The 56071-nt window shown below is 64.5% G+C and carries 57 protein-coding genes, 1 tRNA gene and 1 pseudogene (2 of these 59 cut by a window edge); 19 read left to right on the forward strand and 40 right to left on the reverse strand.

The genetic code is table 11. The annotated features are described in order from the left end of the window. A protein-coding gene (locus AC2ITM_RS09915; RefSeq protein WP_486466491.1) for an NAD(P)/FAD-dependent oxidoreductase crosses the window boundary here: on the forward strand, positions 1-749 show its 3' portion. It extends 526 nt beyond the left edge of the window; only the last 749 of its 1275 coding nucleotides appear in the window; the start codon falls outside the window, past its left edge; the stop codon is at positions 747-749. A 38-nt stretch (positions 750-787) separates the two neighbouring features. Here the strand turns inward: AC2ITM_RS09915 and AC2ITM_RS09920 are convergent, their stop codons facing one another. Next, positions 788-1213, reverse strand: coding sequence for a c-type cytochrome (locus AC2ITM_RS09920; RefSeq protein WP_486466492.1), 426 nt, complete (start codon positions 1211-1213; stop codon positions 788-790). A gap of 109 nt (positions 1214-1322) precedes the next feature. After that, positions 1323-2318, reverse strand: a complete 996-nt coding sequence (locus tag AC2ITM_RS09925; protein ID WP_486466493.1) for an aldo/keto reductase — start codon at positions 2316-2318, stop codon at positions 1323-1325. A gap of 104 nt (positions 2319-2422) precedes the next feature. On the opposite strand from AC2ITM_RS09925, the gene AC2ITM_RS09930 reads away from it, so the two are divergent. Both AC2ITM_RS09930 and AC2ITM_RS09935 read left to right on the forward strand, forming a co-directional pair. Further along, positions 2423-3313 carry a LysR family transcriptional regulator gene (locus AC2ITM_RS09930; RefSeq protein WP_486466494.1) on the forward strand — a complete coding sequence of 297 codons (891 nt, stop codon included), beginning with the start codon at positions 2423-2425 and terminating at the stop codon, positions 3311-3313. A 104-nt stretch (positions 3314-3417) separates the two neighbouring features. Then, complete coding sequence (locus AC2ITM_RS09935; RefSeq protein ID WP_486466495.1) at positions 3418-4536, forward strand: Fic family protein; 1119 nt, start codon at positions 3418-3420, stop codon at positions 4534-4536. Between the two features lie 7 nt (positions 4537-4543). On the opposite strand, the gene AC2ITM_RS09940 is transcribed toward AC2ITM_RS09935, so the two are convergent. Beyond that, the gene (locus AC2ITM_RS09940) at positions 4544-4849 is read right to left on the reverse strand and encodes a hypothetical protein (protein ID WP_486466496.1); all 306 of its coding nucleotides are present in this window, start codon (positions 4847-4849) and stop codon (positions 4544-4546) included. Between the two features lie 104 nt (positions 4850-4953). Here AC2ITM_RS09940 and AC2ITM_RS09945 point away from each other — a divergent pair, with 104 nt between their 5' ends. From AC2ITM_RS09945 to AC2ITM_RS09965, 5 genes and pseudogenes are all read left to right on the forward strand, one after another. Beyond that, positions 4954-5886, forward strand: a complete 933-nt coding sequence (locus AC2ITM_RS09945) for an IS5 family transposase (protein ID WP_486466497.1) — start codon at positions 4954-4956, stop codon at positions 5884-5886. 245 nt (positions 5887-6131) lie between these two features. Beyond that, positions 6132-6554 carry a transposase gene (locus AC2ITM_RS09950; RefSeq protein ID WP_486466498.1) on the forward strand — a complete coding sequence of 141 codons (423 nt, stop codon included), beginning with the start codon at positions 6132-6134 and terminating at the stop codon, positions 6552-6554. Next, positions 6554-6901 (forward strand): IS66 family insertion sequence element accessory protein TnpB, encoded by a 348-nt coding sequence (gene tnpB / locus AC2ITM_RS09955; RefSeq protein ID WP_486469385.1) that lies wholly within the window; start codon positions 6554-6556, stop codon positions 6899-6901. Before AC2ITM_RS09950 ends, tnpB begins: the two co-directional genes overlap by 1 nt. Positions 6902-6955: 54 nt before the next feature. Continuing rightward, a pseudogene (gene tnpC / locus AC2ITM_RS09960) lies at positions 6956-8507 on the forward strand (IS66 family transposase). A gap of 252 nt (positions 8508-8759) precedes the next feature. Then, complete coding sequence (locus AC2ITM_RS09965) at positions 8760-9146, forward strand: hypothetical protein (RefSeq protein ID WP_486466499.1); 387 nt, start codon at positions 8760-8762, stop codon at positions 9144-9146. 52 nt (positions 9147-9198) lie between these two features. Here AC2ITM_RS09965 and AC2ITM_RS09970 read toward each other — a convergent pair whose 3' ends face one another. From AC2ITM_RS09970 to AC2ITM_RS09995, 6 genes are all read right to left on the reverse strand, one after another. Beyond that, positions 9199-10323: a hypothetical protein gene (locus AC2ITM_RS09970; RefSeq protein WP_486466500.1), complete on the reverse strand. Its 1125-nt coding sequence runs from the start codon at positions 10321-10323 to the stop codon at positions 9199-9201. Between the two features lie 240 nt (positions 10324-10563). Beyond that, positions 10564-11505 carry a hypothetical protein gene (locus AC2ITM_RS09975; protein WP_486466501.1) on the reverse strand — a complete coding sequence of 314 codons (942 nt, stop codon included), beginning with the start codon at positions 11503-11505 and terminating at the stop codon, positions 10564-10566. Next, positions 11502-12188 carry a TauD/TfdA family dioxygenase gene (locus AC2ITM_RS09980; RefSeq protein WP_486466502.1) on the reverse strand — a complete coding sequence of 229 codons (687 nt, stop codon included), beginning with the start codon at positions 12186-12188 and terminating at the stop codon, positions 11502-11504. The genes AC2ITM_RS09975 and AC2ITM_RS09980 overlap by 4 nt, the downstream gene beginning before the upstream one ends. A 364-nt stretch (positions 12189-12552) precedes the next feature. Next, positions 12553-14550 carry a UvrD-helicase domain-containing protein gene (locus AC2ITM_RS09985; protein WP_486466503.1) on the reverse strand — a complete coding sequence of 666 codons (1998 nt, stop codon included), beginning with the start codon at positions 14548-14550 and terminating at the stop codon, positions 12553-12555. Continuing rightward, positions 14547-16613: an ATP-dependent nuclease gene (locus tag AC2ITM_RS09990; protein WP_486466504.1), complete on the reverse strand. Its 2067-nt coding sequence runs from the start codon at positions 16611-16613 to the stop codon at positions 14547-14549. Before AC2ITM_RS09990 ends, AC2ITM_RS09985 begins: the two co-directional genes overlap by 4 nt. A 459-nt stretch (positions 16614-17072) precedes the next feature. Next, complete coding sequence (locus tag AC2ITM_RS09995) at positions 17073-18653, reverse strand: P-loop ATPase, Sll1717 family (protein WP_486469415.1); 1581 nt, start codon at positions 18651-18653, stop codon at positions 17073-17075. Positions 18654-18706: 53 nt separating this feature from the next. Here AC2ITM_RS09995 and AC2ITM_RS10000 point away from each other — a divergent pair, with 53 nt between their 5' ends. Next, positions 18707-19639 carry an IS5 family transposase gene (locus tag AC2ITM_RS10000; RefSeq protein ID WP_486466497.1) on the forward strand — a complete coding sequence of 311 codons (933 nt, stop codon included), beginning with the start codon at positions 18707-18709 and terminating at the stop codon, positions 19637-19639. Between the two features lie 53 nt (positions 19640-19692). Here AC2ITM_RS10000 and AC2ITM_RS10005 read toward each other — a convergent pair whose 3' ends face one another. The 10 genes from AC2ITM_RS10005 to AC2ITM_RS10050 all read right to left on the reverse strand — a co-directional run bounded on the left by AC2ITM_RS10005 (position 19693) and on the right by AC2ITM_RS10050 (position 28821). Next, on the reverse strand, positions 19693-20067 hold the full coding sequence (locus tag AC2ITM_RS10005) for a hypothetical protein (RefSeq protein WP_486466505.1): 375 nt from the start codon (positions 20065-20067) through the stop codon (positions 19693-19695). Positions 20068-20520: 453 nt separating this feature from the next. Further along, positions 20521-21327 carry a DNA adenine methylase gene (locus AC2ITM_RS10010; RefSeq protein WP_486469416.1) on the reverse strand — a complete coding sequence of 269 codons (807 nt, stop codon included), beginning with the start codon at positions 21325-21327 and terminating at the stop codon, positions 20521-20523. 179 nt (positions 21328-21506) lie between these two features. Continuing rightward, entirely contained in the window at positions 21507-21701 is a 195-nt protein-coding gene (locus tag AC2ITM_RS10015) for a hypothetical protein (protein ID WP_160897290.1), read from the reverse strand. A 30-nt stretch (positions 21702-21731) separates the two neighbouring features. Beyond that, positions 21732-22433, reverse strand: coding sequence for a peptidoglycan-binding protein (locus tag AC2ITM_RS10020; protein ID WP_486466506.1), 702 nt, complete (start codon positions 22431-22433; stop codon positions 21732-21734). Between the two features lie 148 nt (positions 22434-22581). Further along, the gene (locus AC2ITM_RS10025) at positions 22582-22842 is read right to left on the reverse strand and encodes a hypothetical protein (RefSeq protein WP_486466507.1); all 261 of its coding nucleotides are present in this window, start codon (positions 22840-22842) and stop codon (positions 22582-22584) included. Between the two features lie 2 nt (positions 22843-22844). Beyond that, a complete protein-coding gene (locus tag AC2ITM_RS10030; RefSeq protein ID WP_486466508.1) occupies positions 22845-23195 on the reverse strand; it encodes a hypothetical protein in 351 nt (116 codons plus the stop codon). Between the two features lie 8 nt (positions 23196-23203). Next, a complete protein-coding gene (locus AC2ITM_RS10035) occupies positions 23204-25681 on the reverse strand; it encodes a hypothetical protein (protein ID WP_486466509.1) in 2478 nt (825 codons plus the stop codon). Positions 25682-25693: 12 nt separating this feature from the next. After that, a complete protein-coding gene (locus AC2ITM_RS10040; RefSeq protein ID WP_486466510.1) occupies positions 25694-27799 on the reverse strand; it encodes a phage tail protein in 2106 nt (701 codons plus the stop codon). After that, positions 27786-28232, reverse strand: coding sequence for a DUF6950 family protein (locus tag AC2ITM_RS10045; RefSeq protein ID WP_486466511.1), 447 nt, complete (start codon positions 28230-28232; stop codon positions 27786-27788). Before AC2ITM_RS10045 ends, AC2ITM_RS10040 begins: the two co-directional genes overlap by 14 nt. A gap of 1 nt (position 28233) precedes the next feature. Further along, positions 28234-28821, reverse strand: coding sequence for a hypothetical protein (locus tag AC2ITM_RS10050; protein ID WP_486466512.1), 588 nt, complete (start codon positions 28819-28821; stop codon positions 28234-28236). A 121-nt stretch (positions 28822-28942) separates the two neighbouring features. On the opposite strand from AC2ITM_RS10050, the gene AC2ITM_RS10055 reads away from it, so the two are divergent. After that, a complete protein-coding gene (locus tag AC2ITM_RS10055) occupies positions 28943-29128 on the forward strand; it encodes a hypothetical protein (protein ID WP_486466513.1) in 186 nt (61 codons plus the stop codon). Here the strand turns inward: AC2ITM_RS10055 and AC2ITM_RS10060 are convergent. Genes AC2ITM_RS10060 through AC2ITM_RS10100 form a run of 9 tightly spaced genes read right to left on the reverse strand, consistent with a single transcriptional unit; the run spans position 29125 to position 34738 of the window. After that, positions 29125-29382, reverse strand: a complete 258-nt coding sequence (locus AC2ITM_RS10060) for a hypothetical protein (protein WP_486466514.1) — start codon at positions 29380-29382, stop codon at positions 29125-29127. The genes AC2ITM_RS10055 and AC2ITM_RS10060 overlap by 4 nt on opposite strands. Before the next feature lie 42 nt (positions 29383-29424). Next, complete coding sequence (locus tag AC2ITM_RS10065; RefSeq protein WP_486466515.1) at positions 29425-30078, reverse strand: hypothetical protein; 654 nt, start codon at positions 30076-30078, stop codon at positions 29425-29427. Next, the gene (locus AC2ITM_RS10070; RefSeq protein WP_486466516.1) at positions 30075-32549 is read right to left on the reverse strand and encodes a phage tail tape measure protein; all 2475 of its coding nucleotides are present in this window, start codon (positions 32547-32549) and stop codon (positions 30075-30077) included. Before AC2ITM_RS10070 ends, AC2ITM_RS10065 begins: the two co-directional genes overlap by 4 nt. Further along, positions 32531-32824, reverse strand: coding sequence for a hypothetical protein (locus AC2ITM_RS10075; protein ID WP_486466517.1), 294 nt, complete (start codon positions 32822-32824; stop codon positions 32531-32533). Before AC2ITM_RS10075 ends, AC2ITM_RS10070 begins: the two co-directional genes overlap by 19 nt. Positions 32825-32844: 20 nt before the next feature. Beyond that, positions 32845-33204, reverse strand: a complete 360-nt coding sequence (locus AC2ITM_RS10080) for a hypothetical protein (protein WP_486466518.1) — start codon at positions 33202-33204, stop codon at positions 32845-32847. Continuing rightward, positions 33201-33647 carry a phage tail tube protein gene (locus tag AC2ITM_RS10085; protein ID WP_486466519.1) on the reverse strand — a complete coding sequence of 149 codons (447 nt, stop codon included), beginning with the start codon at positions 33645-33647 and terminating at the stop codon, positions 33201-33203. The genes AC2ITM_RS10080 and AC2ITM_RS10085 overlap by 4 nt, the downstream gene beginning before the upstream one ends. Before the next feature lie 22 nt (positions 33648-33669). After that, positions 33670-34083 (reverse strand): hypothetical protein, encoded by a 414-nt coding sequence (locus AC2ITM_RS10090; protein WP_486466520.1) that lies wholly within the window; start codon positions 34081-34083, stop codon positions 33670-33672. After that, on the reverse strand, positions 34080-34406 hold the full coding sequence (locus AC2ITM_RS10095; RefSeq protein ID WP_486466521.1) for a head-tail joining protein: 327 nt from the start codon (positions 34404-34406) through the stop codon (positions 34080-34082). Before AC2ITM_RS10095 ends, AC2ITM_RS10090 begins: the two co-directional genes overlap by 4 nt. Further along, positions 34403-34738 carry a DUF2190 family protein gene (locus AC2ITM_RS10100; RefSeq protein ID WP_486466522.1) on the reverse strand — a complete coding sequence of 112 codons (336 nt, stop codon included), beginning with the start codon at positions 34736-34738 and terminating at the stop codon, positions 34403-34405. The genes AC2ITM_RS10095 and AC2ITM_RS10100 overlap by 4 nt, the downstream gene beginning before the upstream one ends. A gap of 230 nt (positions 34739-34968) precedes the next feature. On the opposite strand from AC2ITM_RS10100, the gene AC2ITM_RS10105 reads away from it, so the two are divergent. From AC2ITM_RS10105 to AC2ITM_RS10120, 4 genes are all read left to right on the forward strand, one after another. Next, the gene (locus AC2ITM_RS10105; RefSeq protein ID WP_486466523.1) at positions 34969-35187 is read left to right on the forward strand and encodes a hypothetical protein; all 219 of its coding nucleotides are present in this window, start codon (positions 34969-34971) and stop codon (positions 35185-35187) included. Positions 35188-35290: 103 nt separating this feature from the next. Further along, the gene (locus tag AC2ITM_RS10110; protein WP_486466524.1) at positions 35291-35536 is read left to right on the forward strand and encodes a hypothetical protein; all 246 of its coding nucleotides are present in this window, start codon (positions 35291-35293) and stop codon (positions 35534-35536) included. Between the two features lie 150 nt (positions 35537-35686). Next, positions 35687-35842, forward strand: coding sequence for a hypothetical protein (locus AC2ITM_RS10115; RefSeq protein ID WP_486466525.1), 156 nt, complete (start codon positions 35687-35689; stop codon positions 35840-35842). Positions 35843-36040: 198 nt separating this feature from the next. Further along, positions 36041-37078 (forward strand): site-specific integrase, encoded by a 1038-nt coding sequence (locus AC2ITM_RS10120; RefSeq protein WP_486466526.1) that lies wholly within the window; start codon positions 36041-36043, stop codon positions 37076-37078. 59 nt (positions 37079-37137) lie between these two features. On the opposite strand, the gene AC2ITM_RS10125 is transcribed toward AC2ITM_RS10120, so the two are convergent. From AC2ITM_RS10125 to iscR, 10 genes are all read right to left on the reverse strand, one after another. Continuing rightward, a tRNA-Arg gene (locus AC2ITM_RS10125) sits at positions 37138-37214 on the reverse strand. A 144-nt stretch (positions 37215-37358) separates the two neighbouring features. After that, a complete protein-coding gene (locus AC2ITM_RS10130; protein ID WP_486466527.1) occupies positions 37359-38579 on the reverse strand; it encodes a cysteine desulfurase in 1221 nt (406 codons plus the stop codon). A 1-nt stretch (position 38580) separates the two neighbouring features. Next, positions 38581-39141: a YIP1 family protein gene (locus tag AC2ITM_RS10135; protein ID WP_486466528.1), complete on the reverse strand. Its 561-nt coding sequence runs from the start codon at positions 39139-39141 to the stop codon at positions 38581-38583. Positions 39142-39150: 9 nt separating this feature from the next. After that, positions 39151-39648, reverse strand: a complete 498-nt coding sequence (locus AC2ITM_RS10140) for a YIP1 family protein (protein WP_486466529.1) — start codon at positions 39646-39648, stop codon at positions 39151-39153. Continuing rightward, entirely contained in the window at positions 39648-40964 is a 1317-nt protein-coding gene (gene sufD / locus AC2ITM_RS10145) for a Fe-S cluster assembly protein SufD (protein WP_486466530.1), read from the reverse strand. Before sufD ends, AC2ITM_RS10140 begins: the two co-directional genes overlap by 1 nt. After that, positions 40964-41719 carry a Fe-S cluster assembly ATPase SufC gene (sufC, locus tag AC2ITM_RS10150; protein ID WP_486466531.1) on the reverse strand — a complete coding sequence of 252 codons (756 nt, stop codon included), beginning with the start codon at positions 41717-41719 and terminating at the stop codon, positions 40964-40966. Before sufC ends, sufD begins: the two co-directional genes overlap by 1 nt. Before the next feature lie 63 nt (positions 41720-41782). Next, positions 41783-43411 carry a glycosyltransferase family 2 protein gene (locus AC2ITM_RS10155; protein WP_486466532.1) on the reverse strand — a complete coding sequence of 543 codons (1629 nt, stop codon included), beginning with the start codon at positions 43409-43411 and terminating at the stop codon, positions 41783-41785. A 57-nt stretch (positions 43412-43468) separates the two neighbouring features. Next, positions 43469-45007, reverse strand: a complete 1539-nt coding sequence (gene sufB, locus AC2ITM_RS10160; protein WP_486466533.1) for a Fe-S cluster assembly protein SufB — start codon at positions 45005-45007, stop codon at positions 43469-43471. Positions 45008-45022: 15 nt separating this feature from the next. Then, complete coding sequence (locus tag AC2ITM_RS10165) at positions 45023-46066, reverse strand: cysteine desulfurase family protein (RefSeq protein WP_486466534.1); 1044 nt, start codon at positions 46064-46066, stop codon at positions 45023-45025. Between the two features lie 109 nt (positions 46067-46175). Beyond that, positions 46176-46676, reverse strand: a complete 501-nt coding sequence (iscR, locus tag AC2ITM_RS10170; protein ID WP_486466535.1) for a Fe-S cluster assembly transcriptional regulator IscR — start codon at positions 46674-46676, stop codon at positions 46176-46178. 191 nt (positions 46677-46867) lie between these two features. Between iscR and AC2ITM_RS10175 the strand changes: the two genes are divergently transcribed. The 3 genes from AC2ITM_RS10175 (at position 46868) to AC2ITM_RS10185 (ending at position 50561) form a co-directional block, all read left to right on the forward strand. Further along, positions 46868-47524, forward strand: coding sequence for an alpha/beta hydrolase (locus AC2ITM_RS10175; protein ID WP_486466536.1), 657 nt, complete (start codon positions 46868-46870; stop codon positions 47522-47524). A gap of 82 nt (positions 47525-47606) precedes the next feature. Further along, positions 47607-48746, forward strand: a complete 1140-nt coding sequence (locus tag AC2ITM_RS10180; protein WP_486466537.1) for an HD domain-containing protein — start codon at positions 47607-47609, stop codon at positions 48744-48746. A 135-nt stretch (positions 48747-48881) separates the two neighbouring features. Next, positions 48882-50561, forward strand: a complete 1680-nt coding sequence (locus AC2ITM_RS10185) for a hypothetical protein (protein ID WP_486466538.1) — start codon at positions 48882-48884, stop codon at positions 50559-50561. Positions 50562-50623: 62 nt separating this feature from the next. Here AC2ITM_RS10185 and mfd read toward each other — a convergent pair whose 3' ends face one another. Together mfd and AC2ITM_RS10195 are read right to left on the reverse strand one after the other, a co-directional pair. Continuing rightward, positions 50624-54094, reverse strand: a complete 3471-nt coding sequence (gene mfd, locus AC2ITM_RS10190) for a transcription-repair coupling factor (RefSeq protein ID WP_486466539.1) — start codon at positions 54092-54094, stop codon at positions 50624-50626. A gap of 7 nt (positions 54095-54101) precedes the next feature. Next, on the reverse strand, positions 54102-54626 hold the full coding sequence (locus AC2ITM_RS10195; RefSeq protein ID WP_486466540.1) for a component of SufBCD complex: 525 nt from the start codon (positions 54624-54626) through the stop codon (positions 54102-54104). 161 nt (positions 54627-54787) lie between these two features. Between AC2ITM_RS10195 and hemB the strand changes: the two genes are divergently transcribed. After that, positions 54788-55792, forward strand: a complete 1005-nt coding sequence (hemB, locus tag AC2ITM_RS10200) for a porphobilinogen synthase (protein WP_486466541.1) — start codon at positions 54788-54790, stop codon at positions 55790-55792. Positions 55793-55908: 116 nt separating this feature from the next. Further along, positions 55909-56071, forward strand: partial view of a lipid-binding SYLF domain-containing protein gene (locus AC2ITM_RS10205; RefSeq protein WP_486466542.1) — the 5' portion only. It continues 413 nt past the right edge of the window; 163 of the gene's 576 nt are visible here — the first part of the coding sequence; its start codon is at positions 55909-55911; its stop codon lies off the right edge, out of view.

Below are 56071 nucleotides of genomic sequence, written 5' to 3' on the forward strand. Positions count from 1 at the left end.
CCGAGGTCGAGGGCCCGGCGCTGCAGGCACTGGAACCCGCCCTTGGCCCCGCCTATCGGCTGGGGATTTTCGTCGAACAGGGCGCGCAATGCCTGGATCCGGGCGTCTATACCGCCACCATCGCGGACCTGGCCGAAACCCTGGGCGTCACCCGGCTGAGCGCGCGCGCCACCGCCATCGGCACCTTCAACGGCCGCGTCACCGGCGTGCGGCTGGACAGCGGCCTGCTGGAGGCCGACCGCGTGGTGATCGCCGCCGGCATCCGCTCGGCCCGGCTGGCGCGCACCGCCGGAGACCGCATCCCGCTTGAGGCCGAGCGCGGCTATCACGTCGAGGTACCCGACCCCGATATCGAGGTCAGTCGGCCGATCATGCCCAGCGATGGCAAGATGGCCAATACCGCGCTGGCGGGGCGGCTGCGGGCCTCGGGCCAGGTCGAGCTGGCCTCGGCCGATGCAGCGCCCAACTGGCAGCGCGCCGAGGTGCTGCTGGCGCATCTGCGCCGCCTCTTCCCGGGGCTGACGGTCGATCCGGCGCAGGTACGGCGCTGGCAGGGCAACCGGCCCTCGACCCCGGACGGGCTGCCGGTGATCGGGCCCTCGCCGAAGGTGAAGGGGCTGTTCCATGCCTTCGGCCATGGCCATGTGGGGGTGAATGCCGCCCCCGCCACGGCCGAGCTTCTGGCCGATCTGATCGAGGGCCGCAGCCCCACCATCGACCCCGCCCCCTACCGGGCCGACCGGTTCTGAGGGGCAAAGGGCGGCCCCGGGTGATGGGGCCGCCACGATTAACGCTGGATGCTTTCCAGATAGGCCAGCAGCCCTGCCAGTTCCCGCGGGGTGGGCGTCAGCGTGCCGTCGATATTCACCGGCACCAGGTCTTCGGCCATGGCGCCGCCGAACTGCGGCATGACCCGCGCCAGGTGGCCCTGCTTGGGATCACCGTAGATGTAGCTGAGCGCCTGCGCCGCCGGGAAGCGCCCGCCATTGCCGCGCGCCAGCAGCGTCAGATCGGCCGGCTTCTTGCGCAGATCCCCAGCCAAGGGCCCATCGCCACGCGCATCCGCCCCGTGACAGGCGGTGCAGTTGTCGGCAAAGAACAGCGCGCCGTCATGGCCGTCTGGCATCCGTGCGGCCTCGGTACAGGCGACCACCGCCGTCACCGCCAGCAGCGGGCCCCCGATCTGAATGATCCTGCCCAATGTGTTGCGCATCTTGCCCCTCTTTCAGCCGTGTCGCAGTCGGGGCCAGTGTGCCGCAGCGGGAAAAGGCGCAACCATGATTCATGTCAAGCCGGGCCGGAAAAGCCGACCCGGCCCGGGATCAATCCTCGGTCATCGCGGCCCAGACCGCCGGATAGCGCTCTCCGGCGATGTGATCCGGTGCAAAGGCCTGATCCAGAAGGGCCAGGTCCCCGGCGGTCAGGACCAGATCAGCGGCGGCGACGTTCTGGTCCAGATGCGCGATGCGCTTGGCGCCGGGGATCGGCACGATATCGGCGCCCTGCGCCAGCACCCAGGCCAGCGCCACCTGCGCGGCCGTCGCGCCGCGCGCCCCGGCGATCTGCTGAACGACCTGCAGCGGCACGGCGTTGCGTTCGGCATTCCCCGGCTGGAACCGCGGCAGGGTCCGGCGGAAATCCCCGGCCTCCAGCTGGTCGACGGGCGGCACCGTGCCGGTCAGGAAACCGCGTCCCAGCGGGCTGAAGGGCACGAAACCCACGCCCAGTTCACGGCAGGTGGCCAGCACGCCATTGGTTTCGACCTCGCGCGACCAGAGGGAATATTCGCTTTGCAGCGCCGCCACCGGATGCACCGCATGGGCCCGCCGCAGCGTCGCGGCCGAAACCTCGGACAGGCCGATGGCGCGGACCTTGCCCTCGGTCACCAGATCGGCCATGGCGCCGACCGTCTCCTCGACGGGCACGGCGGGATCGAGGCGGTGCAGGTAGTAAAGGTCGATCACATCGGTCTGCAGGCGGCGCAGCGCGGCCTCGGCCACGGCGCGGGCATTGGCGGGGCTGCCGTCGGTGCCGGTGGCCTCGCCGAAATCGTCGCGGTCGGTGCGGTAGGTAATGCCGAACTTGGTGGCAATCACTACCCCGTCGCGGCGCCCCTTCAGCGCCCGCCCCAGCAGGCGTTCGTTGCGCAGCGGGCCGTAGATCTCGGCCGTGTCGAAGAAGGTGACACCCAGATCCAGCGCCCGGTGCAGCGTGCGTTCCGAGGCGCCCTCGTCCTGCTGGCCATAGGCCTGGCTCAGCCCCATGCAGCCCAGCCCCAGGGCGGAAACCTGCAGCGGGCCGATCTGTCGATTGTTCATGATGTTCTCCGTCATTCTGGGATGGCGGCAGGATAGATCCCCGGATAGGAGGGGATAACCGGCAGAATGCCGATCAGCCTGTTCCAAATTTTGGATGAAAGACGATGATGGAGCGCACCGACCTGTCCCGCTTGGTGGTCTTCGTGGCGGTGGCCGATACCGGCAGCTTTCGCGCCGCCGCCGACCGTCTGGGGATCGCGCCCTCGGCCGTCAGCCATGCGGTCTCGGCGCTGGAAGAGGCGCTTGGGGTGCGGTTGCTGGCACGGACCACCCGCGCGACGCGGCCCACCCAGGAAGGGGCGCGGCTGCTGGCGCGCGTCGGCACCCCCCTGGGCGATATCGCCGATGCGCTGGAAGAGGCCGCCACGCGCGAGGATGCGCCCGCCGGGTCGCTGCGGCTGACGATGCCGCGGCTGGCGGCGGACGAGGTGGTGATGGACCGCCTGCCCGCCTTCTGCCACGCCTATCCCGGCATCGAGCTGGAACTGCACACCGACGACCGGTTCGAGGACCTGGTGACGGGCGGCTTTGATGCCGGCATCCGGCTGGGCGAAAGCCTGGAGGCCGACATGATCGCGCGGCGCCTGGGAGGGCCGCGCCGGGCGGTGATCGTCGCCAGCCCCGACTATCTGGAGCGCCACGGCACGCCGCAGCACCCGCGCGATCTGGCCGATCACAACTGCATCCGCCGCCGCTTCGACAGTGGCGCCCTCTACCGCTGGGAGCTGGAGAAGGACGGCCACAAGATGACCGTCGCCGTGCGCGGGTCGCTGATCCTGCCCCAGCAGGACCTGATCCTGCGGGCGGTGCGCGGCGGTGTCGGGCTGGCCTTCCTGTTCGAACAGACCGTCGCCCGTGACCTGGCCGACGGCCGCCTGGTCGCGGTGATGCCCGACTGGTGCCCGCCCTTCGACGGCTTCCACATCTACTATCCGTCGCGGCGGCAGATGCGGCCGGCGCTGCGCGCTTTCCTGGATTTCTACGGTCCCGACTAGGGTCTGCGGCGAATGCAGTCCTTAATCTCCGTAACATATGCGGTGATTAAGACTGGACCTCTGCGACGAATACCCCCACAATCACCGCATGGAGGGCGGCGATTGTGACCTATATTCACCAGATCCCGGATTGGCCGGACTTTCGATGGTCAATGCAGGCGCTGGCGGTCGAACTGGCGGCGCTGCGGCACCGGCAGGGCCGCCTGCTGGGCCGAATGGAGGGGCTCGGCTTTGATTTGCGCGCCGAGGCGCTGCTGCGGACCCTGACCGAGGATGTCGTCAAGTCGAGCGACATCGAAGGCGAGCAGCTGGACAGCCGGGCCGTGCGCTCATCCATCGCGCGGCGGCTGGGGCTCGACATCGGCGCGCTGGCGCCCACGGACCGCCATGTCGAAGGCGTGGTCGAGATGATGCTGGACGCCACCCACAGGTTCGACCAGCCGCTGACCGGGGATCGGCTGTTCGGCTGGCATGCGGCGCTGTTTCCCACCGGGCGCAGCGGCATCCGCCGGATCACTGTCGGCGACTGGCGTCCCGACAGTGCCGGGCCGATGCAGGTGGTCTCGGGGGCCTATGGTCGCGAAACGGTGCATTTCGAGGCCCCCGCAGCCACACGCCTGCCCGCCGAAATGGCGCGTTTTCTGGCCTGGCTGGAGCGCCCAGACGGCACCGACCCGGTCCTGCGCGCCGCCATCGCACATCTGTGGTTCGTCACCATCCATCCGTTCGAGGACGGCAACGGCCGCATCGCCCGAGCCATCGCCGATCTGATGCTGGCGCGCTCGGATGCCAGCCCGCAGCGCTTTTACAGCATGTCCGCGCAGATCCGACAGGAGCGCGACGCCTATTACGCCATGCTGGAGCGCACGCAGCGGGGCGATCTGGACATCACCGGCTGGCTGCATTGGTTCCTGGGGTGCCTCGACCGGGCGCTGTCGGGGGCCGATGCGATGCTGGCGGGGGTGCTGGCCAAGGCGCGGGCCTGGGAACAGCTGCGCCTGCATCCGCTGAACCCCCGCCAGCGCGCGGTTCTGAACCGGCTGCTCGATGGGTTCGAGGGCAAGCTGACCTCGGGCAAATGGGCGAAGATGACCAAGGTCTCAAGCGACACCGCGCTGCGCGACATCACCGAACTGGTCGCCCTCGGGATCTTGCAGAAGCAGGAGGCGGGCGGGCGCAGCACCAGCTATGATCTGGTGACTGGCATCCCGCCCGGACGCTAGCGCCGCGTCACAGCCCGAACGAGCCCAGCACGATCACCATGATCGTGGCCAGAACCGGGATGGCGACCGCCACGACGAAGATGTCGCCATAGCTTTTCTTGTGTGTCAGACCGGTGATCGCCAGCAGGGTGATCACCGCCCCGTTGTGCGGCAGCGCGTCGAACCCGCCCGAACTGAGCGCCGTCACCCGGTGCAGAAGCCCCATGCTGATACCCTGCGCCTGCCCCATCTGGGCAAACTGGTCCCCCAGGGCCGCCAGCGCGATCGACATCCCCCCCGAGGCCGATCCGGTGATCCCCGCCAGCACGTTCACCGCCACCGCCAGCGAGGCAACCGGGTTGTGCGGGAACAGGCGTTGTTGCAGAACTCAGCCGGTGAAGGATTCACATCGGGAATCCATGCGGTTAGACGCGCTGCATGAGCAAGCCCAAGCCCGCCCGCTACCACACGACAAACTGGTCTACCTACAACGATGCGCTCAGGAAGCGCGGGTCACTGCTGATCTGGCTGAACAAGGAGATGGCCTGGCACGCGCCGCATGAGGGACGCCCAGGGCGCCCGCCAGTTTTCTCGGATGCCGCGATCCAGTTCTGCCTGTCGATCAAGGTGCTGTTCAAACTGCCGCTCAGACAGACAGCCGGGATGGTCGCGAGCCTCCTGCGGCTCGCAGGACTGGACTGGCCCATTCCCGACTACTCGACGCTGTGCCGTAGGCAGAAGACCCTCAAGGTGCAGATCCCCTATCGTCGTGCCGACGGGCCGCTGAATCTGCTGGTGGACAGCACCGGCATCAAGTTTCTTGGCGACGGCGAATGGCAGGCCCGCAAGCATGGTGTTCAGGGTCGTCGCCAATGGCGCAAGGTGCATCTGGCAATGGACACTACCACTTCGGATATCCGGGCCGTTGAGTTCACCCCCAGCCGGGAAGGCGACAGCCCCATCCTGCCAGACCTGTTGGGCCAGATCCCCGAGGACGAGGACATCGGCACCGTGACTGCGGATGGCGCCTACGATACCCGCCGATGTCACAGCGCCATCATCGCACGCGGCGGCTCGGCAATCATACCGATCCGAAGGAACGGTCGGGCTTGGAAAGAGGACTGCCCGGCTGCCAAGGCGCGCAACGAAACCCTGCGCGCCACACGTCACTACGGCCGGGCGTTCTGGAAACGGTGGACCGGATACCACGCTCGCAGCCGCGTGGAGGCCAAGATGCGCTGCATCAAGTCCTTCGGCGAGCGCATCGCTGCAAGGGACCCCGATCGCCAAACCGCCGAAATCCACATCCGCGTCGCTCTTATCAATCGCTTCAACGCGCTCGGCACCGCCGAGGTTGTTCGCGTGGCCTGAGCCTGAACGGGAAAGGGGCACTCACGTCTCAGGCCGCCTTTCTGCAACAACGCCCTTCCGCGCACTTCTGCCGCTCGTCGTGACCGCAGCGAAAGTCGCGTCTCCCCGCCCAAAGCGCCAGGCTGGCCTTCCTCGCGCTTGGAACACATCGGCCCTGAGCGGTCACTCGCCAGTAACCGGTGTCTGTAGCCCACGTTGCCGTGTGTGGCGTCGATTGCGAAGTGATACGCATCTCATGATGGGGAGTGCGTTTCGCAATGTGCGCGATCAGATCGTTTCTCAATTCTCTGGGCGTCGAGGTCCATGCCTCGGGTCATCGGCGCTGGCCGGATGGGGCCAAGGCCCGTGCGGTTTCGGAAACGCTGAAGCCCGGCGTGACTGTGAACTCCGTGGCCGAGCGGTACGGCATCCGTCCCAATCAGCTTTCGGCATGGCGACGGCTTGCGAAGGACGGCAAGCTGGTGCTGCCCGCCGCTGCTCCCGACGAACCGGTCTTCTCGCCTCTCGTGGTCTGCGATCCTGCCGAAGATGTTGGGACGCATGAGGCAGGGCCTGTTCTGTCCCCGATCCAGATTGCCCATGGCGGCGTCGTGATCGAGTTGGCGCATGACACGCCTGCGGTCCGCATCGCGGAGATTGTTCATGCCCTCGGGATGACGCCGTGCTGATGCCGTCTCAGGGCGTGCGGATCCTGGTGGCGACGAAGCCGGTAGACTTTCGGAAAGGCCATGACGGGCTCGCAGCGCTGGTCCAGTCCACGCTGGCCGAAGATCCTTTCACGGGGACGGTATTTGTCTTCCGCTCAAAGCGGGCTGACCGGTTGAAGATCCTGTTCTGGGACGGCAGCGGTCTGGTCATGGCTTACAAGCGCCTGGAGGAAAGCACCTTCACCTGGCCTGCCATCCGCGACGGCGCCATGACGCTGAACCGGGCGCAGTTCGAGGCCCTGTTCGCAGGCCTGGACTGGCGCCGGGTGCGATCGCTGGAGGTGCGCCGTCCGGCTGTGGCAGAGTGACTCGGCCTGGGGAATATCCGCGCAGTACGGCCTGAAGCGCGGTATCATCCGGCCATGTCCAGCGCCTCGCCCATCGACCTGTCCGCGATCCCCGAGAGCCAGCGCGCCGCTGTTCTGGCGCTGCTGCAGGAGCGTGATGCGCTGAAGGACGCGAGACCTGTGGCTGGAGCATCTCGTGGCCGAGCTGAACCATGTCGTGCATGGCAAACGCTCCGAGAAGCTGAGTGAGGACGACCGGCAGCTGGCCTTCGAGGACCTGGAAACGGCCATCGCCGAGACCGAGACCCGCAAGGAGCAGGCTGCGCCGTCCACCACGACGCCGCGCCGAACGCGTCAGCGCAACCTCGGCCATCTGCCTGCGGATCTGCCGCGCATTGAGCGCGTCATCGAACCGGCGAGCCTCGATTGCCCTTGTGGCTGCGGTCGCATGCACCGGGTCGGCGAAGATCGTACAGAGCGCCTCGACATCGTCCCGGCGCAGCTCCGCGTGCTGGTCGACATCCGGCCGAAGTATGCCTGTCGGATCTGCACGGACGGGGTCACTCAGGCTGTCGCAGCGCCCTGGCTGATCGAAGGCGGGATGCCGACCGAGGGCGCCATCGCGCACGTCCTGGTGTCCAAGTTCGCGGACCACCTGCCATTTTACAGGCAAAGCCAGATCCTTGCCCGCTCCGACATCCAGATCGACCGCAGCACCTTGGCGGACTGGGCGGGCACAGCCGCGTTCCACCTCGGCCCCGTGGTCGACCGGCTGACCGAACACCTGAAAGGATCGACCAAGCTGTTCATGGACGAAACCACCGCCCCAGTGCTGGACCCCGGTCGGGGCAAGACCAAGACCGGCTACCTCTGGGCTCTGGCGCGTGATGACCGCGGTTGGGGCGGAGAGGATCCGCCCGGTGTCGTCTTCACCTACCATCCCAGCCGCGCAGGCGCGCACGCGGAACAGATCCTGCAGGGCTTCGACGGAATCCTGCAATTGGACGGCTACACCGGTTACGATCGGTTGACGCGCCCCTCCCGCAAGGGCGGCGCGCCGATCACGGTCGCGCATTGCTGGGCACACGGTCGCCGGAAGCTGAAGGAGGTCTTCGACCGGGATGGATCCGAGATCGCTGCCGAGGGACTGCGCCGGATTGCCGAGCTCTACCGCATCGAGGCCGAGATCCGCGGCATGGGCCCCGGTCAGCGCCTGTCGGCCCGCCAGACCCGCAGCGTGCCCCTCGTGGCCGAGTTCGGTGATTGGCTGCAGGCACAACGCCTGCGTATCTCGGCCAAGTCGCGGCTGGGTGAAAAGCTGACCTACATCCATCGCCACTGGGGCGGACTGCAGACCTTCCTCCACGACGGTCGCATCGAAATCGACTCAAACGCCATCGAGAACCTGATCCGGCCGATCGCCTTGACGAGAAAGAATGCCCTCTTTGCAGGACATGACGAGGGCGGTCGTACCTGGGCCCGCATCGCCTCCCTGATCGCCACCGCGAAGGTCAATGGCGTGGAACCCTTCGCTTATCTGAAGGCGACCCTCGAAGCGATCGCCGCCGGTCATCCGGCCAGACGGATCGACGAGCTCCTGCCATGGAACTTCACCCCGTCAAGCTGAACACGCGTGGGGCGGAAACACCGGTTACTCTCGCCAAGTCGACCGGCGCTGCGGTGCAGCTTCGCCAAAGCGGCCATTCATCCTTAGCGCAGCATTTTCGGCGATCGAAGGTCGGCCGTACGGGACCGAGCGGCTATTGAAAATATCTCCGCTCTCACGCTTGCAGATACGCGCAGTCTACGCGAACGTGACTTTCCAAGAACGGACGCCTATTCGGGGTCCACTGCGATCGTGAGTAATGTGGTTATGAAAATGGCTAAACTGCCAGTAAAAGGGCTTCCTCCTGGAGATGGAGGGCGTCTTCTCGTGCGTTTACACGACAGCTACAAAGACGGCATTGCGCGATACGACATCGCAAGACTTTCCAACACAGAAAACAGCAAGTCGCTTCTTGTGCTCGTCCTTGGACATGACGAAGATGGCGCGATCTACATGCCGTATGATATCCGCCGGGCGCTCGGAGTCGATAAGGGAGGCAAGCTAGATTTCTCGATTGAGAAGGTTGGGAAATTCGGCAAATTGCGGTGGTACTTCAAGACGCCCGATCCCGCCGTCCACGTGCCTGCGTGGATTGCGGCAGTTGCTCTTGGCCTCACTGTGTTGGGGGCTATCCTTGGCGCGGCCTCGTTGCTCATTTGAAACCGCGGCAGTCGCATCTGCAGTTCTCGGGCTTTCGGGTTCTAACGGGCCCTCATAGAAGGTACCGATCCAGTTTTTGTGACGTCCATGTCTTCGGTTTCGTGCTCACGCTGTGCGTGGTGAACCAGAACGGTAGAATGATGTCTTGGATTGTGCCCTGCGGAAACCTTTGGCCGCCGCGATCCATCATGATGACAAAGTCGAACCTAGTGCGGATCGAGACCACATCTTTCGTAATCATGCCCGGTGGAAGTCTGTATTTGTTCCAGTGAACCGGACAACTCAACAAAACAATTTTGGAGAAGGCGATACCGGCTAAGGTGCTGCCCATCACCACATTGCAGCCATGACTATGGGCAACGACATCTATTCCGTTGAGGCCGCGCCGGTTGATCCAGTCGCAGAGGCTACTGATCGCCACTTCGCGCGCGTAGTCTGTATATCCGCCCTCCCACCTAAAATAGTCCCGTGATCCGTAGATATCGTTCCGGAAGGCTTTGATGTGAGAGAAAAGGCTGCCGTTTGGCGGGACGGACCACTCGGGCCTGTTGGCCTGGGAGTACGGAAGGACTGTCCCGTGAACCGCCATAAGACCGGTCGATGCCGCGCCAGGCGCGGCTGACGAGGGGGCGACACTTCCCGTAGCCGCAACCGAAAAAACGCGCGCTATTAGCACAAAGAGCAGCTCGAATGTTTCTGGCTCGTGGGCGTTCTCAAAAAACCATGCAAGCTGGCGGCGGATGCCGATGGTCTCCGGCCTAAAGAAATCAACGGCGGACCCCAGGGCACAAACCCGGATCAACTCATCATCTGAGCGGCATCCCAACGCGACCAGACGTGCAGCATCGAGCGGACTGCCCATCTCATTGGCCTGCACCGCAAAGTCGGCCAGAGCACCGGCAGGGAATCCATCCGCAGCGTCTCCTGAAAACTCCCTGAAGTCCAGTTCCCTGCGAGACACATGCTCTCGCACTTCGCGGTTGATACCAAGAATTTCGAGTTCTTCATTCGATGGAAGGTCAATGCGCTCACCCAAGGGCTGCTCAGTCTCAACAAAAAGTAAACCAGCCAGCAATAGGTAGGCCGCCAGCGTGAAGCGCGACCAAGACTCATCTCCCTGATCAAAAAAGAGAGGGCTGCTAATCGGAACGGGATTAACTATGTCATCACGATACATTGGTCGTCTCCAGAATCATTGAAAAATTATCGAAAACTCTAAAACCTGAATGCCTGACCTTATGCGTTCTAGCCAGAGTTTACCGGATGCTAGGCCTGCAAGAAAGTGGCTCTCCGGCGTTCGCGGTTTCGTTGATGTCGCGGCAGACGTAATGGTAGGCACGGCCCATAGCTGCCTTTGGCTTTGGGCCCGGTATGCCGCAGTACAAATCATCAAAGCCGCTATTCGCTACAACTAGTCTCAGTCGTTGCCATACTCAGGCTCATACTCCATCTGGCGCTCGTCAGTATCACTATACTCAAGAGGTAGTTCAGTCAAAGCCAGTTCATCGTAGCCGTCCAGTTTCAGTCCGCATGTGGGGCATCGAAACGCTGAACCAGAATAGTCTCTCTGGACCGTTTCCCAGACGCCAAATTCATCGCCTTGAGTGTCAATAACATCCTCATAATCAAGTTCTCCAACGACGAATGCTTTAGCCTCGCATGAAGGGCAGTTAGCCTCCCACGAAGCATCCCAAGTGTGTGCGAAGAGGCGCGGGTAGTCGTCGAAGTCTTTGAGGCTTGCATCCCTCAAAGCCCTTTGTCTGGCGACCTTGCTCTGCTCGTTGAAAGCACTTGCTGTTCTCTCAATTCGAACCTCAACCAATTGAAGTTTTGCCTGCTTCGCATTTTCCAATACATCCTTCGGCATGGCCGCATCGTCAGCACCTAACCACGTTTCAAACGTCTGACCTTGAAAGGTGAGGATTAAATCGACGGCGTACCAATACTCTGCCTCCCATTTTTCAGCTCGAGTTGCAGCAAAGGGCGCGTCCCCTGAGTGTAGTTCTGCATTGCGACGATTTGCGACTTGGTTGCAGAACTCCTTTACTTTCCCATCGAACGGCTTGACCAGATGCTGGAGTCTCTCAAACAAAGTCTTAGCCGTAATCGTTTTTATATCGGTCGATACATTCACGCCAGATGCTGCAAAGAGGGACTGATAGTGAAGTGGATCAGCGATTAATGACGGATGGATCGACGACAGAGCAGACTTACCCAGCAACTCAAGCGCAAGTGATGCCCATAGCTGATACTCATCAGTTTCACCTGAGGCCTGCCGAACCAAAGCCCGCTGGATATATAATTGAGACTTGGAATATAGTGCGCTTGAGGCCAGCGCAGGTGGTACATCATTGTTCATTGGACTGATACCCTTAAGAGTTCTCGTCGTGAGGTCCTGTCTAAAACTGGACCGCGTGCGTGCAAAACGGACCAGTTATCAATGATAAGAAAAGCCCCTGCCTGCCAATCTATGGTTGTTTTCATCGTTACATTTTCAGGCTGCGAAAGGGCTTTGGCGGCCCTCATAGCTCTTTCATCTTTTGGAAACATACAGCCTGCATCCCACCGCATGAACGAAACAGTATCGGACAGAATATTGGCATAGAATGACCGTTTTCCATTTCGCACCAAAAATACACCAGCCCGCATCGCATCGATAACATCCGCAGTCAAATCCAAGTCTCGTCGGTGCAAGATATGCGTTGGTGCGGTTGACCCGGTTGCTTCGGAACAGAAGAGCAACAAATACCTACTTGGAAAAGTGAGATGGGACCCATCAACATGATATGGAAACGCACCATGTCCGTGAATAGCGCTTAGCGAGTGGGGCAGCGCATCAGGGCTATTCAATGGGGAAAGAACCTCAACCGGAGATCCGAACCGCCCTTTTCGAACCTGTCCTATCCTGTTTCCCATTTTGACCAATTCTTCTGCGACTTCGAAATCGCCAAAAATATTTTCACTTGAGAAAAAGTACCCATGCGAGTTGAGACTTTCAGCTATATACTTTGGGAGGTTGTTGCTGTGTTGTTCTTTGCTCATTCTTCTGATCCCGATGGAGCAACTACCTTTTGAATGTTCCCGCCAAGAGTGAAGTGGTTCCATCTTCTGGGACAGCTTGGCAGCGTCTCCAAGGTGTATCCGGTTTAAGTTTTACTTCAATGCCCTTCGGGGCCTGCTGTCAATTTCTGTTCCCGACCGCCCAACATGCCTCCCTCGGCGTTCGATGCTCTCTGGATGAATGGGGCGTACTTCAGCCCTGAGCAGACATTGACGTCAATGCCAGATGCTGCGGTGCATCGTCCTCAATGCGGACCTTGGATGATGGGAGAGAGTTCACGAATTAAAATCTCCCTCTTGGTCTCAAGGTGTTTGTGCACGGTTCGAAATCCAGGATCGCAAACGATCATCCAACCCAGTTTATGCCATCCTGAGTGATGCGAGCGACGCGCCACCCCTTTCCCCGCAGAATATCGATCTCGGCGTCGTTGAGGGAATCTGCCCGCATAGCGAGGCAAAGTAATCTGGCCGGTCTTGTCATTGCTACGTAATGGAGCCTCAAACGTTGCTTTACTCGATCAGGTCTACCGTTCCCACCTTGGGCTTGCCCTAGAAGCCATGGCTTTAACGCTTTCAAATGGTGTGCATAGTAAAATGTTTCCAAGACCAATGTAGCGGTATGCGTCTCTCCTTTGACCGAGTGAATGGAGCCAACGCGCACTTTTACAGCGGGGTCTTGTGTTGTGTCCCTAAGGACGTTGCTCCGTTTGTCTTTTGCCGCATCAACGGCCCCGATCTCGCTCCAGGCCAGGAATTCATTTGCCGCCGCAGGTGTCGCATCTGCTGCGCTCAGCACACGCCCCAATTCTTCGAAAAGCTGCTTGTACTCGGCGTCCCACCTATCCTGCACTGGAACTAGCCGTGAGACCGCGAATATTCGGACCAAGGACAAATACGCCTCCAGCGCGCCCTTATTGCCCTCCAGAAGTTCCATAACGTAGCGGTGGTTTCGTTTTCTTGTTCCGATGGCGGTCTCTGGCGACATCAGCCGCGCCAGCCTAAGAAGTCCTTGGGCGAGCTTTTCAACCAGATCGCTTGTTGCGCCAGACAACTCGGCAAGGCGGCGTCCTGCCGCCAAATACTGGATCAGAGTGTTCGGCTTTGGCTCTGCGCCCGATATCTCGGGATCGTACTCGGGCCAGTAGTGCCTTATTGAATAGGGTAGATTTTCGCCCTTGTGGGTCCGGTGAACGGCTCCCACGGCGGTGAAGTCGCCGCTACTTAGCTCAGCCGCTCCAAACTCCTGCCTGAGATAGGCGACATACTCATCGATGACGCGCTCGGCACTATCGTCATCGAGCAGAAAGATCGCGTGACGGCCCACGAGTTCTGGCTCTCCGCTGCGTCCAACGCCTCCTTGGCCAACCAAGCCATGAGGCGAGACGCCAAGGGGATTCGCGAGAGCCGCCACGCTATTTCCGAAGCGATAACTGTTCGGAAGCGTCCGCTTGATATCCTCGACGGGGAAGCTATCGGTCGCCGCTCCGTCCTGGCCTTCATAGGCATAGATCGCCTGATTCTGGTCACCAAATCTCTGGCGCGTTACGGGATGATCGCCCGCCATAAAGATGCGCTGGAGCAACCGGGATTGAGACTCGCTGTTGTCCTGCACTTCATCGATCAGAAGTAGCGGGAAACGCTGTCTTAGATGCCGCACAACCTCGGGATTCCGGTCAAGTAAATCGGAAGCCCAAACGAACATTTCGTCATGGCAGAACAGTCCAGCTTCAAAAGAGTCACGGCAGACCCTTTGCATATTTTGATAGGTTTGCGATGCTCTGCCAAGCACTCCGCCCTTTCCCCAAGGAATGTCACCAAGGTCGAAGTCGCAATCCCTGTAGCGCAGCCGATGAATACTCTCCCGCCTTTGTTCGAGAGATCGCCTCGTGACAAATGGAAGCCTCTTCCATCGCCAATTCAGGCAAATGTCATCGTCTACGGCCTCAATCGTAATGCCTTTTGATCTCAGCCAAGGCAGGGCGAGGTATTCGTTCACAAATCCATGAATCGTGCCCACATAGTGCGGATAGGAAAGCAGCCGTTGGCCTTCTGAGGTTGCTCCGAGTTTCTTTTCAATCTCGCGCCGCGCGGCATTGGTGTGGGAAAGGACGCAGATGCCACTCTCTACTGCGTTCCAATGTCGGGCGAGAATTGCCAGCTTTGCAACGAGCAACGTCGTCTTCCCGCTTCCAGGGCACGCTTCCACATCCAAGCTCGCGTTCTCGCGCAACACACCGAGGCGCGGGTCCGTTCCGTCCGCCCCAGAAAACGCCTTTTCAGGCAACCCGAGGACTTTGCAAGCCCACTGTACGTCTTGGGCGCTTACTTCCGGTAGTTCGATCACGCTGGGCCACCTGCAACTTCCCCGGCTTGCGCGGCTTGCGCGGCTTCCGCTTCATCACCGCCGTTTGGTGCTTCGCCACCACCGTATCCGGTGGCGTGGCGCACGGCCGCTGTGACGTAAGGCGGAAGAAGCCCCACGAGGGCTGCGGCATCGTGCACGCCCCTCGCAACCTTCCACTCCAGAATCTCTGAAAGATATTGGGCAGCGATTGGCTTTGATGCCTTCGGGGAATTCGTAAACAGGGAATAGACATGCGAAGCCAACTCTTCCGCGTTGCCGCACGCCGCCTGTTTTACCTTAAACTCTGCCTTGGCCGCCCGCGCGACACGGAAGATGTTCTCGTCCTTGTCGGGCTCGTTGATCTTATCATTATGCCGCGCAAGCGTTGCGGCAATCCATACATCTTCGGCCAACCCGTGACGGGCCAAGTCATACTCCAGCGTCCACTCATCGGAAACGAACGTCTCGACAAACTGGCCGCTGGCCTTCGCGCGGATCGCCTCGCGGCGCGTCTCCAACTCACCAGCCGCGAAGTCGTTTTTCATGCGCCACCTACGCTGGTTGAGGGCCGGGAATGGTTCCGTCTTCCCGACAATCACAGGGGCGCAATCCGGCATGACATCCATATCGGTGATGCAGGCGACAGGCACCTTTATTGCACCGTCGACCTCAGCATCCTTGCGCTGGAATATTCTGGCGAAGCGGCGTAGCCCGACTCCACCCACATTCACTATCGAAACGCCATGGGCCGATAAATCCATCCCAATCAACCGCGCAAGCGTTGGCAGCAGGATGTTCTCCGCATCGCCCTCCACAATCATGACGCCTCTTGCGAAGAAGAGGTTTGCCTTGGTCACGTCAAGGAACCGCTGCAAGAATCGGTAATCATCGGGACTTAGCTCCGTGTGCCCTCGTGCAAGCGTGAAAGCCTTGCCGCCATGAATGAGAACCAAGCTGTCCAAGGGGATCGCCGAGGCTAGGTTTGGGCTGTGCGTTGTCAGAATAATTTGAATTTCGTTCTCGCCATTCGCTCCCGATCCACCAGATTTTTCTGCCAAGAACTGCATCAGGCGAAGCTGCCTTTGCGGGTGAAGATGTGCCTCAGGTTCTTCAATGAGCAATAGCGGCAGTCCGACATCCTCCGAGCTAAGCAGCAAAAGCTCGCACGCCATGAAGAGCAGGTTGTTGGATCCAAGGCCCCGGTTAGCAGGAAGTTCCGGCGCAGCGCCGCTTCTAAGCTCAAGCTCGAGACGTTCGAGAAGCTGACGAAGCCTCGCGTCGGGGGCACCCTGTCTGCCCACGGATATTTGGCCTTCCAGGTCATTACCCGCAAAGGAAAGCGGCCTAAGATAGGTTTCGTTCAGGGTCTGCCGTGCTTGGCGAATTCCCTCATGCTCAACGATCAATGCACTCGAATAATCTCCGATCCCAAGCACGCTGAGGTCGGCCACATTCGGCGCGGGGTTGGCAGCAGGATCATAGTCTGCGCCTATGTCGGTGACCTGCCTCGTGCTCTTGAGAATCTCCGATAGCCTTGAACCGCGTCCCGCAGCCAGGGCGCGCTCGGCATCACGCAGGGGGCGCAAGTATGTGGAGCGCAGAAATTCCCGCGCCTCGACATCAAGTGCCGGGCCATCACCGTTTTTTCCCGTCCGAACCTCAGAAAAGACCATCCTGCGGCCACTGTGGACACCACTTTTGTCCTTGGTAGTCCAGTGGACGTATAACGCGACATCGGGCTCTCCGCCTTCATCCACATAGGTCAGGAACTCGGCGAACGCGCCTTGCTCTTTCAAGCTTAGGCCATCAAGCCGACAGCAAATCCGAATTTCCTTGCGTCTTTCGGCACCGCCGGCGGGCCAGTGAAAGTCGCTATCCTGAACGCGGTAGTATTCCTGATCGCGCGTTCCGAAGATGAATCGCAATGCATCGATCACAGCCGTCTTCCCTGCGTCGTTTTCGCCCAACAAGGCTGTCAGGCCGGGCGAGAGTGGAAGCACAAACTTATTTTCCCCTTCGCCAAAACAGCGAAAATTTTCAATCTCAATCTTGCTAATATACATAGTTGCGATGCGCTTTTCGCTTCAGGGTTAAGATCTATTAAAGGATAATGACTAGCGCTGAGTATCATGGCAACGCCATTTTCCTGACCTCCCAAGCGCGGGAAAGCAACGACCGCTTAGCCTCCTTCTTGACGGGCTTTGTACCTTGCAGCGATGGTCGGCTCTCTTGGTCGATTTTTGGGCAGCGTTCCTCCGGGATGAGTGGATGGCGGCTTTGGCTTAATGCTGCGGCCGCCATGCTGCTGCGCCGCAAGTCTGCTCTCCGCCCTTCCTGGGGAAGTCCAGTGTCACGCTGGCGCTCGCATGGAGGGCGAAGGGCCGGACGTCTTCCAAGCGCCAGACGCCCCCCTTGTGAAGGAGAAGGGCGGATAGCTGCCGTTCGCCGCAGTCAGCAGGAAAGTCTGTTAAGCGCAGGAAACTGCCGTCTGCGAATTTCACAATTCAATATCGCATGAAGGTCTAGCCAATTATACCCAAGGCTGAGTGGAGCATCGCGTGAACTCTAACCTTCGTGCTAGGATCTAGATAAGTAGTCGGAAGAGCTTTTTGTGTCTGGAAGAAGTACTGGTACGGAAGAGATGAGTCATATTTAACCCCGATCGCTCCAACCAGATGGAGGCGTTCAATTAGACAAGCTGCTAGGTCGAATGGTTCGACATTACGGCTAGTGGCATCTTCGACAAGCTTCCAAAGCTTATCCTTACTTCTTCTTTCTGAGGTTGGGAAGGAGTTGACCAATTCATCAAGGAGGGCTGATGTGCATAATTCTGCCATCGGAAAGCTCGCTCTTCTTCCTTTTAGGGTATTTATAAGTCCCTCGACTCCGAGAACAACGCTTTGCCACTCTTCTATCATGGCATTCAATCTGTTGGCTGAGTAGACTCTCTCAGCTTGGGTAAAGAGTTTCCGTGATACGGAAGTTCTTCCTTCCGAAGCTTCAAGGCAGAAATTGACGAAATTTATCACATCCCTTGGTCGCATCAAACTTCGCTCAAGTATTGCCGCGAGTGGGGTGCCGGTGTTGCTTACCTTTTCTGGAAAAATGTCCTCAAACGTGATGTTTTGGGTGCTATATTTTCTGCGGAATAGATAGTTTATTCTTTTATTTACCAAGGCTTTCAGAAGGTTGGCGTCCCATTTTAATCGAATAATGTAGTCTTCATACTTTTCGCTTTGGAAGCCAGAATCCCGCGTCTCTATAATAACTTTTTCAAGCAGATCGGATCTCAGAGAGACGATGGTCTTCAAGTCGGTGATTCTTCGGAGGCTTTTCAGGCTTTCAATCAGAGCTCTGATCATGGGGTACTTAATCGACTCGTCAATCCAGTTTTCATCAAGCTGATCAATGAGGATGTAGCTGACTTGTTGTTTGGCGTCATACTCAGCCAGTGTGTCTATTACTTTCGCCAGGTCTGTCAGGAGTTGTGGGGCAACAAATTTCCTAGCCACTCTCTGAAGCTGACTCTTCTTCTCCGCACTTAGACTCCTTGCATACCCAGCACGAGAATTAAACTTTTGTATTTCTCCGCCGAGCTCTAAGTTTATTTCGTTTTCCAGGTTTTGTGTTATCTCTCGGATATTTTCATCCATAGTGATCCAGAATTTGCTTTCCCAGTTCTTTAGATATGCGAGACCTCGCTCCTTCCTTTTGTCTGATGAAAAGTAACTCGTAATCTGAGAAAATACAAAACGAGATTTCTGCTCATCTTCAATTCGGAACTTGAGTCGAATGAACTCGATTAATATCACATGCTTCCAGAGCGCTTGGAAGAACATATCCAAGCTGACCCCAATGCTCACTAAGAACTGTATTACGTCACTATTTCCGAGATAGTCCAACGCCATCTCATCGAGTTGGATCAGGTTTGCGCTGTCTGCATCACGCTGAATCTTACGAATTAAAGCCGTTTTCCCAGCTCCTGTACTTCCTAAAAGTAGCATCTTGGGAGATGCTTTGTCCTTTAGTTCAGCAAGCGCCGCCGTGTCTACGAAGCAGTCAAATAGAAATTCTTCATCAGCCTCAGCAGGGCGTTGTTGCAGAACTCAGCCGGTGAAGGATTCACATCGGGAATCCATGCGGTTAGACGCGCTGCATGAGCAAGCCCAAGCCCGCCCGCTACCACACGACAAACTGGTCTACCTACAACGATGCGCTCAGGAAGCGCGGGTCACTGCTGATCTGGCTGAACAAGGAGATGGCCTGGCACGCGCCGCATGAGGGACGCCCAGGGCGCCCGCCAGTTTTCTCGGATGCCGCGATCCAGTTCTGCCTGTCGATCAAGGTGCTGTTCAAACTGCCGCTCAGACAGACAGCCGGGATGGTCGCGAGCCTCCTGCGGCTCGCAGGACTGGACTGGCCCATTCCCGACTACTCGACGCTGTGCCGTAGGCAGAAGACCCTCAAGGTGCAGATCCCCTATCGTCGTGCCGACGGGCCGCTGAATCTGCTGGTGGACAGCACCGGCATCAAGTTTCTTGGCGACGGCGAATGGCAGGCCCGCAAGCATGGTGTTCAGGGTCGTCGCCAATGGCGCAAGGTGCATCTGGCAATGGACACTACCACTTCGGATATCCGGGCCGTTGAGTTCACCCCCAGCCGGGAAGGCGACAGCCCCATCCTGCCAGACCTGTTGGGCCAGATCCCCGAGGACGAGGACATCGGCACCGTGACTGCGGATGGCGCCTACGATACCCGCCGATGTCACAGCGCCATCATCGCACGCGGCGGCTCGGCAATCATACCGATCCGAAGGAACGGTCGGGCTTGGAAAGAGGACTGCCCGGCTGCCAAGGCGCGCAACGAAACCCTGCGCGCCACACGTCACTACGGCCGGGCGTTCTGGAAACGGTGGACCGGATACCACGCTCGCAGCCGCGTGGAGGCCAAGATGCGCTGCATCAAGTCCTTCGGCGAGCGCATCGCTGCAAGGGACCCCGATCGCCAAACCGCCGAAATCCACATCCGCGTCGCTCTTATCAATCGCTTCAACGCGCTCGGCACCGCCGAGGTTGTTCGCGTGGCCTGAGCCTGAACGGGAAAGGGGCACTCACGTCTCAGGCCGCCTTTCTGCAACAACGCCTATTCGACCACGACATATTCTCCCGTAAATTTAGCGGCATTGGCAGCCACCAAAGCCTCGAAGCCCGGGGTTACTTTTGGATCCAGTGCCCAATCGGTTAAGGTCTGTAGCGCCCCCTTGGCTGCGATCTTTCGGCGGGTGTAGCTTGCCTGCTGTTTGCGGCCATGCTTCTCCCTAAGAGTTTCCTCATAAGCGGTTACCGCCTGCCACAACCGCCGTTCAATTGGGTCCTCATAGTCGTTGCCAGACAGCTCATAGATGCGAATGCGGCACGCATTTGCGATATCTTCTCTCTTCAAGCGAACTGCGTTCGCCAGTAACCTGCGAACGGCTTCCACATCTTTCATCTCATTGGGGTTTGGATCTTCGGCCACAGAGTGATCTCCCTTGAGTACCTGCTTGAACCTTGCCCGATAAGAAAGTTTAGCCCAAGAGAAACCTTGGATAAATGTGGATATCCACGCGCCTTCAGGGAGCCTCCAATTCCGAGGTCGTGGCTACCCAACCGTCGCTGACGAGTTGTGGCTGAAGGGTTGGTTCACACGGCAGGTATGCCCGAACCTGTCACTTTGCCGTATCAGATCACTTTTCACGAGGTTGGGAATGACTACTCCGGGGATGCTGGCTGGCGATAATCTCAAGCCGAGGAATGTCCGCCCTGAGCTGCGACCGGTCATCCGCTTTACCTGGCGCGAAGGTCCGTTCAGGGCCGGAAGTGCCTGATTAAGCGGGAAGCGTACGCCAAGCGTAAAGCCCTCTTCCTGCCAGCAGCAAACCCAGCAGCGCAGGACCTGAGCCCCATCGGGCCCAGGCCCTGCCGCCTCCAGCTACAGCAATCCCATCCGGATCTCCCGGTTGCTGAGGATCAGCTCCCGGGCCTCGGTCGCGCCGCCCTGGGCGACGGAGTAGGTCAACCCGACCTCCTCACACCGGAAGTCCGCGAACAGCGCGCGCACCTCGGGGCGGTCATTGATCGACAGGATGAAGGCACCCTTGATGCCGGCCAGGACCTCGGCCATCCGGGCGAACTGCGCGCGCGAGAACAGGTCGCGGCCATAGTCGCCCTCCCCGCCCCAATAGGGCGGATCGAGGTAGAACAGCGTCCCTGCCCCGTCATAGCGCGCGATCAGATCCGCCCAGTCGAGGTTTTCGAAGACCACCCCGTCGAGGCGCTCATGGGCCTCTTCCAGCAGCGTTTCCAGGCGCGCCAGGCTGAAGCGCGCCGGATGATCGCGCGAGACGCCGAACACCCCGCCCAGCTTGCCGCCGAAGGCCAGGCGCTGGAGGTAGAGGAAACGCGCGGCACGCTCCAGGTCGGTCAGCGTCGCGGGATCTGTGGCGCGCAGGCGCTCGAACTCCCGGCGCGAGGTGATCTGGAAGCGCATCACCTCCATCAGCTGGGGATAGTGGCGTTGCAGGATGCGGAAGAGATTGGTGATTTCTCCGTTGAGGTCATTGGCGACCTCGCATTTCGGGCGCCAGGCGCGGCGCAGGAAGACGCCGCCCATGCCGACGAAGGGCTCGGCATAGGTCTGGTGCGGGATCGCATCGATCCGCGCGATGATCCGGCGGTGCAGCGCCCGCTTTCCGCCAAGCCAGGGGGCCACGGGCGCCGCCGGCACCACCTTTTGCATTGTGTTCATGATAAGTTCCGGCCACAACGCCCGCACTCTCGCGAGAGTCGGGCGACGGGATCCGTCTGGGTCGTCGGTGCAGCCGGTCTGCAAACTGGGCTGCATGGTGGCGGTGCTGAGGCACCGCTGCCCCCGTCCGGGGGGAGAAGGGGCGCGCAGGCCCCTTCCCGGGGAGGAATCTACTTGATCCCCCATTTCGCGAAGACGCCGGCGCTGAGGCCGAGGGCTGCGACCAGGGCGCCGGCGAGGGTCGAGAGGTCGATGGTCAGCACGCCGTCGCCAAAGCCGATCCCCCAGCCGGGCAGCAGCGCCACCAGCGCGGTCAGCAGCGGCGAGAGCACGTAGAGGATCAGGCGGACATAGATATTGGTCATGGTTTGAGTCCTTTCTCGGGTTGGGATGGGTCAGGCGGCCAGCAGCGCGCCCCAGGTGGCTGGCCCGACGATACCGTCGGGCTTGAGACCATGGGCGGTCTGGAAGGCCTCCACGGCGGCCTCGGTGCGGCGCCCGAAGCGGCTGTCTGCTGCGCCCGCATCGAAGCCGGCGGCGGTGAGACGAGATTGCAGCTCGGGCACCGGGGCGCCGGTGGCCCCGCGGCGCAGGGTGCGGCGGGTGTCGGGCGCCAGGGCGGCCAGGTACTCGGAGGCCAGGGCCGCGATATCAGCAGCACGATCGGTGCCGTTGATCACGTGCCGCGCGCCCACGAAGTCGCAGCGGGTCGCCGAGACGTAATCAGTCAGCGCGTGGCCGGTGAACCAGCCTTCCATGCTGCCCTGCACCAGGATCTGCACCGCGGCTTCGGGCGCCAGCACCGTGTCGGGATCGCTGGTGAAGTCCTGGCCGAGCTTTTCCTCGGCGCCGGCGTAGTTGTAATCCCAGGTCAGCTGGACCAACCCGCGCCCATACCAGGGGTAATAGTCCTTGGACTTGCGGTAGGCCTCGGCGCGGGCCTCGCTCAGCCAGTAGGCCTCGCGCACGGGCTCGAGGCGGGCGGCGGTCTCCCAGGCGGCGGTGGCCAGGATATAAGCCGTCTGCGCGGGCGTGCATCCGTAAGCCTCGGCGGCAGCGCGGATCTCGACGGTCAGGCCGAGGGTCATCTCAGGCATGGGTTTCTCCAAAGAAAAAGGCCCCGCGAGAGCGAGGCCTGCATTAAAGGTTGGGTAAGCATGATGGGATATTCTGAATCTGAGGCCGGGTTCCCACATCCGCGTCGGAACATTGCGGCCCCTCAGCCGCAGGCCCGGCCTCACCTTCTCACAGCATCCCCCGCGACGTGCGCCGGCAAATCACCAGCAACAGCGTGCCCGCCAGGAGCGCCTTCGACAGGATGAAAAGCCATTCCGGCGGCACGCCCAGCTGGCGGACAATGGCGGTCAGCAGCACGCTGAATCCGAGCGCGGCATAGCCGGCGGCGATCCAGCGGCCCGGCGCGCGCACGCGGGCGTTCTGATGCGCCAGCCACCAGCAAGCGATGACGACCAGGGCCGAGGTCAGGTGGTTCAGGATCAGCAGCATGGTCAGCCCTCCACCCGTTTCAGCAGCGCCTTGCGCAGACCCCGCACCGCAGCGATGCCGCCCTCCCCCATAAGGAAGGCCGCCGCGCAGTAGGCCGACATCCCGGCGCTGAACATGCCGTCGATGATACTGCCCAGCAGCCAGCCCAGCGTCATCGCCGAGAACACCCCCGCCACGCCCTCCAGAACGCGGCGGCGCAGGCTGACCTCTGGCACGAACACCGCGCGCACATAGGCCCCCGCCACCCCCGACAGCAGCAGCGCGAAGAACTGTTCCGGCAGTGTCTCGCGCCAGGCGCGCAGCACCTCGGCCAGCCCGCCGATCACGGCGGGGTCTTTCGTTGGATCCGTCATCGCGCCCCTTACCAGCTGGTGGACCAGGCGCGGCGGTCCCAGGCATGGGACGTGCCGTCGCCGACATAGGTGTAGATGTAGCTGCCGTCATAAGCGCAATCGCCCGGCGCCCCGGCGACCGTCGCGCTGGCCGGGGCATCGACCCGCCGCATCACCGCATGGCCATCGACCGCCAGGCTGCCGAAGCTGTCCATCGCCAGCGGCACCTCGACCCCGGCGGGTGTCCGCATGACGAACTCCGCCCCGGATGAGAGCAAAATCATGCTGCCATCGCCCCGGTACCGGACGCCCGGGAAACGATTGCTGTCGGCATCCGACACCACGAACGTGACCCCCTTCAACCCAGATGCCTGGCACACGACCAACAGATTCCCGTCTTCCGTCGTCGCTACATAGGACCCCGCAGGCAGTGCGGTGTAATAGCCATCGGCATCCGTCGTGGCATCCACCCCGGTGCGCATCGCCATCGAGGGCGCGTTGCCATCACTGCCCCGCACGCCGATGCCATTGCTGTTCTGCACCCGCCACAGCCGTTCCAGCGCCGGAACCGAGGTGTTGCCACCAGATCCGCGCAGGTTATGGACCTCGACCATGAAGTCCGCCGTGTCGGACATATCGCAGTCCCCCCAGTAGCCGACGTTGATGATGACCTTGTGCGGATCATCCCCGCCGGACTTCACGCCGATGATGTTGTCGGGGTCGCTGTCGTCATAGTCCTGGATCAGCTTGAAGGGGAACTCGGGGTTCGGCTCCAGCTCGGGCGGCACGGCACCCTGGGCGCGCTGGATCTCGATCTCGCCCAGCATCGAACCGCCCCGCCCACCCAGCAGGTATTGCGTCGCATAGGGGCCCTCGGTGTCGATATCGGGATCGGGCCATTTCTCATTGGCAAAGATCTCGGCGCCCGAGATCCCGATGCCGGTGCTGATCACCCCCGCGTCGAGGAAGATCCCAATCGGCGTCGCGGTCGCGTCCTCGCCATTCTTCCAGGTCCCGAGCTGCCCGCCCTTCATCTCCAGGTGGTTGGTGGCGCTGCCCGCCCCGGGGTCCTTCACGATGCCGATGCCATCCATCAGGCTGCAGCCAAACGGCCGGATGCCCTGGGCACCGATATCGACCCGGGCGCCCTGGCTCTGGCAGCGGGTCAGATCGACCGGCCCGCCCGGGGCGAAACAGCGAAAGCCCGAGACCGGCCGGAACGCCGCACCCTCGGGCGTGCGCGCGATGAAGTGGCAGGACAGGAAGGTCGCCTCGTCATTGTTCTTCGCCAGCCAGGCCAGGTGGTCATAGGTGATCACCTTCAGATCTTCGAGAAGGTGTTCCGCCCCCGCGCCCGCCCTGGTGGTAAAGCTGGTGTCCAGGCAGCCGATCCCCGACATGCCGTCGGTATCGATGGTAAAATGCCGGAAGCAGCGGCGGATCAGGTCGTCGCCGTCATCGCTGAAGTCCAGCATGAAGTCGCCCAGGATGTCATTCGCAAAGGTGCCATCGACCCAGGCACCCGTGACCCAACGGGCCGAGGTCTTATCAGGCTTGATATAGGTGACCTTGGCCGCATTGCCGGTGATCGTCGTCAGGAAGCTGCGGTAGCCCTTGCCGATGGGCCCGGTGATCACCATCGTGCCGGGATCGAGATCGAGCGACACCGGATAGAGGTCCGGGCGACGGGCCGCGATCTCCAGCGCGAAATAGTCCCAGCTGTCGGTCTCCAGCAGCCAGGGGAAGGCGGCGGCAAAGGTCGCGCCCACCGGTTCGCTGACACCGCTATGCGTGGCGCCCAGCATGGCCGAGTTGTAGCATTGCGTCATCGGTCGCAGCTTCAGCCCGCCGCCGGTGACCAGCATGTAGCCGGGAAAATCCGGGTCATTGTCCGCGATGCCGATGGTGCCGAAGGCGCCCGCGTCCGTGCTCAGCACCAGATAGGCCCAGCCCCGTTCCCGGGTGCGCAGGATGGCCCCGGCCTGGGTGTTGGCATAGCTCAGCGTGGTGTCCGCGATCATCAGCTTCATGCTGTTGAACCAGGGCCCGTCATAAAGCGCCGCCTGATAGGCCGAGGCCGCAGCGCTGCTGGCGCTGTCGCCCGCCGCCGTCCGGTCCGCGGCCGCCGCCACCGCCGCCGCCAGCGCCTGCGCCAGCGCATCGGGCTGGGTCGAGGGGGCGTAGGAGGTGGCCAGCAGGTCCGCCAGGCTGAAGGGCCCGGCGCCCGCCAGCGCGATGGGCCCGACCGACAGGCCGCGCAGCTCTCCCCGCTCATCCCACCAGACGTAAGAGACGTCATAGGGCGTGCCGGCCGCGCCCGCGCCGGTGCGGAACAGCGTCACGTCGATGGCGCCCCCGGTGATCTCGGCCACGACGGGGCCATGCATCACCAGCGCCTCGCCCTCCTTGTCCCAAGCGCGCAGGGTAAAGACCACCTGCCCCGTGGTCGCCGCACGGCCATCGGGCAGCACGACGGGGCCGGTGATCCGGGTTTGCGATACAGCCATGACGGCCTCCGTTTACGAGATAAGGACCTGGACCGGCCCGGCGCGCGTCCCCGCCAGCCCCGAGCGGTTGATCGCCTCGGCCCAGTAATACTGTGCCCCGGCGCCGGGGCCGGGATCGGTATAGGCATCGGCGACGCTGGCGGTGCCGTATTCCACATGGATGGCCGAGGCATCGGCAAAGTCCGGCGTGGTGGCCGCGTCATAGCTGGCGCGCCAGATCCGGGTGGCGAAGTAATTGGCATCGTTCGGCGCCGTCCAGGACAGCGCCACGTCCGATCCATCCGCCACCGCATCGAAGCCCGACAGCGCCCCCGGCGCGGTGGTATTGGCGATGGCCGTCACCGCGACAGGTGTCTCGGGGAACCAGTCCCCGACGCGGCCCGCCCCGGTCTGGTTGCGCACCTGCGCCTGGTACTGCGCGCCATCCACCAGCCCCGTCGCCACCCAGCTCGTCTGGCCTTCGGTGAAGGTGTAGATCTGCCAGTCCACCCCGGCATCCGTGGACATGATCCGCACCTGCTGGTGCAGGCTGGCCTCGGCCGCGTCCCAGCTCCAGGTGATCGCCGCTGCGCCATTGCCCGTCAGCACCGCGCCCGCGAAGCCGGTCTGATCCGCCACGCTGTCATCGCTCTGGACCTCGGCATAGGCGGGCCGCTGCGGTTCCTCGGTGGCGGCATCGAAGGCAAAGTCAGCCTCGGTCACAGAGCGCGCCTCGATGTCGAAGGTCAGCCCGTCTTCGTTGATCTGCAGCTTGCCGATCTCGAAGACCGCATCCAGCTCCAGCTCCGGGTGCACCACGCGGAAGACCCGCTGGCCGATCAGCTCGAAGCCAATCAGCTTGATGGTGCCGCTCAGCGACCATTGCGCATGCTCGACCAGGGCGCGGCGCTTGTTGATCCGGCTGGCCTGGTTGTGCGAGGTGATCGGGTAAACCTGCAGCTCCGAGGCCACGCGCGGCACGGTCTCGTCCTGCACCCAAACGCCCGAGGGTGTCTCCTGGTAGCGGTTCAGCGGCTCGACATACTTGACCGTATATTGGCTGTTGGCGCCCAGATCCTCGCCCATATCCAGCGTCAGGCTCAGGAAATCGCCCGCCTGCAGCGTCACCTCCGGCTCCAGCCAGCGCCCGACCCTGAAGCCCACCTTGCCATCGGGCCGCTCATAGACAAAGCAATCGCCCGCCGCGATGAACTCGGCGCAGATGTCATCCCAGGCGGCATCGTCGGTATAGCTGCGGCTGAAGGTCCATTTGCGCTGCGTGGTGCCTTCGGCGTTGGTCACCAGGACGTCGCAGGCCTCGGCTTCCTCGGCCACCTCGTCCCAATCCACCCCGGCGCCCAGGTAATGGACGATCTCATGGGCAAGGCAGAGCGCGAGGTTGTCCGTCCATCCGGTGGCGTCCGTTCGCGGATCGAGGATCTGGTCGTTCATCTTCCAGACCGGCGCATAGGCCCAGATGTCGCCATCGGGATAGACCGTCGTCAGATCCGACACCTTCACCCGCCGGGCCCAGAGATGCGCGCCGGAAAGCTGCGCAAAGTCGAAGGCGTCGGTGATCTCCGGGAAAGCCCCCATCAGCACCGCATCGGCTCCCTGCCCGGCCTGGCCGGTGAAGGGGCGGATATTGCCATAGCCCGCCATGGCGTCGGTGGTGACATTGCCCTCGGCGTCGATCTCGACCTCGCGGTCCGAGAGGTACTGCGTCACCGGCCCCGCCGTGGAATGCGCCGCGACCAGGATGGTGTAATGCCGCCGGTTGTCCTTGAACCCGGTGTAACCAAAGACCCCGCCCGCCCGTACGGTACCGTAGCCCCGCTGCATGTAGCTGATCGGCTGGGCATAGTTCTGCAGGGTGCTGGCATAGGGGTTGCTGGTCTTCGAGGTCAGCTTGCCCGCCACATAGGCCAGCCCCTGGGCCAGCAGCGCCTGGCCGAGGAAGTTCGTCGTCGCCACCGCCGCCGTCGCCAGCGCCGCGCTGCCGATGTACCCGGCATAGAGCGTCGCCGCGCTGGACGCCGCATAGGCCAGGGCCACGAAGCCCGTCACCGGATCCGCGCGGACGGGCAGCGCAGTGCTGCTCAGAAGGGCGGCCAGCAGCAGCCCCTTACGGATCGACATAGTGCATCCTCCAGGCCGCAAGGACCTCGACCAGCGCCGCGTCGCGGGTGTGTACCCCGCCGCCGCGCGCCCCTTCCGTCTTCATCGCCCAGGCGGCGCCGAGGCAAATCCCGCCGACCGAGACCGCCCGCCCCGCATCGACAAAGCGCAGCACCGCGATGTCGCCCTTCTGCGGCGCATCGGTGCGCGCCAGCCCGCCGCGCCGTTCCGCGACATGCGCCACCACCGCCACGGGATCAGAGAAGAACCGCGTCGCGCGCTGGCAGGTCGGCGCGCTGTCATAGCTGAACCGCAGCTCTTCGGCGGGGTCGTATCCGTGGCGGTCCGCGAACCAGTCGGCCAGCATCAGCATGCAGTCCGATCCGCCGCCGAAGCCGCCCCAGACGAAGGGCACCGACATCTGCCGGTGCAGGAAACGGTAAAGTGGTGTCATGTCATCCCCAGATCTTCTCGTCCCGCCGGTTGTCGGTCGGGATGTAGGTCAGGCTCGGATTGGCCGCGCCCAGCAGCTGGCCGTGGTCGGTGGTGTTGTAGATCCGGCGCCGGGCGCCCTTGCGGAACTCGAACGGGCCCTCGAAGCTCAGGCTGATCGCGCGGTCCTGGGCGCCCGAGGCGGTGAGGCTGATCTTGCGCATTATCCGCGTCGCATAGAGGCAGGGGGCAAAGACCGGGGCATACATCTCCTCCAGGGTCGCGAAGGGCTGGATCCAGAAGGTGATCGCGCGGCCCGCCACGTAATCGGGGCCAAGCGCGCGGACCTGCGCCCCCAGGTCCGGCGCATCCGGGTCCTGCAGGAACGACAGCGTGACCGACCCGCTGGGCGCGGTGCCGTTCAGCGACATCTCGGTATCGCCCGCGGTGATCAGCGTGGAGCCGACCCAAGGCTTGCCTGTCACGTCGGTAAACCTCCCCTCGGTGCCGACGATAAAGCCGAAGTCGCCATCGGGCGTGCTGAGATTGGCCAGCCGCAGCACCCGGGCGGTCGGCGCGCGGGGATCGAACCCCGCCGGAAAGAAGCTCATGACGGCCTCGGATGTTGGAATGAAAGGGGCGGCCACGCATGGCCGCCCCAAGGCTCTGGACAGGCCCAGATCCGCGCCCCACCATCAGGTCACCACAACCATTTGATGAAAGGGATTCGATATGGCCAAAGGCCCCCAGGAAATGCTCCTGATTGAAGTGACAGCGGGCCTCGCTCAGCTCGCGCAGATTGTCCGCGAAGATGCTTCTGAGGAAAACAAAGAGGCAATCACCAAGATGATTGCCAGGCTTCAGTCGAAGCTCGACCCCCTAACCAGCGGCATCGCTGCTCTGGAGGAAGAAGCCTAAGCGCTCTCAGGCACTTGCACGGCAGTGAACAGCCGGGCGAACGCCTCTTCATCCAGCGTGACGCTGAGGCGCAGCGCTTCGCCGCCGCCCTGCCATTCCGCCTGAACGCGGAACAGTCCCGCCAAGCGGCCCGGCAATTCGTCCGGGCCGCAACCTGCCTTCATAAGCTGGGCGGCGCCCGCGTTGAGGAGCGGCATCAGGATCGGATCACTGGCCGAGATCTTGGGCAATTGCACCATCACAGGTTTTGTCATGAGGTCCTCCGAGAGAGTTTGAACACTGTCTTGACCGGGCGCTCACCGCCCGATCCATTCCCTGAAGTCGAGATCCACCGAGGCCACGCCACTGGTATCGTAAGCGGGGTTGCCCATCGTGTCCGAGGTCCCGAGGAACACCCCCGAGGCCGCCAGATCGATGGCCGCGCCCGCCGGGATGGCGGTGCGCAGCATCTTGACCTGCAGCGTCACCGCCGCCCCCGCGCCCGCGCGTCCCGTCACCACGAAGGGCCAGTCGTCGTAGCTCAGGAACGCCCCCACCCGCACCGGCTGGCCCGCGACCGCCTCGTTCACGATGATCGAGGTCGCCCCGGCGGCCACGGCGGTCGTGCAGGTGACCACCGGCTTGTGGGGCCGGTAGATCCCGCGCTGCCAGGCCTGCAGATCTGCCCGCCAGTCCCGCGCCTGGGGCCGGAGCGAGACCGGATCGACCATCGGCACCCGGTAGGCATTGACCCGCCCCTCGGCCTGGGCGCGGATCGCCCGCCAGACCCCGATCATCGGCCCCGGCAGGATGATCCTCGGCGCGCCCACCCAGCGGGGAAAGGCGTTGTAGACCACCTGTTCGCCCCCGGCGGTATCCCCGCCCGCCGACTGGCCGCGCCAGTCGATGTCCCAGTCGACCAGGCTTGCCCGCAGCAGGAAGCGCGGGAGGTCGATGATGGCGCGGCTCATACGGTGGTCCCCCTGGCGTCATAGCTGCGCGACGCCCGATCGAGCGATCGGGCGCTGCGCTTGGCATAGGCCCCGGAGACCTGCCCCGAGGTCTGCGCGACCCGCACGTCGAAGTAGGGCGAGGCCTCGACGTGGATCGCGGTCTGCCCCGCCCCCTGCCGCGCCGCCCCGTCCGCCATCCGCTTCGAGATGTCGTTCGGGATGATCTGCGTGCCCGAGGGCAGGTTCAGGATCTCGCCGCCGCGTTCGTTGACCGTGGTCCAGCCGCCGGCGAAGTTGGTCGTCCCGTTGGCATGGGCGCCGACCAGCGTCTTGAACAGGCTGCCGATCCCGCTGGTCAGGTTGCTGCCGCTGGCCGCGGACCAAAGGCTGTCGAAGGCCTTGTTGGCAAAGAACGTGGCCGCGCTGGCCAGCAGGTTCGACAGGACCGACGTGAAGCTCTGCGCCCCGGTGACCAGGCTGGCGAAGGCGTTGCGCCCGGCCTCCCTCACGCTGTCGGTCGCGGATTTGAGCTGCTGCATCCGGGTGATCGCCTCGGCCAGGCCCGCGATCTGCTGCCCCGTGGCCGAGGTGGCCGCGACGCCCGCCGCCTGCAGCTTCTGCCAGGCCAGGGTCTGGGCATCGGTCAGCCCGGCGGTCGCCCGCAGCTCGGCCAGCTGATCCTTCAGGCCCTTCAGCACCTTGGCGGCGCCCCCGGCGGCCTGCGCCCCCGCCGCGGCGCCTGCGGTGCCCGCGGTCTGGAAGGTCGTGTTCAACTGCCCGGCCGCATCGGTCGTGGCATCGACCTCATCGCGTCCGCCGGCCATGGCCGTCTTCAGCTTCTCCCAGGAGGCCAGCGGCGCCCTGGCCAGCGCCCCCATGGCCCCCGCCGCGATCTGCGCATGACCCGCCGCCGCGCGCGCCGCCTCTGCCGCGCCGGTGATCCCCGAGGTGTCGATCCCGGGGATCGTGTCGATGTTGAAGCCGTCGAGGAAGGCGCCCTTCGCCGCCGCCCCGGCCTGCGCCAGCGCGCCAGCATGGGGGTTGGCGATCCCGCCCAGCTCGACCTTGCCGACCAGCCCGATCGAGAAGCGCTGCTTCAGGCCCTCGGGGATCTTGTCGTTCACCGATCCGATGAAGCTGTTGATCCGCTCCACCGTGCCGTTCAGCAGCGCCTCGATACCGCCGAGGATGGCATTCGCCGCGCTGTAGGCCAGCGATCCCAGCACCGCCGGAAGCCCGCCCCAGAGCGCCTTGATGGCCGCGAAGGCGCCGCGCCACAGCCCGATGTAACGGTTTGTCACCGTGACAGCGCCGTTCATGACGCCCGTTAACGCCGCAAGGCCGGCGGCCTTGATGCCGAGCCAGACCGCCTTCAGCCCCGAGAGCAGCCCCTGCCCGGCCAGCCCGATCCGCCCCAGGGCCTCGGCACCAACATCCTTCAGCAGCGCCAGCGCGGCGCCCAGGCTGCCGCTGGCCTGCACCAGGCGGAAGAACCGCAGGGCCAGCTCTCCGGCCAGCACCAGCGCGAGGCCGAAGCCCGAGGCCAGCAGCCCGGCCTTCAGCCGGCTGAGCGACAGGCTCAGCGCCAGGGAGGCGACGCGCGCCGCCACGAAGGCGCCGACCAGGTAGGTCCCGACCCCGACCGTCACCGCCCCCGCATAGGCCACGATCCGGTCGAGGTTGCCGGCCAGCGCGGTGATCACCCGCGTCAGCACCCCGCCCTGCCCGCTGCCCCGCGCCAGCAGATCGGCGAACATCTGCAACGAGGGCAGCGCCGCCGTGGCGATGCGGTTGCGCATCCCGGTCAGCGACATCTGGATCTCGGAGAGCGCCTTGCGGGTGTTTTGCATCGCCCCGACGGTCCTGTCGTCCAGCACCGCGCCCACCGCCTCGGCCCGATCCCCCAGCCGCGCCATCTCGGCGCCGTCCTCCTGCAACAGCGGCACAAGTCTGGTGGATTCCGAGGCCATGGCCTCCATGAAGAAGGTCATCTGCTGCTGGTTGACCCCGGCCTTTTGCAGGCTGGAGACGTAGAGCTGCAGCGCCTCGGGGCCCGAGAGGCGGCGGAACTGGTCCGCCGTCACCCCGACCTTGGGGGCGATCTGCTGGAAGAAGTCCGCCATCGGCCCGCCGCCGGTGGTCAGGAAGTCGCCCACCCGGTCGTTCACATCCTTCAGGATGTCGGCCAGCTGGTCCTGCTCCATCCCGACGGTGCCGGCGGCGGCGGCCCACTTCTGGAACACCGCCGGGCTGGCATTGGCGACCTGCGCCAGCCGCGAGACCTCGCTCGCCGCCGCCACCGTCGCCGAGGTGATCCCGCCGATGGAGCCGATGGCGCCGGCCATCCCCGCCGCGATCTTCAGCGACACGCCGATCAACTCGCGCGAGAAGCCGTTGGTCTTGCCGCGCACCTCCTCGAGGGCGCGTTTGAAGCCCGAGGCATCCAGTCCGAGGACCGCCTGCATCCGGCCTACGAGGTGTCCAGCCATTGCGACCAGCTCCGTTTTTGAAGGGTTGCCGAGAGGGCGCGCAGCCGGGCGCGCTGTTCCGCCGCGACCTCTGCGGGATCCCGGGGATGGGCCTCGGCCAGAAGCTCGTGCAGCGGCACGATCTTGTCGGCGCGGCCCAGCATGGCGGTCAGCCAGGCCTGTTCGATCAGGCGCTGGCGCTCTTCGCGGCGGCGCTGCGCAAGCGCCTCTATCTGCAAGGCAAAGCTGCGCGGGGTCTGGCGCCCGAAGGTCTCGGGGGCAAAGCCCGCCAGCACCCAGGCACGCTGCAGATCGCTCAGCCCGAGGGGCGGCGCTTGCGGCGCTTGGGCTTTCCCGGCGGGACCTTCGGGCGGTCCTGCGACGGCTCCGGCATGGCGACCCCGAGGGCCTGCATCATCGCCTCGGGCGCTTCGCCCAGGATCTGGCCGGCCTCGCGCAGCGTGACCTCGGGGTGATGCTGCACCAGCCCGGCCCAGACCATCATGCGCATGTCCGCAAGGCTCAGCGCCTCCGGGTCCGTCTCGATCTCCGCCAGGAAGGCCGCGGCCTTGCGCCCCGAGTGCTGCTCGAAGTCCGCCAGGGCGTTGAAGTCGAAGCACAGGGTCCAGCTGCGGCCCAGGGCGTCGAAGCTATGGTCGCCGTTCATCTTGCTCATGCGCTGGCCGCCGGGTCGGTGGCTTCGCCCGAGACGAGGCCGTTGATGCGGAAGACCACCGTGGCGGTCGATTTGCCCTGCACCGGCGCCGAGCGCCCGTAGGATTTGACGAAGCCCGCGTAGACCTCGGGGGTCGTCGCGCCGGCGGCGGTCACCTCGACCTGGATCAGCTCGCCCACCGCGCGCAGGTAGCGCAGCAGCATGTCCTGGGGGCTTTCCGGGATGTAGTCGAGCGGCGCCGAGAGGGTGCCGTTGTCCAGCAGCCCGGGGATGTATTCCTTGCTGCGGTTCGGCGAGGAATGCGAGGTCACATCGACCTCGTCGGCCTCCCCGTCCGGCAGGTCGAAGTCGCCGATCCCCGCCAGTTCGGTCCAGCTCGGCGTGGCGCCGCGCCCGACCCGGATCCTGGCGCCGTAGCCAAGACCAACGCCCGTGGTACTCATGTCATTCTCCGTTCTCTGGGGATCAGGCCGCGTGCCAGGAGGTCACGCGGAAGCTGGCGGTGGCGGTGCCGATGCGGCGGGCGCCCTCGCCGTTGACGATGGTGGTGACCTCTTCCAGCAGGCACTGGACGCCCGCGCCGTTGAGCGCCCCGCTCACCGCGGCCTCGATGGCGGCGGTATCGGTGTCGAGCTGGTCCTCCAGGTCGCTGCCGCCCTGGCGCTTGAGCACCACCTGCAGCAGCGTGCCCTTCTCCAGCGTGCCGCCATGGCCGCTGCGGCTGCTGCGCTCCGACGGGGTCGCGACGCCCATCACCGGCAGCGTCGCGGCATCGATCTGCTCGGCCCAGGCCGACAGCAGGCTGACTCCGGCCAGAGCGCCCGAGGCCGCCAGCGCGGCCTTCGCCTCCGCGCGGAAGGTGCTGCGGTAATGGGTCATCCGTCCACCTCGAAGAGCTCGCACATGAGCCGCGCATCCGTGGCGGGTGATCCCGAGGGCCAGACATTCTGCACCTCGTAGGTCAGCCCGTCGCCGGGCCGGATCTGGTCGCCGCGCCTGAGCTCGGGCACCAGGTCCCGGGGCACCGACCAGCTGGGGCTGGTGACCAGCACCGGGTGCCCGTCAGGATCCGTCGCATCCACCGGCATCCGCCGGAACACCGACTGCACCACCCGCGCGCTCCCGCCCTGCGGAAGGTAGGTCACCGGGGCGCCATAGATGTCGTTCATCACCCCGGCCACCCCGTCAAAGACCGAGGTCATACACGCACCGCCCCATCCACCAGGACCTCGCCCGTGTCGGAGGGGTTGGCGGCAATGGCAGTGGCGGCGCCAACCAGGGTGTTGTCGGTCGCGGTGGTGGTCAGCACCTTCGCAGTGTCGTCCCAATAGACCTGGGCGCCCAGGCTCCAGGCCTCAGCCGCGGTCTTGGCATGGGTGAAGACGCCCCGGCGTTCGAGGGTCACGTCTGCGCCGGCAAGCGCATCGTGCTGGGCAAAGCCGAAGAGGCCGCCGACCAGGACGCCCCCGCCGGAGCTCACGTCATAGGGGGCGGGCAGCGTCAGGCTCTCGCCCGGCTGGATATAGGTCTTCATCTCGGATCTCCTGATAGGGGATGGCAAAACGACGACGGGCGGCCCAGGGCCGCCCGTTCGTCAGGTCAGGATCGCGGCGCCCGGATCAGGCGCCGGCGTTCTTGTAGCCGCCGCGATAGTTCACGCCGCCGACGCCGAAGTCGTGTTCCAGCGTCATGCGCATGCCCTGCGTGCCGAAGGGTTCGTCCACCCGCACCCGCGGCGCCGAGCGGCCCGCCAGGTAGCCGTGCTTGAAGTTGTGGGTGCGCTTCTGCGGATCGACCAGCAGGTACCAGGAGGCGATCAGCCCGGAATGCCTCTCACGCCTCGCGCCGGCCTACCTGCGCACCGCGCCTTCCACCCCGCCGACCGTCGCCGAACAGATCCAGCCCCACGCCCAGCGGGCCCTCCTGCGGGTGCGCGAGATCATGGCCCGCCGCGGCCTGAGCGGGGCGCCGAAATGCTGCTGACCTGCTGCAAGACAGGCCGCTGGTGGATCTGCCGGAACACCGCCGCCGCCCGCGAGGAAGCCCGCACCCGGGGCCTGGTCGACTACCAGATCGAGCCGCTGCCATGACCCGGATCCACGACTTGCTGGCGCTCTGCCTGCGCAACCTCGAAGGCCGCAGCGCCCAGGAGCGCGAAGAAACTCTCGCCAATGCCGTGATCGAAACCGGCGGCATTTTCGCCCCCACGCCCATGGGCGGCTTCCAGATCGAACTGCACGGCGTGCGCGCCTTTGGCCGCACCCAAACCACCGCCGCCGCCCGCTGGAGCGACCGCGCGCAAGGCGCCCTCGCCGCGCAGCGCCCCGCCTGACACCCCCACCCCGTGCCGCCCTTGCACAGGCCACCGCAGACGCGGCTGGCGGCGGCTTCCCCCTGCCCAACGCAAACGGGCCGCTCCGATTAGATCGGAGCAGCCCGCATCCCTTCCCGACAGTGACAGCCACCACCGGAAAGACCTGACATGTTTGATGAAATCACCCGCCTGAGACGCGCCAAGGACGAGGCGCAGCGCATCGCCGACGAGACCGACAACCCCCACCTGCGCCGCGTCTGCACCGCCCTGGCCGGCGAAATGCGGATCATGCTGCGCCGCATGCGCCGGGAGATCCCACAATGACCGACCAGCAGGAGAACTGCGCCACCGAGGAGCCTGAAGGATGAACGCGCCAGTCTTGATGCGGATCGAGGAAGCAGCCAGAGAGCTTGGCGTTCCGACCGCCAGCCTCCGCAACGCCGCAGAACAACACGGATACCTGGTCAAGATGGGGCGCGCCACGCGCGTCGAGCGTGACCGCCTTGGAGAACTGATCAACAAATGCCGAGACCAGCCAAAGGAGCACGGCTCCACAAGTTCAAGCACCGCCCGTACTGGTACATCCGAGATACCGGCCAACCAGATCGCTCAACGGGCTGCACAAGCCGCGAAGATGCTGAAAAAGCCCTCGCGGCCTACATCGCGACCCGAGGCCGGGAAGGTTCTGCCAACGACCCGGGGAACGTAACCTGCGGCGAGGTCCTGGCGATCTATGCCGAGGAATACGCCCAGACCGTCGCCGACCCGGCCCGGATCGGCTATGCCATCGAGGCCCTGCTGCCGTTCTGGTCCGAGCTGAAGCTGACCCATGTGAAGGGAGAGACCTGCCGCCGCTATGTGAAGTGGCGCGACAAGTCCGCCGGGACCACGCGGCGAGAGCTGGGCGTGCTGCAAGCGGCGATGAACTACGCGCACCGCGAGGGCTTCATCACATCGGCCCCCATCGTGACCCTGCCCGCCCCTCCTGGTCGAAAAGAGCGCTGGCTGACGCGCGACGAAGCGGCCCGGCTGATCTGGGCCGCCTACCGTGGACACAAGGCGAAGCACATCGCGCGGTTCATCCTGATTGGAATCTACACGGGCACCAGGAAGGATGCGATTCTGCGCATGGGGTTCGAGCCGAACACGGTCGGCGGATGGTTCGATCTGGAGGCCGGCATCATGTACCGCATGGGCGAGCATGAACGCATCACCAAGAAACGGCGCACGCCGGCCCCCATCCCACGCAAGCTACAGGCCCACCTGCGCCGCTGGCAGGGCCAAGGCTGCCGGTGGGCGGTCGAGTACCAGGGCGCACGCGTGGGCGACATCAAGCGGGGTTTCACGAAAGCAGTGGAAGAGGCTAATCTGGAAGGCGTCACACCGCACACGCTCAAGCACACGGCGATCACCTGGGCCATGCAGCGCGGCGTCGACAAGTGGCAGGCGGCTGGCTTTTTCGCGACCAGCGCCGAGACCATCGAGAAGGTCTACGGGCACCACTCTCCGGCCTTCATGGAATCTGCACGAGATGCCATGGATTGGGTGTCAAGACGCTGAAACTGTTACGCGTAACAGAAACCAAGCTTGAGGCAGAAACTGTAAGTAATTGATTTTTATGGTGCACCCGACAGGATTCGAACCTGTGGCCTCTGCCTTCGGAGGGCAGCGCTCTATCCAGCTGAGCTACGGGTGCCTGAGGCTGTCTATAGCCACTCGTCCGGCCGGCTGCAATGGGCCGCGTGTGCCTCGAAGCGGTTTTTTCCAGTTGCCGTGAGGTCTTCCCGACCAAAACCGGGGCCAGACAGCGGCGCCTCGGACACCGCTGTCTGCAATCACGTCAGGCGAACAGCTCGTGCGCCAGTTCCAGGGCATCGACCAGGGCGTCGACCTCCTCGGGGGTGTTGTACATGGCAAAGCTGGCGCGGCAGCTTGCCGTGATCCCCAGCGTTTCCATCAGCGGACCGGCACAGTGATGACCCGCCCGGACCGCGACCCCCTTCTTGTCAAGAATGGTCGAGATATCATGCGCATGCGCGGCACCTTGCATGGTAAAGCTGAAGATCGCCCCCTTGCCCGGAGCCTGACCCTGAACGCTCAGCCAGTTCAGCCCCTTCAGCCGCGCGCCGGCGTAATCCGCCAGCATCCGCTCATGCGCGGCGATGTTGTCCAGGCCGATGTCCATCATGTAATCCAGCGCCACCCCCAGCCCGATCGTCTGCACGATGCCCGGCGTGCCGGCCTCGAACTTCATCGGGGCGTCGGCATAGCTGATGGTGTCGCGGGTAACCTCGCGGATCATGTCGCCGCCGCCCAGGAAGGGGCGCATCTCGGCCAGGCGATCCTGGTGGATGTAGATCGCCCCCGACCCCGAGGGACCATAAAGCTTGTGGCCGGTGATCGCGTAGAAATCGCAGCCGATGTCCTGCACGTCGACCGCCATGTGAACCGAGCCCTGGCTGCCATCGACCAGCACCGGCACACCCTTTTCATGGGCGCCCGCGCAGATCGTCTTGACGTCCACCACCGTGCCCAGAACGTTCGACATCTGGGTGATGGCGACCAGCCGGGTCTTCGGCCCGATCGCCTGAAGGACCTTCTGCGGATCAAGGCTGCCGTCGGCCTCCATCTCGACCCATTTCAGCACCACACCCTGGCGCTCGCGCAGGAAATGCCAGGGCACGATATTGGCATGGTGCTCCATCACGCTCAGCACGATCTCGTCTCCGGGCTGCAGACGCGGGGCGGCCCAGGCGTAGGACACCAGGTTGATGCCCTCGGTCGTGCCCGAGGTAAAGACGATCTCTTCTTCGTGCTTTGCATTCAGAAAACGGCGTACCTTGTTGCGCACGCCTTCATATTTCTCGGTAGCAAGGTTCGACAGGTAATGCAGGCCGCGGTGCACGTTGGCATATTCTTCGGCATAGGCCCGGGTGATCGCATCGATCACCACCTGCGGCTTCTGCGCCGAGGCCCCGTTGTCGAGGTAGACCAGCGGCTTGCCGTTGACCTGCCGGGAAAGGATGGGAAAATCCTTCCGGATCGCATTGACGTCGAACATCTCAGACCTCCAGGGGCGCATAGCCCATAGCCGACAGCAGGACCGACAGGGCGATCACCGCGGCAAAGAACGTGATGCCGATCACACCGACGGATTTCAGGCGCGAATCCAGCCGGTGCGCGGCAGCGATGAAACAGATCATCATGTAAAGGCCCCAGACCCCGGCCGCCGTGCTGAGGACCGTGGCCACGAAGGGCACCAGGATGCCGACCAGGATCAGCACGAATTGCACCGCCAGTCGGATCAGTTGCAGGAAGACGGTGACCTTCAGGATGTCGCGGATCTTGCCCTGGCCGCCGAACAACTGCCCCACCACGGTCAGTGCCCCCGCGCCCGCCACGAAGATCGCGCCGAACAGCACCGCCATCGGGATCGGCTGGCCGAACATCCCCGGCAGCAGACCCGCCGGCAGGAACAGCCCGTAGAAGATGCCGTTCGCCACCGCGATCAGCGCCACCAGCAGCGCCAGCGCCCCGGGCGGCAGCTGCTGCCCCGCGACCAGGGGCGCGGCCGCGCGCGGGTTCACGATGCTCTGGCGTGCCAGATCGATCCAGTATTGCATGTCAGCCGTTCAGCCTCGTGTTGTCTGGGTTCCGCGGCCCGCTTCCCACAGGCCGGCCAGCCAGAACCAAAGGAATATCGCCAGCCAGCCCAGGCCCACCAGCGCCTTCGCCGGCCCTGGGCCGATCAGGCCCGCGACCAGGGCGTGCAGCAGCATCACCGGCATGGCCGCCGCCAGCGCCCAGAACAACGCGAGCCTTGCCCCGTAACTGCTACCCTGCCCGCCGAAAAGACGCGAAACGCCATGGCTGATCTGTGCCAGCAGGTAAAGCAGCAATGGCAGCAGGAACACCAGCCCGAACAGCGCGCCGCCCAGCAGCATCTGCAGGTTCTCGCCCGTGGTCAGCGCCTCTCGGGCCAGCCTTGGCCACTGCAGGACGAAGATCGCCACCACCGAACCCATCACCAACGCCAGCGCGCGGTCCTCGCGCACGCCCTGCGCCAGAAGACGGCGCAGGGTGCGGCGCGGACCGCGATAGGTGGCAGCGATGTTGCCGATCAGCGACATCAGTGGCGGCGACGCTCCAGCCATTCGGTGATGCGGCCCAGCATTATGTCGCGCAGGGTCGGATCCTCGATCTCTTCCATGGCCGAGGCCAGGAAGGCGATCACCAGAAGGTCCTGCGCCGCATGTTCCGGCACCCCGCGCGAGCGCAGGTAGAACATCGCATCCTCGTCGATCGCCCCCGAGGTCGAACCGTGCGAGCACGCCACGTCATCGGCATAGATCTCCAGCTCGGGCTTGGCCTGGAACTGGCTGTCACCGTCCAGCAGCAGCGACTGGCTGATCTGGTAGCCATCGGTCTTCTGGGCGTCGGGTTTCACCAGAATCTTGCCCTGGAAAACACCTTGCGCGCCGTTCTTCAGAACCTTCTTGAAGACCTGGCGGCTTTCGCAATTCACCGCGTCATGGGTGATGAAGACCGTGTCGTCGTGGTGGAAATCGCCATCGCCGACCGCGGCACCGGCCACATGAGCCTTGGCGTCGTCACCGGTGAATTCGACGATCACCTCGTTGCGGGTCAGCACGCCGTTCGCCGTCATCGTGAAGGACTTGAACGTGCTTTCCGTGCCCAGACGGGCAAAGATATGGGTCACGGCGCGACGTTCGTGATCGCGGCCCTGGGCGCGGACATGGTGGAAGCTGGCGCCATCGGCGACCTCGACCTCGAGCACCTTATTGAAACGCGCAGCCGCCGGGCCGTTTTCCAGAAGGGTCAGGTCGGCGCCCTCCTCCAACTTCACGACATGGTGGAGGATCGCGTCAGAAACCTCTGATTTATGGAAATAAACCAGAGCAACCGGCTTGGTCGCCTTGCCAGTCACACGGATCAGCACACCGTCGGTCGCCGCATAGGTATTCAGCGCCGCCAGCGGACGGGCAACGGGATCCTGGCCGGCCTTTTCCAGCTTGCCATAGACACCCGCGGCCCAGTGAATGTCACTGGTGGCCTCGGCCAGACGCTCGATGCTGACGCCTTCCAGCGCCAGATCCGAGGACAGTTCGGGCGCGAAAATGCCATCGACGAAGGTCACCTGGACCCGGTCGACATCCGAAAAGATGCCGTCCTCGCCGGACTGGAAGACCGAGGCCCTGGGGGCCTCGGGCTGGGTCAGCCCTTCGGGACGGGTGTATTTCCAGTATTCGTCGCGCGGATGCGGCAGGCCTTCGGCGCGCAGACGCGCCAGCGCATCGGCGCGCGCCTCGGCCGACCAGCCGGCCTGCGGCACATCGCCAAGGGTCGCCAGACGCGCCTCGGTCAGCGCAGCCTTCTGCTCGGCCAGGCGCTGACGCGCCCGCTGTGCATTCGTCAGGGCGGTCATCACATCACCTCCGCGAGGATGTCCGCGTAGCCGTTGTTTTCGACTTCCAGCGCCAGCTCGGGGCCACCGGTCTTGACGATGCGGCCATCGGCCATGATGTGCACGACATCGGGTTTGATGTGGTCCAGCAGGCGCTGGTAGTGGGTGATCACCAGGAAGCCGCGATCGGGGCTGCGCAGCTGGTTCACCCCTTCGGAGACCAGTTTCATCGCATCCACGTCAAGGCCCGAGTCAGTCTCGTCCAGGATGCACATCTTCGGTTCCAGCATGGCCATCTGCAGGATTTCATTGCGCTTCTTCTCGCCGCCCGAGAAGCCCACGTTGACCGAACGCTTCATCATGTCGCCGTCGATCTTCAGGAACTTGGCCTTTTCGCGCACGGCCTTCAGGAAGTCGGCAGCCGACATTTCCTCTTCGCCACGGGCCTTGCGCTGTGCGTTCACCGCGGTGCGCAGGAAGGTCATGTTGCCGACGCCGGGGATCTCGACCGGGTATTGGAAGGCCAGGAACAGGCCGGCGGCGGCGCGTTCCTCGGCTTCCATGTCCAGCAGGCTGGCGCCGCCCAGCGTCGCTTCGCCCTCGGTCACCTCGTAGCCGTCCTTGCCCGACAGAACATAGGACAGCGTCGACTTGCCCGAGCCGTTCGGGCCCATGATCGCATGCACCTTGCCCGGTTCGACCGTCAGGTTCACGCCCTTGAGGATCTGTTTGTCCTCTTCTTCAAGTTTGACGTGCAGGTTCTTGATTTCCAGCATTTTCTTGTCCTTTTCATAGGTCCCCGAAAGGGCCCGTACATATGTTGCGGCCGCGAAGGCGACCTATCTCCAGTCCGCGTAGGCCCCGACGATGCGAGAGAGATCATCGGCAGGAAACGCCATGGCAGACGCCTCGAATATGGCCATGCGCCCGACGACCCGCTTGGGCGCCAGGTAGTCCTCGATCCAATGGTACTCGGGCCGTTCGGTGTAGTCGTCGAACAGCACCGTGACCGGCGATTTGGTGCGCAGCAGCACCGTCATGAAACAGGCCGCCCGGAAGCGCCCGTCGATCAGCACGACATCGGGCTGACGGAAATCCTCCGCGTCCCAGATGCCGCTGGCATAAAGGTGGAACCGCTCGGACACCTTGCGGTTCACCGGCTTGCCCCAGGGCCCGGTGCGGCCAATGTCGGCGTGATGCACCGTCACCGCGCGGCCCGGATGGCGGGCAGTCAGGGCGGCGCGGATCCGATCCGCCCAGGCCGCGTCGCTTTCCACGGTGAAGACCGCCTCGGACGGGCCTTCAAGCGCCACGAAGGTGCTTCCCCCGGAGCCGTATTCCAGGATCACCTTCGCCTGCGCATAGGTTTCGCGCAGCACGGCGGCCTCGGCCTCGGGCAGGGTCAGTTCGAAGGTCTCGGGTTCGGTCGAGGTGGTGGCATCCTTCGCCCCCTCCAGCGCGGCGGCGGCCACGGGACGGCGCACCGGCCCGTCCGAGGCTTCCAGCTGCGCCAGCGCCCGGGCCGTGCGCGCGGCCACCAGATCCAGCGCCGCATCCACACCCGGCAGGGCGCGCAGCCGCGCCACCTCCTGCGCGGTGGCGGGTGCCATCCGCAGGATCGAGCGGTCTTCGGTGCCGTTGCGGTTGTTGCGCACGTAGAAATCGTCCTGGTGACGGGTGTTTGCGGCGCCTTCGGCATCCGCCTTATAGCCCCGCCCGCGCAGACGCTTCAGGCGGAAGAATTCCGGCGTGCGGACGCAGTAGTGGTTCACCTGCGCCAGCGCCGTGCCGTATTCAGCGGCATCGACCATCTTGCTGGCGGCAAAGTCGCGCCCGCCGACCCAGTCGAGGTTGCGGGCACTGCTGCCATCCAGCGGCTGACCCGAGCCGTTGACGAAATCGCCGACCTGCAGCGCATCGGGCACCAGTCGGGGCCGGTTGATGCCGATGCGGGCAAAGCCCTCGATCCCCGGTCCGGCCCGGAACAGCGTCTTGCTTTCGCGATTGGCGCCGAATCCGGGACGGGCGGCGGTGACGAAGGCCTCTGACAGGACCTGACCCGGGAAGGTCAGGTTGCCGCCGTCCCCGAAGATCCGCCAGGGGATCAGCATCCCGCGCGCCGGACCGATGGCCGACAGCAGATCGTCCAGATGCCCCTCGCCCGCGTGGATATTGAGGAACTCATCCGCATCCAGCCAGATCACCCAATCGCCCGGCGCCATGATGCCGGCCGCATTCGCCGCCTCGGCAGCCGTGACCTGCGCCGACTGGCCGGCCTGCAGCACCCGGGGATGATGCTCGATCACCCCCGCGGCCGAGAGCGCCTCCAGCAGCTCGTGGCTGCCGTCGGTGCAGTCGTTGGAATAGATCACCAGGCGATCAAAGCCGATGGCCCGGTGATAGGCGATCCATTCCAGAAGGAATGGGCCCTCGTTCTTGATGGCCGAGAAAAAGACCTTCTGAACCATGACCCGTACCCCTCTGGTTTCAGATTCCCCTGACAGGACAACCCTGCCGGGAAAACCTTAGCCCACAGACCCCTCAAGGGAAATCGCAACCAGCTGCTGCGCTTCCATTGCAAACTCCATCGGCAGCGCCTGAAGCACGTCCTTGCAGAACCCGTTCACCACCAGGGCGACGGCCTCTTCCTCGTCCATGCCGCGCGAGCGGCAGTAGAACAGCTGATCGTCATCCACCTTGGATGTCGTCGCCTCGTGCTCCACGCGGGAAGAATTGTTCTTCACCTCGATATAGGGAACCGTGTGGGCGCCGCATTTGTCGCCGATCAGCAGGCTGTCGCACTGGGTGTAGTTGCGGCTGTTCTTGGCCTTGGGATGGACCGAGACCAGACCGCGATAGGTGTTCTGTGCCTTGCCGGCAGAGATGCCCTTGGACACGATCCGCGATTTCGTGTTCTTGCCCAGGTGGATCATCTTGGTGCCGGTGTCAGCCTGCTGCATGTTGTTGGCGATGGCGATCGAGTAGAACTCGCCCTGGCTGTCATCGCCGCGCAGGATGCAGGACGGGTATTTCCAGGTCACGGCAGAGCCCGTTTCCACCTGCGTCCACATCACCTTCGCCCGGTCGCCCCGGCAATCGGCGCGCTTGGTGACGAAGTTGTAGATGCCGCCCTTGCCGTTCTCATCGCCGGGGAACCAGTTCTGCACGGTCGAATATTTGACCTCTGCATCTTCCTCGATGATGATTTCCACCACGGCCGCGTGCAGCTGTGCCACGTCGCGCTGCGGCGCGGTGCAGCCTTCCAGGTAGCTGACATAGCTGCCCTTGTCGGCGATGATCAGCGTGCGTTCGAACTGGCCGGTGTTCTCCGCGTTGATGCGGAAATAGGTCGACAGCTCCATCGGGCAGCGCACGCCCGGCGGCACGTAGACGAAGGACCCGTCCGAGAAGACGGCGCTGTTCAGCGTCGCATAGAAGTTGTCGCTGACCGGCACCACGGAGCCCAGGTATTTCTTCACCAGCTCGGGATGTTCGCGGATCGCCTCGGAGATCGAGCAGAAGATCACGCCTGCCTTCTTCAGCTCCGCCTGGAAGGTCGTGCCCACCGAAACCGAGTCGAAGACCGCATCCACCGCCACGCGGCGCGGCTCGGCCGAGGTCTCCTCGGGGGCCTCGACGCCCGCCAGCAGCATCTGCTCCTTCAGCGGGATGCCCAGCTTTTCATAGGTGGCCAGCAGCTTGGGGTCGACCTCGTCCAGCGACTTCGGCTTCACTTCCATGCTCTTCGGGCGGGCATAGTAGTACTGCTTCTGGAAATCGATTTCAGGATAGTCGACCATGGCCCAGCTGGGCTCTTCCTTTTCCAGCCAGCGACGATAGGCCTGCAGACGCCATTCGGTCATCCACTCGGGCTCTTCGTTCTTGCCCGAGATCAGGCGCACGATGTCCTCGTTCAGCCCCATCGGGGCATAGTCCATCTCGATCTCGGTATCCCAGCCGTACTTGTAGGTCGACACGTTGCGGACGGCATCCACCGTCTCCTGGTCGACGCCTTCCTTGACTTCGGGGCCCTGAAGGGTATCGGGCGTGTCCATCTTGGTCATCTCGCGTCCTATCTCTTACGCCGCACGCGCGCGGCGCCGTTTTCGCTGCGCCAGCCAGGCAGAGGCCAGGCGCTCAAGGTCTTCATCCGTCGTCTCAAGGCCAAGGCTGATCCGCAGCGCCCCAGAGGCCGCGTCCTCGTCATAGCCCATGGCCCGCAAAACGTTGCTGGCCCGCACCTTGCCAGAGGAACAGGCCGAACCGGCACTGACCGCGAACCCGGCAAGGTCCATCTGCATCACCTGGGTCTCGCCCTTCCAGCCGGGCGAGATCAGGCAGGTGGTGTTCGGCAGCCTCGGGGCCCCCGATCCGGCGATCACCAGCTCCGGGATCTCCTCCCGCAGCCGGGCTTCCAGCCGGTCGCGCCGTGCCGCCACCGCATCCCACAGACCCGCATCCAGGTCCCGCGCCGCAGCTTCCGCCGCAGCCCCGAACCCCGCGATGCCGATCACGTTCTCCGTACCGGCGCGGCGCCCCATCTCCTGGCCACCGCCCTTCAGCTGCGAGGCAATGTCGGTGCCGCGTTTCAGCACCAGCGCGCCGACCCCCTTGGGCCCGCCCAGCTTGTGCGCCGACACCAGCGCCATCGTCGCCCCCAGCCAGTTGAAGGCCAGCGGCAGCTTGCCGAAAGCCTGCGTCAGGTCGGTGACCGCCAGCCCCTGGGGCAGGTCCTGGACCACCCCCGTCTCGCTGTTGGCCATCTGCAGCGACGATCCCACGGGATCCGTCACCGTCACGCGCCCCGCGCCATCCACCGGCAGCACCGCCCGGCCCCAGGACCGCACGGCATCATGTTCCACATCGGCCACGGCCAGGTCCCGCCCCGCCATGGCCAGCGCCGCCGCCTCGGTCGCGCCCGAGACGAACACCACATCCGCCCCGTCCGCGCCAAGCGCCGTCGCCACCTGCGCCCGCGCCCGCTCGATCAGCGCCTTGGCGGCGCGTCCCTCGGCATGGACGGAAGACGCATTGCCCGCGACCTCCATCGCCGCGATCATCGCCGCCCGCGCCTCGGGGCGCAGGGGAGTCGTCGCGTTATGGTCCAGATAGACTCGGTTCATCACAGGCACACCCGGTGTTGCATGAAACGCAACACCTTCATCTTTCCCAAAATACGGCGGGGGAGTCGCGCAGCGACGGGGGCAGCGCCCCCTCTCTCCCGCCGGGTCCTCACAGCGCCGCGCTCACCGGCTGGGCCGCAGCATCCGCATCGTCCTCGTCGACCAGCACCAGCAGGCTCGGCACCGCAGGGCACGGCGCCAGACCGTTGCGCACCACATCCGCCAGCGTGGTCTGGTGCAGGAACACATAGACATGTGCCGACAGCCCCTCCCACAGACGGTTGGTCATCGATTGCGCCCGACTGCCCGAAAGCCCGCCCGAAACGCCCGCGCCCTTGTGCATCGCGCTGACGGTTTCGTCCACCGCAGAAAGCACATCCAGGACGCGAATCTCGGCCGCCGGACGCGACAGGCGATAGCCGCCACCGGGCCCGCGCACGCTGACCACCAGGCCCGCGCGGCGCAGCTTGACGAAAAGCTGCTCCAGATAGGGCAGCGAAATCGACTGCCGCCTGGAGATATCGCCAAGCGCCACCAGGCTTTCCGCCGGCTGCAGCGCGATATCCGAAAGGGCCACCATGGCATAACGCCCCTTGGTACTCAGTTTCACGAGGTCTGTCTCCCGATCCTGCGCCTTGCCTGGCCCGCTGCTGGGACTGGCTGATTTCATTGACCTTCGCCCGCGTCCAGACTATCTCCGCTGGAAGCCGGCGAACGGCCCCGAAGAGCCGTTTAGAACATTTCTAAGGTGCCTGACCAAATTCGTCAAGAATGAAGGCACCTTCTGCGAGGAACCTTTCCATGCCCGAGGTCATCTTTCCCGGACCCGAAGGCCGTCTTGAAGGCCGTTACCACCCCCAGCGGGACCGCGATGCGCCGATTGCCATCGTGCTGCATCCCCACCCCCAGTTCGGGGGGACGATGAACAACAAGGTCGTCTACAACCTTCACTACGCCTTCTATAACATGGGTTTCACCGTCCTGCGCTTCAATTTCCGGGGCGTCGGCCGGTCGCAGGGCGAATATGACCAGGGCGTGGGCGAGCTGTCGGATGCCGCATCGGCGCTCGACTACCTGCAGTCGATGAACTCCAACTCCAAGCATTGCTGGGTCGCGGGCTTCTCCTTCGGGGCCTGGATCGGCATGCAGCTGCTGATGCGCCGCCCCGAGATCACCGGCTTCATCTCGGTCGCGCCGCCCGCCAACATGTACGATTTCTCGTTCCTGGCGCCCTGCCCCTCCTCGGGGCTGATCATCAACGGCGCCGCCGACCGCGTCGCACCGCCTGCCGACACCCGCTCGCTGGTGTCGAAACTGCAAGAGCAGAAGGGCATCACCATCACCCACGAGGAAGTCGATGGCGCCGGCCACTTCTTCTCCGAGGAAGAGCAGATGAACCAGATGATCGGTTCGGTCTCCGACTACGTCAAGCGCCGCCTGACCGAGACCTCGCGCTGATCCCTGCCGCCTGCCCTTCGGGGCAGGCTTGCACCCCGGTGCCGATGGGCCTACCCCTGCGCCTGCAGCGACAGGAGCCCCCATGGACAGCACCCGCCTCGACGCCCAGCTTGCCTTCCTGACCGAGGCCGACAAGCTCAAGCGCGTCATCCGCGCCTCGACCCTCACCGACCAGTCCCGCCCCGAAAACGCGGCCGAGCATTCCTGGCAGGCGGCCCTTGCCGCCATGGCCTGGCTGCCCGATCTGCCCGCCGACCGGCTGACCCGCATCCTGTCGATGCTGCTGCTGCACGACCTGGTGGAAATCGACGCGGGCGACCAGCCCTTCGACGAACCCCATGACGCGCAGGCCCTGGCCCGGGCCGAAGCCGCCGCCGCCCTGCGCCTCTTCGGCCTGCTGCCCGCCGATCAGGGCGCCCACTTCCACGCCCTCTGGACCGAATTCGAGGCTATGCAAAGTGACGACTCCCTGCTTGCAAAGTCCGTCGACTACGCCGTGCCCGTCCTTCAGACCTTCGCCGCACAACCGCCCCGCGCCGATCACATCGAGGGCACGCGGACCAACCTTGCCACCGGCCGCGCCCGTCTTCTGGCCGACACCCTGCCGGATCTGCACGCCCACCTCACCTCGGGCTGCACCGACGATCACCCCGCCCATGCCCCCCGCTGCCGCTTCGTGGCCGAGGCCGACCGCCTGAAAACCATCACCCGCGCCACCACGCTGACCGATGGCTCGCGCTTCGAAAATTCGGCCGAACATTCCTGGCACCTGGCGCTCTATGCCCTAACGCTGGCCGAACACGCCCCCGAGGGCACCGACCCGGCCCGCGTCATCCGCATGCTGCTGCTGCACGACCTGGTCGAGATCGACGCCGGAGATTCCCCCCTCTACGCCCAGACCGCCGAAAGCCAGGCCCTGATGGAAGCCAGCGAACTGGCCGCGGCCGACCGCCTCTTCGGTCTGTTGCCCGCCGGCGAAGGCGCCCCGCACCACGCCCTCTGGCTGGAATTCGAGGATGCGCAAACCCCCGACGCCCGCTTTGCAAAGGCGCTGGACCGGTTCCAGCCGCCGATGCAGAACATCGCCTCGAACGGCGCCTCCTGGCGGGCCAATAACGTCACCTTCCCGATGATCGACGCCCGGGTTGGCACGGTCATCCGCCGCGCCACCCCCCATCTGTGGGACCATATCGCGCCCCGGATCATCGCCCTTCTGGACTGACCCGGTTCCTTCATCTGGCTAAAAATACTCCGGGGGGATCGGCGCGGCACGCGCCGATGGGGGCAGAGCCCCCGCCCCTCTGGCCCCCCGCGTCCCGATCCGCCACACTCGCCCTCGCAACCACCAGAGGGCCCCATGACCCCAGATCCCTATTTCGACCTCGGCCCGCACAGCTATCCGGTCACCACCCGCAGCCCCGACGCCCAGCTCTGGTTCGACCGCGGGCTGCTGTGGACCTTCGGCTACCACCATGAAGAGGCCATCGCCTGCTTCACCCGCGCCACCGAGGCCGACCCCGACTGCGCCATGGCCTGGTGGGGCATCGCCTATGCCGCGGGTCCCAATTACAACTATTCCTGGCGCCTGATGGACGGCGCCACCCAGGCCTTGGCGCTGACCCGCGCCCGCACGGCCCTGACCCACGCTCTGGCCCTGACCGACCGGCTCCCCCCGCCCGAGGCCGCCCTGATCGCCGCTCTCGCCGCGCGCTACCCCGCCCCCGATCCGATCCCCGACATGTCCGCCTGGGACACTGCCTTCGCCGCCGCCATGCGCAAGGTTCATGCCGCCCACCCGGACCACCCGGAAATCGCCACGATCTTCGCCGAAAGCCTGCTGAACCGGACCCCCTGGCAGATGTGGGACCTCGACACCGGCCAGCCCGCGCCCGGCGCCGACACGCTGGAATGCCGCCAGGTCCTCGAAACCGCCCTCGCGCGCGCCGGCGGCATGTCTCACCCCGGCCTTCTGCACCTCTACATCCACCTGATGGAGATGTCGCCCACCCCCGAAGCCGCCCTTCCGGCGGCCGATGCCCTGCGCACCCTCGTCCCCGACGCGGGCCACCTGGTGCACATGCCCACCCATATCGACATCCTCTGCGGCGCCTACCAGGACGCGACCTTCTGGAACGCCCGCGCCATCGAGGCCGACATGAAGTGGTACACCCGCGCCGGCGGCATGGATTTCTACACCGGCTACCGCCAGCACGACCTGCATTTCATGCTCTATGGCGCGCTCTTCCTGGGCCAGATGGCCCCCGCCATGCGCGCCGTCCAGCTGCTGCGCGACACCACCCCCGAGGCCATGCTGCGCATCGAAAGCCCGCCCATGGCCGATTATTTCGAGGCCTTTCTGGCCTTCGAACCCCATGTGCTGATCCGCTTCGGCCAGTGGGAGCGGCTGAAATCCCTGCCGCTGCCCGCTGACCCCGACCTCTACCGCACCGGCACCGCCTTCACCCTTTACGGCCAGGCGCTCGCCCATGCCGCAACGGGTGATGTCGAACAGGCCCTCCGCACCGAACAGGCCTTCCTGCAGGCCGCCGCCCGCATCCCCGAAACCCGCCTGCTGCACAACAACCGCGTCACTGATCTGGTGCCCATCGCCGTCGCCATGCTGCGCGGAGAAATCCTGTATCGCCAAGGCGCTTACGATGCGGCCTTCACGCAGCTCCGCAACTGCGCCGCGCTGGATGACGCGCTGCCCTACGATGAACCCTGGGGCTGGATGCAACCGCCGCGCCACGCCCTTGGGGCGCTCTTGCTGGAACAGGGCCGCATCCCCGAGGCCGAACAAACCTTCCGCGAGGACCTCGGGCTTGTGCCGGGCCTCAGCCGCGCCCGCATCCATCCCGACAATGTCTGGGCGCTCAAGGGCCTCGACGATTGCCTGGCCGCCCGCGGCGCCACCACCGAACGCGCCCATCTGCAACAGCGCCTGACGCTCGCGCTGGCCCGCGCCGACCGCGCCGTCGGCGCCGCCTGCTTCTGCGCCGGAGGCCCCCTCGCCCCACGCTGCTGCAAGGGGTCCTGAGCGTCATCTGGCCATAAATACTCCGGGGGAGTCGTCCGCAGGACGACGGGGGCAGCGCCCCCTTACCCCTTGGCCGCCTTTTCCTTCGCAATGACCTTCTCGGCCAGATCGCGGGCGATGGAAAACGCCCCCTTGATCCGGTCGGCCTCGGTCGCCCAGTCGCGGCGGATGACGATCTTGTTGTCCTTCACCTTCGCCTGACCATTCTGATCCTTCAGAAACGCCACCAGCCCCTCGGGCGAGGCGAACCGGTCGTTGTGGAACTGGATCGTCGCCCCCTTCGGGCCCCCGTCCAGCTTGGCGATCCCGGCCCGCTTGCACATCGCCTTGATCCGCACGAACAGCAGCAGGGTGTTCACCTCCTTCGGCAACTTGCCGAAGCGGTCGATCAGCTCGGCCGCAAAGCCCTCCAGCTCGACCTTCTTCGACAGGCCCGACAGGCGGCGGTACAGGCCCAGACGCAGGTCCAGATCCGGCACGTAATCCTCCGGGATCAGCACCGGCACGCCCAGGCTGATCTGCGGCGCCCAATGTTCGTCAAGCTCGCTCAGCCCGTCGATCTGCCCCGAGCGGATCTTGGCGATCGCCTCCTCCAGCATCGACTGGTACAGCTCGTAGCCCACGTCGCGCATGTTGCCCGACTGCTCTTCGCCCAGCAGGTTGCCGGCGCCGCGGATGTCCAGATCCTGGCTGGCCAGCGTAAAGCCCGCCCCCAGCGTATCCAGGCTGCCCAGCACCCGCAGACGCTTTTGCGCGGCATCGGTCAGCGGCGCGCGCGGCTTGGTCGTCAGATAGGCATAGGCGCGGGTTTTCGACCGGCCCACCCGCCCGCGGATCTGATACAGCTGCGACAGGCCGAACATGTCCGCCCGGTGCACCACCATCGTGTTGGCGCGCGGAATATCCAGCCCCGATTCCACGATGGTCGTCGCCACCAGCACATCATACTTGCCGTCGTAAAAGGCATTCATCCGGCGATCCAGTTCCCCCGCCGCCATCTGGCCATGGGCCACGACATAGCTGACCTCGGGCACCTGTTCCTTCAGGAACTCCTCGATCTCGGGCAGGTCGCTGACGCGCGGCACCACGAAAAAGCTCTGGCCGCCGCGGTAATGTTCGCGCAACAGCGCCTCGCGGATGGTCACGCCGTCGAATTCGCTGACATAGGTGCGGATCGCCAGACGGTCCACCGGCGGCGTGCCGATGATCGACAGGTCGCGCACGCCCGACAGGCTGAGTTGCAGGGTGCGCGGAATGGGCGTCGCGGTCAGCGTCAGGACGTGCACGTCGCTGCGCATCTCCTTCAGGCGCTCCTTGTGGGCCACGCCAAAGCGCTGTTCCTCGTCGATGATCAGCAGCCCGAGGTTCTTGAACCGGATGTTGCTGGCCAGCAGCGCATGGGTGCCGACCGCGATATCGACGGTGCCATCGGCAATGCCGGCGCGGGCGCGGGCCATGTCCTGCGTGCCGACAAAGCGCGACAGCGGGCTGACCTGAATCGGGAAGCCGCGGAAACGTTCGGCAAAGCCCTGATAATGCTGGCGTGCCAGCAGCGTCGTCGGCGCGATCACCGCCACCTGCACACCCGACATGGCGGCCACGAAGGCCGCGCGCAGGGCGACCTCGGTCTTGCCGAACCCCACGTCGCCGCAGATCAGCCGGTCCATCGGATGGCCCGAATCCATGTCGCTCAACACGTCCTGGATGGCCGAAAGCTGGTCGTCGGTTTCCATGTAGGGAAAGCGCGCCAGGAAGCTGTCCCATTCGTGACCGGCGGCCTCCAGCAGGGGCGCCCGGCGCAGCGCGCGTTCGGCCGCGACCCGGATCAGCCGGTCGGCCATCTCGCGGATGCGTTCCTTGAGGCGCGCCTTCTTGGCCTGCCAGGCGCCGCCGCCCAGCTTGTCCAGCAGCCCCTCTTCATGGCCGTATTTGGTCAGCAGTTCGATGTTTTCGACCGGCAGGTACAGCCGGCCGTTCTCGGCATATTCCAGCAGCAGGCATTCATGCGCGGCACCGGCGGCGGTGATGACCTCCATCCCGTGATAGCGCCCGATGCCGTGATCGACATGGACCACCAGATCGCCGGGGCTGAGGCTTTGCGCCTCGGTCAGGAAATTCTCGGCCCGGCGTTTCTTGCGGGCGCCCCGGATCAGCCGGTCGCCCAGCACGTCCTGTTCGGAAATCACCGTCAGCGGCCGGTCGTTCCAGCTGCCTTCAAAGCCATGTTCCAGAGGCCAGACCGCCAGATGCAGCCCCGTGCGGCCAAGGCGCCGGGCATCGGTGACGGGGATCGCCTCCTTCAGGCCCTCATCGGCGATGAGGCCCTCCAGCCGTTCCCGCGCGCCTTCGGAATAGGAGGCGATGATCACCGGGCCGCCTTGAAGCTTTACCTTAACATGGTCGGCAAGAGCCTTGAAAAGGCTAACGTTCTCTAGCTGCCGCTCGGGCGAGAAATTGCGCCCGATCCGGCCTCCCGCATCCAGCACCCCGGGCCCCGGAGACTGCGCCAGAGGCGACAGCGCGATGACCCGGCGACCGGCGGTGGCGGCCTCCCAGGCGGCATCGTCCAGGTACAGCAGCTTGGGCGGCACGGGCTTGTAGATTGAATCCATCCGCTTGCGATCGGCCATGGCGATGCGGCGGGTTTCGTACTGGTCGGCAATCGTGTCCCAGCGGGCCAGACGCGCCGGCGTCACCTGGTCATCCAGCGTGATCGAGGCCTGCGGCAGGTAGTCGAACAGGGTTTCCAGCCGGTCATGGAAGAAGGGCAGCCAGTGCTCCATCCCCTGCTGCTTGCGCCCGGCGCTGACGGCCTCGTAAAGCGGATCATCGGTGCCCGCGGCGCCGAATTCGATCCGGTAGTTCTGCCGGAACCGGGTGATCGAGGCCTCGTCCAGGATGACCTCGGACACCGGCGCCAGTTCGACCACCTCAAGCTTGTCGAGGGTGCGCTGCGTCACCGCGTCGAAGCGGCGCGCGCCGTCCAGCACGTCGCCGAACAGATCCAGCCGCACCGGGCCGCTGTCGCCCGGGGGATAGATGTCGATGATGCCGCCGCGGATCGCGTAATCGCCCGGCTCGGTCACCGTGTTCGCCTGAGAAAAGCCCATGCGCACCAGGAAGTTGCGCAGCGCCTTTTCATCAATGCGTGAACCGACGCGGGCGCTGAAGGCGGCCTCTCGCAGGACCGCGCGCTCGGGCAGCCGCTGGGTCGCGGCACTGAGCGTCGTCAGCAGCACGTAGCGTTCGGGCATCCCGTGCACCAGCCCCGCCAGCGCCGCCATCCGCGCCGCCGCGATGTCGGGATTGGGCGACACCCGGTCATAGGGCAGACAGTCCCAGCCCGGGAAGGTGATCACCGGCATGTCGGGGGCGAAGAAGCGCAGCGCATCGGCCATCGCCGCCAGCCGCCGGTCATCGCGGGCGACATGCAGCACCGGTCCGCCGCTCTTTTCGACCTCCCTCAGGATCAGGGCCGCGTCAAAACCTTCGGGCGCGCCGCCCAGGGTGATCCGTCCAGGGTGTCCTGCCATGCGTTCTCTACCGTCCAAATATTCCGTGCGCGGCATTGACATACATGCCCCAGGCCGAGGTGACCAGAACCGCGACCAGTGCCACCGCCTGGATCGATACCCGCAGGCGGCGCAGCGCCAACAGGATGCGCGCTGTCTCGCGGTCGCGCCCCATGCGGCGGTAGCTGCGCTGCGTCATCAGCCAGCACAGCGACAGCGGGAACAGGATCAGGAATGCCGCCTGGGCGAATTCGATCCCGTACAGGAACCCCAGCAGCGCCAGCACCGTCATCCCGAAACTGCCGAAGCCCGCAATCCAGACGCCCTGGCGCTCGATCATCGCCTCGGCGCGCAGCGACCGGATCCGCACGAGATCGTGAAGATCGCGCTCGGCCGCGCTGCCCTCGTCCCGGGCCCCGGCCGCCAGCGCATGGGGAATGCCCACCAGCGCACTGCCCGCAAAGGTCCACAAAACCGCCAGCCCCAGCCAGAACCACAGGTTCGAGAAGGACCTAAGGTCCAGCAATGACAGGATGATGGACACAGCGCTCACCGGCCGGTTTCCTTTCGCTTCAAGCCCCCCGCGTGGATCGCATATAGCCCGCCCCGGACCGCTTTCCCAGCCCGCCCGTGCCCTTGCGTCCCCTCGTCACCCTTGAGCTTGCCGCCCACCCGTGCCAAGCCTGCCCCAGCCCGAAGTGACAGAGGTCCCCCATGCAACCCGTTCACGCCCCCTTTCCCGCCACCCGCCTGCGCCGCACCCGTGTTTCCTCGGGGATCCGCGACCTGGTGCAGGAGAACAAGCTCGACACCCGCGACCTGATCTGGCCGGTCTTCGTCTGCGAGGGCGAGAACCACGAGGAACCCGTCCCCTCGATGCCGGGCGTGATGCGGCGCAGCGTCGACAAGCTGGCGGAAGCCGTCTCCGAGGCCTATGACCTGGGCATTCCCGCTGTCGACATCTTCCCCTACACGCCCGAGACCAAGCGCAGCGCCGATGCGTCCGAGGCCTGGAACCCGCAGAACCTGTCGAACCGGGCGACGCGCGCCATCAAGGCCGCCTGCCCCGACATGCTGGTGATGACCGACGTAGCGCTCGATCCCTATTCCGACACCGGCCACGACGGCTATGTGAAGGACGGCTACGTGGTGAACGACGAAACCGTCGAGGCGCTGGTGAAGCAGACGCTTTCACAGGCCGAGGCGGGCGCCGACATCATCGGCCCCTCCGACATGATGGACAACCGCATCGCCGCGATGCGCGCCGCGCTGGAAAAGAATGGCTTCCACAATGTCATGATCCTGTCCTATGCGGCGAAATATGCCTCGGGCTTCTATGGCCCGTTCCGTGATGCGGTGGGCGCGGCCGCCTCGCTCAAGGGCGGTGACAAGAAGACCTACCAGATGAACCCCGCCAATTCAGACGAGGCCCTGCGCCTGGTCGCGCGCGACCTCTCGGAAGGCGCCGACATGGTGATGATCAAGCCCGGCATGCCCTATCTCGACATCTGCCGCCGGGTGAAGGACCAGTTCGGCGTGCCGACCTTCGCCTACCAGGTCTCGGGCGAATACGCGATGCTGCAGGCGGCGGCACAAAACGGCTGGCTCGACGGCGACAAGGTGATGGTGGAAAGCCTGATGGCCTTCAAGCGCGCCGGCTGCGACGGGGTGCTGACCTATTACGCGCCCGAATTCGCCCGCAAGTTCGGATCCGCCTGAAACGGCAACGTGTTCACCCGAAGGGTGACAGCGCCGCGTCCTCACGCTATCCAAGGCGCTGACAGGGCCGGACAACGGCCCGCCCCCTTCGGGGGACACAACACAGAGGCAGTGACATGAGCGACAATACCCCCACCCGGCTCTCGCGCCGCGGCTTCACCCTGACCGCGCTGGCCGCCATCCCGGCGCTTTCGGCCTGCGCGACCGGTGTCGGCAGCAATGCCGGTGCCGAAATCGACGCCCGCGTCAACGTCACGCTGGACCAGATGTACAGCCAGT

This window comes from Pseudooceanicola sp. NS-SX9 (genome assembly GCF_057380705.1).

Coding starts and splice junctions, on each gene's coding strand:
- AC2ITM_RS10090 (WP_486466520.1), bottom strand. CDS start 34,083: ATGACCCATTACCGCAGCACCTTCCGCGCGGAGGCGAAGGCCGCGCTG.
- AC2ITM_RS10120 (WP_486466526.1), top strand. CDS start 36,041: ATGCCGAGACCAGCCAAAGGAGCACGGCTCCACAAGTTCAAGCACCGC.
- AC2ITM_RS09920 (WP_486466492.1), bottom strand. CDS start 1,213: ATGCGCAACACATTGGGCAGGATCATTCAGATCGGGGGCCCGCTGCTG.
- AC2ITM_RS10175 (WP_486466536.1), top strand. CDS start 46,868: ATGCCCGAGGTCATCTTTCCCGGACCCGAAGGCCGTCTTGAAGGCCGT.
- AC2ITM_RS10180 (WP_486466537.1), top strand. CDS start 47,607: ATGGACAGCACCCGCCTCGACGCCCAGCTTGCCTTCCTGACCGAGGCC.
- AC2ITM_RS09925 (WP_486466493.1), bottom strand. CDS start 2,318: ATGAACAATCGACAGATCGGCCCGCTGCAGGTTTCCGCCCTGGGGCTG.
- sufB (WP_486466533.1), bottom strand. CDS start 45,007: ATGACCAAGATGGACACGCCCGATACCCTTCAGGGCCCCGAAGTCAAG.
- tnpB (WP_486469385.1), top strand. CDS start 6,554: ATGCCGTCTCAGGGCGTGCGGATCCTGGTGGCGACGAAGCCGGTAGAC.
- AC2ITM_RS10140 (WP_486466529.1), bottom strand. CDS start 39,648: ATGTCGCTGATCGGCAACATCGCTGCCACCTATCGCGGTCCGCGCCGC.
- AC2ITM_RS10085 (WP_486466519.1), bottom strand. CDS start 33,647: ATGAGTACCACGGGCGTTGGTCTTGGCTACGGCGCCAGGATCCGGGTC.
- AC2ITM_RS10135 (WP_486466528.1), bottom strand. CDS start 39,141: ATGCAATACTGGATCGATCTGGCACGCCAGAGCATCGTGAACCCGCGC.
- AC2ITM_RS10035 (WP_486466509.1), bottom strand. CDS start 25,681: ATGGCTGTATCGCAAACCCGGATCACCGGCCCCGTCGTGCTGCCCGAT.
- AC2ITM_RS09945 (WP_486466497.1), top strand. CDS start 4,954: ATGAGCAAGCCCAAGCCCGCCCGCTACCACACGACAAACTGGTCTACC.
- AC2ITM_RS10110 (WP_486466524.1), top strand. CDS start 35,291: ATGACCCGGATCCACGACTTGCTGGCGCTCTGCCTGCGCAACCTCGAA.
- AC2ITM_RS10040 (WP_486466510.1), bottom strand. CDS start 27,799: ATGTCGATCCGTAAGGGGCTGCTGCTGGCCGCCCTTCTGAGCAGCACT.
- AC2ITM_RS10100 (WP_486466522.1), bottom strand. CDS start 34,738: ATGAAGACCTATATCCAGCCGGGCGAGAGCCTGACGCTGCCCGCCCCC.
- AC2ITM_RS10055 (WP_486466513.1), top strand. CDS start 28,943: ATGGCCAAAGGCCCCCAGGAAATGCTCCTGATTGAAGTGACAGCGGGC.
- AC2ITM_RS10060 (WP_486466514.1), bottom strand. CDS start 29,382: ATGACAAAACCTGTGATGGTGCAATTGCCCAAGATCTCGGCCAGTGAT.
- AC2ITM_RS09990 (WP_486466504.1), bottom strand. CDS start 16,613: ATGTATATTAGCAAGATTGAGATTGAAAATTTTCGCTGTTTTGGCGAA.
- AC2ITM_RS10025 (WP_486466507.1), bottom strand. CDS start 22,842: ATGCTGCTGATCCTGAACCACCTGACCTCGGCCCTGGTCGTCATCGCT.
- AC2ITM_RS10050 (WP_486466512.1), bottom strand. CDS start 28,821: ATGAGCTTCTTTCCGGCGGGGTTCGATCCCCGCGCGCCGACCGCCCGG.
- sufC (WP_486466531.1), bottom strand. CDS start 41,719: ATGCTGGAAATCAAGAACCTGCACGTCAAACTTGAAGAAGAGGACAAA.
- mfd (WP_486466539.1), bottom strand. CDS start 54,094: ATGGCAGGACACCCTGGACGGATCACCCTGGGCGGCGCGCCCGAAGGT.
- AC2ITM_RS10080 (WP_486466518.1), bottom strand. CDS start 33,204: ATGAGCAAGATGAACGGCGACCATAGCTTCGACGCCCTGGGCCGCAGC.
- sufD (WP_486466530.1), bottom strand. CDS start 40,964: ATGACCGCCCTGACGAATGCACAGCGGGCGCGTCAGCGCCTGGCCGAG.
- AC2ITM_RS09930 (WP_486466494.1), top strand. CDS start 2,423: ATGATGGAGCGCACCGACCTGTCCCGCTTGGTGGTCTTCGTGGCGGTG.
- AC2ITM_RS10130 (WP_486466527.1), bottom strand. CDS start 38,579: ATGTTCGACGTCAATGCGATCCGGAAGGATTTTCCCATCCTTTCCCGG.
- AC2ITM_RS09970 (WP_486466500.1), bottom strand. CDS start 10,323: ATGTATCGTGATGACATAGTTAATCCCGTTCCGATTAGCAGCCCTCTC.
- AC2ITM_RS10045 (WP_486466511.1), bottom strand. CDS start 28,232: ATGACACCACTTTACCGTTTCCTGCACCGGCAGATGTCGGTGCCCTTC.
- AC2ITM_RS10155 (WP_486466532.1), bottom strand. CDS start 43,411: ATGGTTCAGAAGGTCTTTTTCTCGGCCATCAAGAACGAGGGCCCATTC.
- AC2ITM_RS10010 (WP_486469416.1), bottom strand. CDS start 21,327: ATGCAAAAGGTGGTGCCGGCGGCGCCCGTGGCCCCCTGGCTTGGCGGA.
- AC2ITM_RS10015 (WP_160897290.1), bottom strand. CDS start 21,701: ATGACCAATATCTATGTCCGCCTGATCCTCTACGTGCTCTCGCCGCTG.
- AC2ITM_RS09975 (WP_486466501.1), bottom strand. CDS start 11,505: ATGAACAATGATGTACCACCTGCGCTGGCCTCAAGCGCACTATATTCC.
- AC2ITM_RS10000 (WP_486466497.1), top strand. CDS start 18,707: ATGAGCAAGCCCAAGCCCGCCCGCTACCACACGACAAACTGGTCTACC.
- hemB (WP_486466541.1), top strand. CDS start 54,788: ATGCAACCCGTTCACGCCCCCTTTCCCGCCACCCGCCTGCGCCGCACC.
- AC2ITM_RS09965 (WP_486466499.1), top strand. CDS start 8,760: ATGGCTAAACTGCCAGTAAAAGGGCTTCCTCCTGGAGATGGAGGGCGT.
- AC2ITM_RS10065 (WP_486466515.1), bottom strand. CDS start 30,078: ATGAGCCGCGCCATCATCGACCTCCCGCGCTTCCTGCTGCGGGCAAGC.
- AC2ITM_RS09980 (WP_486466502.1), bottom strand. CDS start 12,188: ATGAGCAAAGAACAACACAGCAACAACCTCCCAAAGTATATAGCTGAA.
- AC2ITM_RS10115 (WP_486466525.1), top strand. CDS start 35,687: ATGTTTGATGAAATCACCCGCCTGAGACGCGCCAAGGACGAGGCGCAG.
- AC2ITM_RS10070 (WP_486466516.1), bottom strand. CDS start 32,549: ATGGCTGGACACCTCGTAGGCCGGATGCAGGCGGTCCTCGGACTGGAT.
- AC2ITM_RS10185 (WP_486466538.1), top strand. CDS start 48,882: ATGACCCCAGATCCCTATTTCGACCTCGGCCCGCACAGCTATCCGGTC.
- AC2ITM_RS10095 (WP_486466521.1), bottom strand. CDS start 34,406: ATGACCTCGGTCTTTGACGGGGTGGCCGGGGTGATGAACGACATCTAT.
- AC2ITM_RS10165 (WP_486466534.1), bottom strand. CDS start 46,066: ATGAACCGAGTCTATCTGGACCATAACGCGACGACTCCCCTGCGCCCC.
- AC2ITM_RS10030 (WP_486466508.1), bottom strand. CDS start 23,195: ATGACGGATCCAACGAAAGACCCCGCCGTGATCGGCGGGCTGGCCGAG.
- AC2ITM_RS10020 (WP_486466506.1), bottom strand. CDS start 22,433: ATGCCTGAGATGACCCTCGGCCTGACCGTCGAGATCCGCGCTGCCGCC.